The 57671-nt window shown below is 39.5% G+C and carries 58 protein-coding genes and 1 pseudogene (2 of these 59 only partly in view); 30 read left to right on the top strand and 29 right to left on the bottom strand.

The features are described from left to right. A protein-coding gene (gene hcaR / locus RMB13_RS19950) for a DNA-binding transcriptional regulator HcaR (protein ID WP_005037060.1) crosses the window boundary here: on the bottom strand, positions 1 to 433 show its 5' end (the start). Its footprint begins 473 nt before the window's first position; only the first 433 of its 906 coding nucleotides appear in the window; its start codon is at positions 431 to 433; its stop codon lies beyond the left edge, outside the window. Between the two features lie 655 nt (positions 434 to 1088). Between hcaR and RMB13_RS19945 the strand changes: the two genes are divergently transcribed. After that, entirely contained in the window at positions 1089 to 2141 is a 1053-nt protein-coding gene (locus tag RMB13_RS19945; protein ID WP_005037058.1) for an MBL fold metallo-hydrolase, read from the top strand. 74 nt (positions 2142 to 2215) lie between these two features. Here RMB13_RS19945 and katG read toward each other — a convergent pair whose 3' ends face one another. The 3 genes from katG to RMB13_RS19930 form a co-directional block, all read right to left on the bottom strand. Next, complete coding sequence (gene katG / locus RMB13_RS19940; protein WP_311086150.1) at positions 2216 to 4372, bottom strand: catalase/peroxidase HPI; 2157 nt, start codon at positions 4370 to 4372, stop codon at positions 2216 to 2218. A gap of 529 nt (positions 4373 to 4901) precedes the next feature. Beyond that, positions 4902 to 7196: a phosphoenolpyruvate--protein phosphotransferase gene (gene ptsP / locus RMB13_RS19935; RefSeq protein WP_004640970.1), complete on the bottom strand. Its 2295-nt coding sequence runs from the start codon at positions 7194 to 7196 to the stop codon at positions 4902 to 4904. A gap of 85 nt (positions 7197 to 7281) precedes the next feature. Then, positions 7282 to 7767, bottom strand: coding sequence for an RNA pyrophosphohydrolase (locus tag RMB13_RS19930; RefSeq protein ID WP_003654696.1), 486 nt, complete (start codon positions 7765 to 7767; stop codon positions 7282 to 7284). Positions 7768 to 7949: 182 nt separating this feature from the next. On the opposite strand from RMB13_RS19930, the gene RMB13_RS19925 reads away from it, so the two are divergent. The 4 genes from RMB13_RS19925 (at position 7950) to RMB13_RS19910 (ending at position 11415) form a co-directional block, all read left to right on the top strand. Further along, the gene (locus RMB13_RS19925) at positions 7950 to 8600 is read left to right on the top strand and encodes an HAD family phosphatase (protein WP_004640973.1); all 651 of its coding nucleotides are present in this window, start codon (positions 7950 to 7952) and stop codon (positions 8598 to 8600) included. Positions 8601 to 8797: 197 nt separating this feature from the next. Then, entirely contained in the window at positions 8798 to 10237 is a 1440-nt protein-coding gene (locus tag RMB13_RS19920) for a DUF2252 domain-containing protein (RefSeq protein WP_311086149.1), read from the top strand. Between the two features lie 54 nt (positions 10238 to 10291). Then, a complete protein-coding gene (locus RMB13_RS19915; RefSeq protein ID WP_005037051.1) occupies positions 10292 to 11035 on the top strand; it encodes a sporulation protein in 744 nt (247 codons plus the stop codon). A gap of 128 nt (positions 11036 to 11163) precedes the next feature. Continuing rightward, positions 11164 to 11415, top strand: a complete 252-nt coding sequence (locus tag RMB13_RS19910) for a hypothetical protein (protein WP_005037049.1) — start codon at positions 11164 to 11166, stop codon at positions 11413 to 11415. Positions 11416 to 11423: 8 nt separating this feature from the next. On the opposite strand, the gene RMB13_RS19905 is transcribed toward RMB13_RS19910, so the two are convergent. After that, positions 11424 to 12284, bottom strand: a complete 861-nt coding sequence (locus RMB13_RS19905; RefSeq protein ID WP_004640979.1) for a LysR family transcriptional regulator — start codon at positions 12282 to 12284, stop codon at positions 11424 to 11426. 115 nt (positions 12285 to 12399) lie between these two features. Further along, positions 12400 to 12654: a DUF2061 domain-containing protein gene (locus tag RMB13_RS19900; protein ID WP_003654707.1), complete on the bottom strand. Its 255-nt coding sequence runs from the start codon at positions 12652 to 12654 to the stop codon at positions 12400 to 12402. A 237-nt stretch (positions 12655 to 12891) separates the two neighbouring features. On the opposite strand from RMB13_RS19900, the gene leuC reads away from it, so the two are divergent. The 4 genes from leuC to leuB all read left to right on the top strand — a co-directional run bounded on the left by leuC (position 12892) and on the right by leuB (position 16792). Then, positions 12892 to 14310: a 3-isopropylmalate dehydratase large subunit gene (gene leuC, locus RMB13_RS19895; RefSeq protein WP_005037045.1), complete on the top strand. Its 1419-nt coding sequence runs from the start codon at positions 12892 to 12894 to the stop codon at positions 14308 to 14310. Positions 14311 to 14328: 18 nt separating this feature from the next. Continuing rightward, the gene (leuD, locus tag RMB13_RS19890) at positions 14329 to 14976 is read left to right on the top strand and encodes a 3-isopropylmalate dehydratase small subunit (RefSeq protein WP_311086148.1); all 648 of its coding nucleotides are present in this window, start codon (positions 14329 to 14331) and stop codon (positions 14974 to 14976) included. Positions 14977 to 15088: 112 nt separating this feature from the next. Beyond that, positions 15089 to 15679, top strand: a complete 591-nt coding sequence (locus RMB13_RS19885) for a hypothetical protein (RefSeq protein ID WP_003654712.1) — start codon at positions 15089 to 15091, stop codon at positions 15677 to 15679. A 33-nt stretch (positions 15680 to 15712) separates the two neighbouring features. Continuing rightward, the gene (gene leuB, locus RMB13_RS19880; RefSeq protein ID WP_004640985.1) at positions 15713 to 16792 is read left to right on the top strand and encodes a 3-isopropylmalate dehydrogenase; all 1080 of its coding nucleotides are present in this window, start codon (positions 15713 to 15715) and stop codon (positions 16790 to 16792) included. Positions 16793 to 16844: 52 nt separating this feature from the next. On the opposite strand, the gene RMB13_RS19875 is transcribed toward leuB, so the two are convergent. Then, positions 16845 to 17255 carry a hypothetical protein gene (locus RMB13_RS19875; protein WP_311086147.1) on the bottom strand — a complete coding sequence of 137 codons (411 nt, stop codon included), beginning with the start codon at positions 17253 to 17255 and terminating at the stop codon, positions 16845 to 16847. Positions 17256 to 17429: 174 nt separating this feature from the next. On the opposite strand from RMB13_RS19875, the gene RMB13_RS19870 reads away from it, so the two are divergent. Continuing rightward, positions 17430 to 17801, top strand: a complete 372-nt coding sequence (locus tag RMB13_RS19870; protein WP_311086146.1) for a lysozyme inhibitor LprI family protein — start codon at positions 17430 to 17432, stop codon at positions 17799 to 17801. 51 nt (positions 17802 to 17852) lie between these two features. On the opposite strand, the gene infA is transcribed toward RMB13_RS19870, so the two are convergent. Continuing rightward, positions 17853 to 18074: a translation initiation factor IF-1 gene (gene infA / locus RMB13_RS19865; protein WP_001284370.1), complete on the bottom strand. Its 222-nt coding sequence runs from the start codon at positions 18072 to 18074 to the stop codon at positions 17853 to 17855. Positions 18075 to 18337: 263 nt separating this feature from the next. Here infA and RMB13_RS19860 point away from each other — a divergent pair, with 263 nt between their 5' ends. Beyond that, positions 18338 to 19348 carry an AraC family transcriptional regulator gene (locus tag RMB13_RS19860; protein ID WP_005037036.1) on the top strand — a complete coding sequence of 337 codons (1011 nt, stop codon included), beginning with the start codon at positions 18338 to 18340 and terminating at the stop codon, positions 19346 to 19348. Between the two features lie 26 nt (positions 19349 to 19374). Here RMB13_RS19860 and truA read toward each other — a convergent pair whose 3' ends face one another. The 5 genes from truA to asd all read right to left on the bottom strand — a co-directional run bounded on the left by truA (position 19375) and on the right by asd (position 25170). Then, a complete protein-coding gene (gene truA, locus RMB13_RS19855) occupies positions 19375 to 20172 on the bottom strand; it encodes a tRNA pseudouridine(38-40) synthase TruA (protein WP_056483204.1) in 798 nt (265 codons plus the stop codon). A 14-nt stretch (positions 20173 to 20186) separates the two neighbouring features. Further along, the gene (locus tag RMB13_RS19850) at positions 20187 to 21158 is read right to left on the bottom strand and encodes an asparaginase (protein WP_311086145.1); all 972 of its coding nucleotides are present in this window, start codon (positions 21156 to 21158) and stop codon (positions 20187 to 20189) included. Positions 21159 to 21213: 55 nt separating this feature from the next. Then, on the bottom strand, positions 21214 to 22491 hold the full coding sequence (locus tag RMB13_RS19845; RefSeq protein WP_311086144.1) for a hypothetical protein: 1278 nt from the start codon (positions 22489 to 22491) through the stop codon (positions 21214 to 21216). A 68-nt stretch (positions 22492 to 22559) separates the two neighbouring features. Next, positions 22560 to 23903 (bottom strand): hypothetical protein, encoded by a 1344-nt coding sequence (locus tag RMB13_RS19840; protein ID WP_311086143.1) that lies wholly within the window; start codon positions 23901 to 23903, stop codon positions 22560 to 22562. 148 nt (positions 23904 to 24051) lie between these two features. Then, positions 24052 to 25170 carry an aspartate-semialdehyde dehydrogenase gene (gene asd, locus RMB13_RS19835; protein ID WP_004641000.1) on the bottom strand — a complete coding sequence of 373 codons (1119 nt, stop codon included), beginning with the start codon at positions 25168 to 25170 and terminating at the stop codon, positions 24052 to 24054. Positions 25171 to 25357: 187 nt separating this feature from the next. Here asd and RMB13_RS19830 point away from each other — a divergent pair, with 187 nt between their 5' ends. Together RMB13_RS19830 and gltP are read left to right on the top strand one after the other, a co-directional pair. Beyond that, on the top strand, positions 25358 to 26467 hold the full coding sequence (locus RMB13_RS19830) for an endonuclease/exonuclease/phosphatase family protein (protein ID WP_311086142.1): 1110 nt from the start codon (positions 25358 to 25360) through the stop codon (positions 26465 to 26467). Positions 26468 to 27166: 699 nt separating this feature from the next. Next, the gene (gene gltP / locus RMB13_RS19825; RefSeq protein WP_205469937.1) at positions 27167 to 28453 is read left to right on the top strand and encodes a glutamate/aspartate:proton symporter GltP; all 1287 of its coding nucleotides are present in this window, start codon (positions 27167 to 27169) and stop codon (positions 28451 to 28453) included. Between the two features lie 54 nt (positions 28454 to 28507). Here the strand turns inward: gltP and RMB13_RS19820 are convergent, their stop codons facing one another. The 4 genes from RMB13_RS19820 to RMB13_RS19805 form a co-directional block, all read right to left on the bottom strand. Beyond that, entirely contained in the window at positions 28508 to 29608 is a 1101-nt protein-coding gene (locus tag RMB13_RS19820; protein WP_311086141.1) for a glycosyltransferase family 4 protein, read from the bottom strand. Positions 29609 to 29873: 265 nt separating this feature from the next. Next, the gene (locus tag RMB13_RS19815) at positions 29874 to 30809 is read right to left on the bottom strand and encodes a lauroyl acyltransferase (RefSeq protein WP_045434903.1); all 936 of its coding nucleotides are present in this window, start codon (positions 30807 to 30809) and stop codon (positions 29874 to 29876) included. Between the two features lie 116 nt (positions 30810 to 30925). Further along, positions 30926 to 31558, bottom strand: coding sequence for a LysE family translocator (locus tag RMB13_RS19810; RefSeq protein WP_017388434.1), 633 nt, complete (start codon positions 31556 to 31558; stop codon positions 30926 to 30928). 236 nt (positions 31559 to 31794) lie between these two features. Continuing rightward, positions 31795 to 33705, bottom strand: coding sequence for an ATP-binding cassette domain-containing protein (locus RMB13_RS19805; protein ID WP_080026253.1), 1911 nt, complete (start codon positions 33703 to 33705; stop codon positions 31795 to 31797). A gap of 32 nt (positions 33706 to 33737) precedes the next feature. Here RMB13_RS19805 and RMB13_RS19800 point away from each other — a divergent pair, with 32 nt between their 5' ends. Beyond that, on the top strand, positions 33738 to 33983 hold the full coding sequence (locus RMB13_RS19800; protein ID WP_311086140.1) for a SlyX family protein: 246 nt from the start codon (positions 33738 to 33740) through the stop codon (positions 33981 to 33983). Between the two features lie 55 nt (positions 33984 to 34038). Here the strand turns inward: RMB13_RS19800 and RMB13_RS19795 are convergent, their stop codons facing one another. Next, positions 34039 to 35049 (bottom strand): zinc-binding alcohol dehydrogenase family protein, encoded by a 1011-nt coding sequence (locus tag RMB13_RS19795; RefSeq protein ID WP_311086139.1) that lies wholly within the window; start codon positions 35047 to 35049, stop codon positions 34039 to 34041. Positions 35050 to 35148: 99 nt separating this feature from the next. Here RMB13_RS19795 and RMB13_RS19790 point away from each other — a divergent pair, with 99 nt between their 5' ends. The 10 genes from RMB13_RS19790 (at position 35149) to RMB13_RS19745 (ending at position 44105) form a co-directional block, all read left to right on the top strand. Then, a complete protein-coding gene (locus tag RMB13_RS19790; RefSeq protein ID WP_281836632.1) occupies positions 35149 to 35526 on the top strand; it encodes a helix-turn-helix domain-containing protein in 378 nt (125 codons plus the stop codon). 148 nt (positions 35527 to 35674) lie between these two features. Next, on the top strand, positions 35675 to 36124 hold the full coding sequence (locus RMB13_RS19785) for an ammonium transporter (RefSeq protein WP_311086138.1): 450 nt from the start codon (positions 35675 to 35677) through the stop codon (positions 36122 to 36124). A gap of 35 nt (positions 36125 to 36159) precedes the next feature. Beyond that, positions 36160 to 38796, top strand: a complete 2637-nt coding sequence (gene topA / locus RMB13_RS19780; protein WP_080026257.1) for a type I DNA topoisomerase — start codon at positions 36160 to 36162, stop codon at positions 38794 to 38796. 88 nt (positions 38797 to 38884) lie between these two features. Beyond that, positions 38885 to 39643, top strand: a complete 759-nt coding sequence (locus RMB13_RS19775; RefSeq protein WP_311086137.1) for a hypothetical protein — start codon at positions 38885 to 38887, stop codon at positions 39641 to 39643. Positions 39644 to 39778: 135 nt separating this feature from the next. Further along, a complete protein-coding gene (locus RMB13_RS19770) occupies positions 39779 to 40351 on the top strand; it encodes an HdeD family acid-resistance protein (protein WP_016801770.1) in 573 nt (190 codons plus the stop codon). 114 nt (positions 40352 to 40465) lie between these two features. Next, the gene (locus RMB13_RS19765) at positions 40466 to 42445 is read left to right on the top strand and encodes an ATP-dependent helicase (RefSeq protein WP_311086136.1); all 1980 of its coding nucleotides are present in this window, start codon (positions 40466 to 40468) and stop codon (positions 42443 to 42445) included. 72 nt (positions 42446 to 42517) lie between these two features. After that, complete coding sequence (locus RMB13_RS19760) at positions 42518 to 42757, top strand: RNA-binding protein (protein ID WP_003654760.1); 240 nt, start codon at positions 42518 to 42520, stop codon at positions 42755 to 42757. A gap of 9 nt (positions 42758 to 42766) precedes the next feature. Next, the gene (locus RMB13_RS19755) at positions 42767 to 43129 is read left to right on the top strand and encodes an ASCH domain-containing protein (RefSeq protein ID WP_311086135.1); all 363 of its coding nucleotides are present in this window, start codon (positions 42767 to 42769) and stop codon (positions 43127 to 43129) included. 81 nt (positions 43130 to 43210) lie between these two features. Continuing rightward, a complete protein-coding gene (locus RMB13_RS19750) occupies positions 43211 to 43714 on the top strand; it encodes a DUF6586 family protein (protein ID WP_003654765.1) in 504 nt (167 codons plus the stop codon). 112 nt (positions 43715 to 43826) lie between these two features. Next, positions 43827 to 44105 (top strand): hypothetical protein, encoded by a 279-nt coding sequence (locus tag RMB13_RS19745; protein WP_003654767.1) that lies wholly within the window; start codon positions 43827 to 43829, stop codon positions 44103 to 44105. A gap of 36 nt (positions 44106 to 44141) precedes the next feature. On the opposite strand, the gene RMB13_RS19740 is transcribed toward RMB13_RS19745, so the two are convergent. The 4 genes from RMB13_RS19740 to RMB13_RS19725 form a co-directional block, all read right to left on the bottom strand. Then, entirely contained in the window at positions 44142 to 45851 is a 1710-nt protein-coding gene (locus RMB13_RS19740; RefSeq protein ID WP_311086134.1) for a cation:proton antiporter, read from the bottom strand. 150 nt (positions 45852 to 46001) lie between these two features. Continuing rightward, complete coding sequence (rpmG, locus tag RMB13_RS19735; protein WP_003654787.1) at positions 46002 to 46157, bottom strand: 50S ribosomal protein L33; 156 nt, start codon at positions 46155 to 46157, stop codon at positions 46002 to 46004. A gap of 12 nt (positions 46158 to 46169) precedes the next feature. Further along, positions 46170 to 46406 (bottom strand): 50S ribosomal protein L28, encoded by a 237-nt coding sequence (rpmB, locus tag RMB13_RS19730; protein WP_000048256.1) that lies wholly within the window; start codon positions 46404 to 46406, stop codon positions 46170 to 46172. A gap of 167 nt (positions 46407 to 46573) precedes the next feature. Then, the gene (locus RMB13_RS19725) at positions 46574 to 48022 is read right to left on the bottom strand and encodes a coniferyl aldehyde dehydrogenase (RefSeq protein WP_311086133.1); all 1449 of its coding nucleotides are present in this window, start codon (positions 48020 to 48022) and stop codon (positions 46574 to 46576) included. Between the two features lie 112 nt (positions 48023 to 48134). Between RMB13_RS19725 and RMB13_RS19720 the strand changes: the two genes are divergently transcribed. From RMB13_RS19720 to RMB13_RS19700, 5 genes are all read left to right on the top strand, one after another. Further along, the gene (locus RMB13_RS19720; protein ID WP_003654791.1) at positions 48135 to 48827 is read left to right on the top strand and encodes a TetR/AcrR family transcriptional regulator; all 693 of its coding nucleotides are present in this window, start codon (positions 48135 to 48137) and stop codon (positions 48825 to 48827) included. A 75-nt stretch (positions 48828 to 48902) separates the two neighbouring features. Beyond that, positions 48903 to 49766: a formyltetrahydrofolate deformylase gene (gene purU, locus RMB13_RS19715; protein WP_004641036.1), complete on the top strand. Its 864-nt coding sequence runs from the start codon at positions 48903 to 48905 to the stop codon at positions 49764 to 49766. Between the two features lie 381 nt (positions 49767 to 50147). After that, on the top strand, positions 50148 to 50903 hold the full coding sequence (locus RMB13_RS19710) for a TonB family protein (RefSeq protein ID WP_311086132.1): 756 nt from the start codon (positions 50148 to 50150) through the stop codon (positions 50901 to 50903). A gap of 43 nt (positions 50904 to 50946) precedes the next feature. Further along, positions 50947 to 51567, top strand: coding sequence for a MotA/TolQ/ExbB proton channel family protein (locus RMB13_RS19705; RefSeq protein ID WP_004641039.1), 621 nt, complete (start codon positions 50947 to 50949; stop codon positions 51565 to 51567). Continuing rightward, a complete protein-coding gene (locus RMB13_RS19700; RefSeq protein WP_003654800.1) occupies positions 51567 to 51971 on the top strand; it encodes a biopolymer transporter ExbD in 405 nt (134 codons plus the stop codon). The genes RMB13_RS19705 and RMB13_RS19700 overlap by 1 nt, the downstream gene beginning before the upstream one ends. Before the next feature lie 57 nt (positions 51972 to 52028). Here the strand turns inward: RMB13_RS19700 and msrA are convergent, their stop codons facing one another. The 7 genes and pseudogenes from msrA to lgt all read right to left on the bottom strand — a co-directional run bounded on the left by msrA (position 52029) and on the right by lgt (position 56915). Next, positions 52029 to 52553 carry a peptide-methionine (S)-S-oxide reductase MsrA gene (msrA, locus tag RMB13_RS19695; protein ID WP_005036987.1) on the bottom strand — a complete coding sequence of 175 codons (525 nt, stop codon included), beginning with the start codon at positions 52551 to 52553 and terminating at the stop codon, positions 52029 to 52031. A gap of 95 nt (positions 52554 to 52648) precedes the next feature. Then, complete coding sequence (locus RMB13_RS19690; protein ID WP_311086131.1) at positions 52649 to 53704, bottom strand: DUF4105 domain-containing protein; 1056 nt, start codon at positions 53702 to 53704, stop codon at positions 52649 to 52651. 14 nt (positions 53705 to 53718) lie between these two features. Then, positions 53719 to 54228, bottom strand: a complete 510-nt coding sequence (locus RMB13_RS19685) for a dihydrofolate reductase (protein ID WP_003654807.1) — start codon at positions 54226 to 54228, stop codon at positions 53719 to 53721. A gap of 44 nt (positions 54229 to 54272) precedes the next feature. Next, positions 54273 to 55115: a thymidylate synthase gene (gene thyA / locus RMB13_RS19680; RefSeq protein ID WP_311086130.1), complete on the bottom strand. Its 843-nt coding sequence runs from the start codon at positions 55113 to 55115 to the stop codon at positions 54273 to 54275. Positions 55116 to 55276: 161 nt separating this feature from the next. Then, positions 55277 to 55646, bottom strand: a pseudogene (locus RMB13_RS19675) (hypothetical protein); the annotation flags it as partial. An 11-nt stretch (positions 55647 to 55657) separates the two neighbouring features. Beyond that, positions 55658 to 56017, bottom strand: a complete 360-nt coding sequence (locus tag RMB13_RS19670) for a hypothetical protein (protein WP_004641047.1) — start codon at positions 56015 to 56017, stop codon at positions 55658 to 55660. 79 nt (positions 56018 to 56096) lie between these two features. Then, entirely contained in the window at positions 56097 to 56915 is an 819-nt protein-coding gene (gene lgt / locus RMB13_RS19665) for a prolipoprotein diacylglyceryl transferase (RefSeq protein ID WP_005036980.1), read from the bottom strand. A 93-nt stretch (positions 56916 to 57008) separates the two neighbouring features. Between lgt and RMB13_RS19660 the strand changes: the two genes are divergently transcribed. Continuing rightward, positions 57009 to 57671, top strand: partial view of an NRDE family protein gene (locus RMB13_RS19660; protein WP_311086187.1) — the 5' portion only. Its footprint extends 117 nt past the window's final position; the window shows 663 of its 780 coding nt (coding positions 1-663); its start codon is at positions 57009 to 57011; its stop codon lies beyond the right edge, outside the window.

Below are 57671 nucleotides of genomic sequence, written 5' to 3'. Positions count from 1 at the left end.
AGGTAATGTCCAACTCACCTTTTTTTAAGGCTTTAAGTTGTTCAGTATTGTTTAGGTTAGATAATTCAATGATGAGATCGGGGTGTTGTAATCGCAGATTAGGGAGAACGTAAGGGAAAATTTTCATTTCTGCAATGGGGACAAAACCGATACGCAACAGTTGCTGTTTAGCCTTAGAAACCTGTCTTGCCATGGCAACTGCTTTTTCAGCCTGAGCAAGGGTTAGGCGAGCATGTTCTAAAAATACTACGCCTTCTTCGGTTAATTCAACTTTACGTTTAGTACGATTTAAAAGTCGTACACCAACATCTTCTTCTAAATCTTTAATCTGTTGGCTAAGGGAGGGTTGTGCGGTAAAAAGTTTAAGAGCGGCTTTACTAAAATTTAATTCTTCAGCAACGGTAATGAAATATCGGAGGTGGCGTAGTTCCATAAGACTAATCCAAAAAATGTCTTACTATGATTTATGTGAAGTATAAAGCATAAAGGGATATAGCGTGAAGATACTTTAGGTATTTATAAAATAAATGGAATTTAAATTTTCATTAAGGATTTAATATGGGGAGCTGGGTTTTAATAATTCATAAAATATATTAATTGTTAGATGTTAAATGCATTATCTTTACTTAATCAAAGAAATATTTAAATGTTTTAAATATTAATATGATTGATTCTCATATTATGCAAAAGTGGGGAGTAATAAAATAAATTTATAAATGTACTTTTCTCAGAACTATTAATTTGGAATTGTTACTAAATATTTTTTCTCTATATGTTGAAGACTTTTTAGGCTGAAAAAATTAGGACTAGGGTAGTGGAGCACCGTAGTTCTATGACTACTTTCGGTAGCTTACTTATTGTTATGTTATACAAGTGCTCTTAATAAGAATGGTAATTATCGATGCATAAACTCAACACATCTATGCATTTTTTATGGCAAGCTAATTCAACTTATGTTGGCTGTGACCACAATAAAAGGGATATTTATATGATAAATAAGTGTAAGTGCCATAGCTTAATTTGTTTTAATTGTTAAGATAGAAACCTGAACACATCCATTCTGCCGATGCTAAAGCATAGAAAAGCCCATGAAAGACAAGCCGACATTAACATATCAATTGCCGACTCAGTCCTGTTGGACGCATACATGGATAAAACCTCCTTTTTATCATCCAGAGTCAGGGCGTGAATCAGATACACGTTTTTATAACCAGCAACCTAAATTACCGGCTAGAGGCTCAAAAGAGCTATTACGTTGGTTAGCCACTCGTGAGTCTTATACATGGAATGTTGATATTCAAAGTGAATATGAAACCCGTATAAATACAGCTGTGGCTTTACCTCAAAATCGACCCCATGCAGATTTGGATGATTGGCAAGTTTGGTTTGTTGGGCATGCTACAGTTTTAATTCAGATCGGACCTTATAACTTTATTACTGACCCAGTATGGTGTGATTACGCAAGCCCTTTACATGGGCGTGGACCACGCCGTGTATGCCCTGCGGGTTTTGCGTTAGAGCAATTACCGACTATTCATGGTGTTTTACTCAGCCATAATCACTATGACCATATGGATTTGGCTACACTCGATTGGTTGCATAAAAAATTTGCAATGCCGATTTATACGGGTTTGGGAAATGGTTTTTATCTACCAAAAGAATTTCATGTGATTGAGATGGATTGGTGGCAAGAAATTCCCTATCACGAATTAAGAATAATCTATACACCTGCACAGCATGGATCGGGCCGTGGTCTACGTGACCAAAATAAAGCACTCTGGGGAGGCTTTTCGGTTGTTGCTAAAACAGGTCATTGTTTCTTTGCAGGGGACACTGGTTATGCAGGGCATTTCAAACAAATACATGCACGTTATGGGGCGCCACGTGTTGCTTTGCTTCCCATAGGTGCTTATGAGCCACGTGCCTTGATGAGCTATGTGCACATGAATCCACAAGATGCGTTACATGCACATTTTGATTTACAGGCCCATCGTTCTATTGCGATTCATTATCGGACTTTCCAGTTGACTGATGAAGGTCGTGAAGATCCAGAACATGCTCTTGGACAAGCAATTAAAGCTTCGTCAAAGCTTGCGAATCCTTTTTATTGCATTCGTGAAGGGCATAAATTAACTGTGTAACTCCTAGATAATTTTATATTTAAATTTAAAAAGCCAGTTCAAATTGAACTGGCTTTTTATTATTTTGACCTAAATTAAGCTAAGTCAAAACGGTCAAGATTCATGACTTTAGTCCATGCAGCTACAAAGTCTTGAACAAATTTTTCTTTACCATCTGCCTGAGCATAAACTTCTGCTAAGGCACGCAAGATTGAGTTTGAACCAAAGACTAAGTCATTACGTGTTGCAGTAAATTTTACTGCACCTGTTTTACGGTCTTTGCCTTCAAATACTTCGTTTGATGAGTCAACAGGTGCCCACACCGTAGACATGTCGAGTAGGTTCGTGAAGAAGTCTGTGCTGAGTATACCAACTTGCTGAGTGAATACGCCGTGTTGTGAACCATCCCAGTTGGTACCTAGTACGCGTAACCCACCAACCAATGCAGTTAACTCTGGTGCAGTCAAAGTTAGTTGCTGTGCTTTATCAATTAATAATGCTTCAGTTGCTGCATTAACTCCCTCTTTTTTCCAATTTCTAAAACCATCAGCAAGGCCGAGGAGTAATTGGAAAGATTCGACATCAGTTTGACTTTGTAAAGCATCAACACGACCAGAGGCAAATGGAATGCTAATATTGAAACCTGCCGCTTGAGCAGCTTGCTCTACACCAACGTTACCTGCGAGAACAATTAAATCAGCCAATGACAATTGAGTTGATGCTTTGATCTCTTCAATTTTAGTTAAAGTCTCAACCGCTTTTTGGTTTACTTCCCAATCACGTTGTGGCGATAAAGCAATGCGGGCGCCGTTTGCACCACCGCGTTTGTCTCCACCACGGAAAGTTGAGGCTGAAGCCCAACCAAGAGAAACCAACTCTCCAGCAGATAGTCCCAGCGCAACAATTTTTGCTTTAGCATCAGCAATGCTAGCAGGAGATGGTATAGCGCTGGCAGTCGGTAATGGATCTTGCCAAATTAAGTCCTCTGCAGGAATTTCTGGACCTAAATAACGTGCTTTGGGACCCATATCGCGGTGAGTTAATTTAAACCATGCACGGGCAAAAGCATTGGCGAAAGCTTGTGGGTCGTTATGAAAGCGACGGGAGATCTTTTCAAACTCAGGATCAAAACGTAAGGTCAAATCTGTAGTGAGCATTGTTGGCTTACGTTTAATTGATGGATCGAATGGATCTGGGATGATCGCTTCAGCATCTGCTGCTACCCATTGAATTGCACCAGCAGGTGAACGTTCTTGTACCCACTCGTATTTGAATAGGTTTTCAAAGAAGTAATTGCTCCATTGTGTTGGAGTTTGCGACCAAATAACTTCTAAGCCAGAAGTGATCGCGTCTTTACCAACACCTGTGCCAAAGCTATTTGACCAGCCAAAGCCCATTTGTTCAATTGGTGCTCCTTCAGGATCAGCCTGAACATGGTCAGCAGAGCCAGCACCGTGAGTTTTACCTAAGGTATGACCGCCAGCAATCAATGCGACAATTTCTTCATCATCCATTGCCATGTTGCCGAAAGTCGCACGAATAAATGGTGCAGCCGATTTTGGATCGCCACTGGCTTGTGGACCTTCAGGGTTCACATAAATTAGACCCATTTCGGTTGCAGCTAGATTGCTGCCTTCCAATGCTTCAGAGTTTCGATGAGCTAACCATTCTTTTTCATCGCCCCAGTTTACATCGTTGTCTGGTTCCCAAACATCTTCACGACCAGCACCAAAACCAAAGGTGCGGAAGCCAGAAGACTCAAGCGCAATGTTACCCGCAAGAATAAATAAATCTGCCCACGATATTTTTTGACCATATTTTTGTTTAACTGGCCATAGCAAGCGGCGTGCTTTATCTAAGCTCGCATTGTCAGGCCAACTATTTAATGGTGCAAAACGTTGTTGGCCGCGACCAGCGCCACCACGGCCATCGCCCATACGATATGTGCCAGCAGCATGCCATGCTAAACGAATAAATAAGCCTGTATAATTTCCCCAATCGGCTGGCCACCAATCTTGGGAATCGGTTAACACATTTTTGATATCAGCTTTGAGTGCGTAGTAGTCAATTTTTTTAAATTCTTCGCGGTAATCAAAATCCTTACCAAGTGGATTAGAACGTTCTGAATGTTGGTTGAGCAAGTCAACGCGTAATTGTTTTGGCCACCAATGTAAACTAGGCGTACCACCACCGACTGTTACTTCCGGTTTTGAGTTATGACCTGAAAAAGGACATTTTGATTCGTCTGACATGGCTATATTCTCTCTGGGTAATAATTATTGAGCTCTTGATAAAGTAATAGGGCTCATTTTCCTGGACTTCTGGGTTAAAAACTCATGTTTATCAAATAAAGAAATGAGTGAACAAATGGTGAGAGAAACCGTTTAAAAATTCTTTTCACTGAGATGTTAGCCCATTATTTTTTATTTAATAATGCATCAGATTCCTTTAATTGTTATTCCTCCAATTTACTGTATGAAGGTGAAAAAACAAGAGGAAAAATAAGCTGAAGGCTGTAAATAATGATGCATAGAATTACCTCTTCAATTGTTGGAACAACGTAAGATCTTTTAATAACGCTCTTTAAATATACTAGAAGTAGAACTCTTATTTTTCAAATGGATTAAACTGTCAGTATTGATTTGAAAAACCGATTGTGTTTTTGTTTAATTTAAAAAGTAGGGCAGAACTGAGAGTGAAAAGAAATTTTTATAGTCAGTGATCGTAGAAGCTATCTAAAATAAATAAAGGAGAGCATTGCTCTCCTTTATTGTTTATATATTAAACATTTACGATTCGATTTGATTTGACCATATCTGCTAAACCGTGAGTTTTAAAGTAGTACTCAAGCCAGCTTTTCACAATGAGTGGATTATTCATTTTCATGACATCATCAAGTAGTTTTTGTGCATCTGTCATAGGTACATGACAAATTGCTTTTCGTACTCGCAAAATGTTACTCGAACTCATTGAAAGGGTATTAAAGCCCATCGCCATGAGCAGAATTGCAGATAATGGATCACCTGCCATTTCACCACAAATACTAATAGGTTTTTTGTATTCATGACATTCTTTAACTAAGCGAGTTAAAGCACGTAGAACGGATGGGTGGAAGTGCGAGTAAACGTTTGCTACATGTGGATTATTGCGGTCAACTGCAAGTAAATACTGAGTTAAGTCATTTGAACCGACTGAGAAGAAATCGACAAGTTCAGCAAACTCATCAATTTGTAGTAGTACGCTTGGTACCTCAACCATAATTCCAATTTTTGGCTTGGTAATTTTAACTTGCTCTTCTTCTTGCACCGCCATCCAGTCACGCTCAAGTAAATAAAGTACTTCTTCGACTTCACTTACGGTAGTCACCATTGGCAATAAAATATGCAAATTATTTAAACCAATACTTGCTTTGAGCATTGCGCGAATTTGTGACGAAAAAATCTCGGGATGATCGAGCGTGAAACGAATACCACGCCATCCTAATGCCGAGTTTTCTTCTTCAATACTGAAGTAAGGTAAGTCTTTATCGGCACCAATATCCAGAGTTCGCATTACCACAGGTTTGTTGGCGAAGTGACTCAATTGTTGACGATAGATTGCACGTTGTTCTTCTTCACCCGGGAAACGCTCCCGTAACATGAATGGAATTTCACTTCGGTATAGACCCACACCTTGAGCACCGCGTTGTACACCGCGAACCACATCAATCATAAGGCCTGTGTTTACATAAAGTGGAACAGATACACCATCTGGAGTAATCGCTTCTCTTGTCTCGTATTGTTTGAGATCTTTTGCGATCTGCTCATCTTCTTTTTGAATTTCTTTATATCGTTGGCGTAAACGACGTGGAGGATTTACAAAAATACGACCTTGATAGGCGTCCACAATCATTTCTGCATCATCGAGTGTATTAACTGGCAGCTCAGTGACGCCAACCACAGTTGGAATTCCTAGTGCTCGAGCTACAATCACCATGTGTGAGTTGGCAGCACCTTCGGAGGTTACGATCGCCGCAATATTATCAACTGGTAGTTCGACTAGTGCCGCAGTACTAATTTCTTCACCAATTAAAATACTGTCTGGACTGAGCTCACGGTGGCTAGAATCTTCTTCTTGCAACGAGGCTAAAATACGTCGGCCTAAATCTTTAAGATCAGAAACTCGCTCACGAAGATAGTCATCTTCCATTTGTGCAAATAGGGCAGTGTGCTTTTCAATGACACGGCGCACAGCACCTTGTGCCCAATGCCCGTCACGAATGAGTTCTTTAATTTCTGCCGGCAATGCATTTTCATCTAGCATTCTTAAGAAAACACTAAATAAAGCGCGTTCTTCTGCCATTAATGAATCATGCATTTTTTCATCTAAAGAACGAATCTCTGAACGAACTGATGAAATGGCTTGATCTAGAAGTCGAAGTTCATGACTAATATCTTCTGCTTCACGGTCAGGTACTGAACCCAAATCGGCAGGCGGATATAAAATAATAGCGCGACCTAAAGCAACACCGCCTGCACCTGAAGCACCTTGAAAGGTTTTATAGGCAGGGCCATTACTTGGTTTACGAAATACGTCAATATTTCCAACTGCGTGAGCGTGGGCAATAACACCAGAAAGCTGGGCACACAGAGTAACTAAAAATGACTCGGCTGCTTCGCTAAAATCTTGAGGAAGTTTGTTTTGTACAACCAAAACACCCATAACCTTACGGCGATACATGACAGGTACGCCGAGGAATGAGTTGTAAATTTCTTCACCTGTTTCAGGTAAATACATGAAACGCTCATGTTTTGGTGCATTGTCAAGGTTAACTATTTCTTCACGTTGCCCGACCAGACCGACCAAGCCTTCACCGAGTTGCAGTGAAACATGGCCCACAGATTCTGGATTTAAGCCTTTAGAGGCCATCAATACATAGCGCTGATTGCGTTCATCGAGTAAATAAATAGAGCAAACATCCACTTTCATGGCCTCAGCAACCTGATTGACCATGGTGTCTAATGATTCATGCAAACTGACGGACGCATTAACTTCTTGGACAATGCGCCGTAGAGTGTCGAGTTGCATGTTTGACATGGATGTATACTCCAGTATTTTTTTAGACTATGAATGTATTTATAACAGCACTTTCAATAAAAATCATTTGCTAGATAAATGATTTTTAGGGTAATTGTTGCATCGGCAACTGTGTACACAACTCCACCATGGCTTTGCGATAAACATCACGCTTGAAGTTCACCACTTGTCCAAGAGGATACCAATAGCTAACCCACTGCCATTCATCGAATTCGGGTGGGTCAGAGAGGTCTAACTGAATATTTCTTGCATGCGCAGTCAATTTCAGTAAAAACCATTTTTGTTTCTGTCCGATACATACGGGGTCAGAGTCTGACCGAATGTACCTATGTGGCAAACGATAACGCAGCCATCCTTTGGTTTGCGCAATAATCTGGACATGTTCGGGCAATAAGCCGATTTCTTCTCTCAGTTCTCGAAAAAGTGCCTGTTCAGGGGTTTCTCCAAACTGAATGCCTCCTTGTGGAAATTGCCAAGCATTGTGACCAATGCGCTTTGCCCATAAAACCTGTCCATCATCGTTTGCCAAAATGATCCCGACATTCGGTCGGAAACCTTCTGAATCGATCATTTGGCTACCTAAATATTGTCTATATCGTTGACTTTAATCGCGGGGACAAACACTTTTTTATGTCCAGCTCGAAAAGATCAAAGTAAAATGTTTAAATTGCTACGATCTTAACGAATTTCTATCGACTAGCGGAGATAGATTTACATTTTTTTTCTTAAATTTCAGTTTAAACGAGAATTTTCATGAAACTGGCGTTGTTTGATTTAGACCATACCTTGTTAAATACCGATTCAGACCACTCGTGGGGTGAATTTTTAGTCAATGAAGGTTTGGTTGATGCGGTTCATCATCGTCAGATGAATGATAAATTTTATGAAGATTACAAAGCAGGGCAACTTGACCCCTATGCTTATAATGAATTTGTCTTTGGATTTTTAACAAAGCACGACAATAACTACTTAACTGAGCTTCACCAATTGTTCATGCAAAAAGTTATTCGTCCACAAATGCGTCCAAAAGGCTTTGATGCAATCAAAAAGCATCAAGATTTAGGTCATACAATTGTGGGTATTACAGCAACAAGTGATTTTATTACTGCGCCTATTTTCCGTGAATTTGGTATTACCGAAATTTTGGCAACCAATGCTGAAGTTGCAGATGGGAAATATACGGGTAAAGTTGCGGGCTTGGCGTGTTATCAAAAAGGTAAACTTGCGCGTCTCGACGACTGGTTGGCTGGACGCAGCGTATCTGAATCTTGGGCATATTCAGACTCAATCAACGATCGCTTTTTGCTTGAATATGCAACTCATGCGATTGCTGTAAATCCTGATGATCGCCTTGAAAAGTTGGCTCAAGAAAATAGCTGGGAAATTCAAGACTGGTCGATTTAAGATTGTGGAGTTGGAAGAGTAGCTTGCAAAGCTTTGAGGTCTTCCAACTCCTAATTAATTATATTTAAAAATCATTTTTTGAATGTTTTTATAAATCTTGTTCCAAAAGTAGATATGAATATGTCTAATAAAAAATAAATTTTATTTTGGTAACGGTTTAAGAATATAAAAAATTCTAATTTAAAAATGAGGGAATAATGCCAAAAACAGCACAAATTAAATTACCAAAACAACTTTGGAATGATGAAAGTATTGATTTAACACGTCATAGCTATCAGGGGAAATTACTTAATAAAAGCGAAGGCTTCAAATTAGGTAAGGCTCAACGTAAAAAAGTTCCGAGAGAACAGCTGTCAGAGCTTTCTGAGCGACCAAAAGGTATAACTGCTTTAACAATCTATGATTGGAGTAATCAAGGGCGTTTAGAGCAGCTCAAACCAATTCGTGCAAAACGAATGAGCGTTTCACCGTTTACATTTTATCGTGGTATGCCTTCTTTGATGCTGTTTGATCAGGCTTGGGAGCAGGTAAATTCAGGTTTATTTCAACAGATTTGTGGCGATTGTCATTTAAGTAATTTTGGTGGGTTTGCTAGCCCGGAACGCAACTTGTTGTTTGGAATTAATGATTTTGATGAGACTTTGGTTGCTCCATTTGAATGGGATTTAAAGCGTTTAGCAACCAGTTTTGTGATTGCGGCTCGTGATATTGATCTTGCAGATAAAGTGGGTTTAAAAGCAATTAAAACGATGTTGAATAGTTATCGTCAGCACTTATTAGAAAATACGAAACTTTCGCCTCTACAAGTTTGGTATGAAAAAGTTGATGCCAGTACCTTATTAGAAAACACTGAATGCCGAAAACTGAGAAAGAAACGCGCGAAGCATCTTGATTCAGCACAAAAGAGAAATGCATATTCTGTTTTACCGAAGCTCACACAGCAAGATCAAGATACTGGATCTCGCCATTTTGTGGATGATGCGCCTTTATTATGGCATCCAAAGGCAGATGAACCGTTCAGTAAAGATGTTGATGTATTCTTTCAGCAATATCGTGATTCTTTGAAATATGATCGCCAAGTACTTTTTGATCGTTATCAACGGACTGATGTGGCTTTGAAAGTGGTTGGAGTCGGAAGTGTTGGTACGCGATCCGCGATTGCATTATTTCAGGATGCAGATCGGGAACCGTTAATTTTGCAAATGAAAGAAGCGAATCCATCGATTCTTAGTCCGTTATTTGTAGAAAAAGTAAAACATGAAGGCGAGCGCGTGGTACATGGCCAGCAACTCATGCAAGCTGCTAGTGATATCTTCCTTGGATTCTCTTCAACCCCCAATCAACATTTTCATGTACGTCAGTTACGTGATATGAAGATTTCGGTTGATCTTAGTGATATGGATGATGAGTATTTCAATGAGTATGCTGAAAGTTGTGGTTTGGCTTTAGCTCATGCTCATGCTAAGTCTGGAAATGCTGATGTACTTATGGGATATCTTGGAGAGGGCAGTACGATCGTAGAAGTATTGCAAGCGTATGCAGAGGAGTATGCAGAGCGCAATTTAAATGACTATCAGCAATTTATGAATGCAGTTGTAGAGGGTAAGATTCCGCTTGCTGGAGATGATGCACTTTAAGAATAAGTATGCTGCTACAGATGACATGAAATAATTCGAAAGGTTAGAGAAAAAATGTTTAATAAAATTATGTCTGGTTTGGGTCTTCAAGGCGTAACGGTAGAAACTGTTTTACACAATCCAAACTTGCAAGCAGGTGAGACACTGCATGGAGAAATTAGCTTCAAAGGGGGATCATCTGATAAAGAGATTAATGGTCTTTATTTGAAGTTGATGACAATGGCAGAAGTTGAATCTGGTGACCATGAGTTTAATCAACCTTTGGTCTTACAAGAGTGGTTAGTAAATTCTCGTTTTCTATTGCCAGCACATCAAGCTCATTCTTTCCCTTTCAGTATTCAATTACCATTTGAGACACCGATTACCGAAGTCGCTTGTCGAAGAAATGGTACACGTGTTTGGATTCAAACTCATATGGATGTTGATTGGGGATTAGATGCAACTGATCGTGATTATTTAAAAGTGCTGCCAACTCCCGCTATGCAAATGTTTTTACAGGCCATGCAGCGATGTAGCTTTATTTTATCAACAGTTGATGTAGAAAAAGGTCAACTTACTGCACGAAACTTTAGATCAACCATTGGTTGTTACCAAGAGCTTGAATTTGTCTCTTCACATATGTTTAGTGGGTTTAATGAGGTTGAGGTTTCTTTCGTTGCTGAACCTAATCAAACGCACGTTATGCTTGAAGTTGACCGTCATTTTCGATCAGATCAACTATTAACGATGACCATTCCACATCATATGCTTGATGAAAACCAAATGGTGCAACAAATTCGAAGCCTATTGCAGCTTTGATAAATTAAATTATGTGCATCAAATGAGAGTTTTTTATCAACTTGAAAAGAGCCTTATATTTAAATCGCTTTTGCTGCATTGAGAGTAAGGGCGATTTAAATCGGTCGTGATGATGTGTGGAGGATATGATGGATAATCAGAATGAGACCGAAGAAAAGAAGACCCGTAAAGGTAATCTTCTTGAAGAATTTGGTGGGCAACTGATTGACGGTTTCATCACACTCATTGGTGAGCTCTTCATTTATATTATTTTTTTATTATTTTCAGGTACTTTACTCGGTATTATCTTTGCCGCTATTTTCTTTGGTTGGGGCGTATTATTTTTACTATTACCTTTTGCTGTTCTGGTTTATATCCTTTTTAAAAAATATAGTCGCTAATAATTCAACTACTCTTGCATCATTTTAATCAGTTCCTGCATAGCTCTGGATTGAGTGCGCGCAGGATGCCATACCATGCCTAATTGGCGATTCATTTTTACATCTAAATCAAGTTGTTGCATATCCTGATTCAATAGAGTTTTTGGTAAAACTGACCAACCTAAACCAATAGACACCAGCATACGAATAGACTCAAGCGGGTTATTGCTCATGGTGATTTTTGGTTTAAGCCCTTGTTTTTCAAACTCGGCTAAAGTGATTTGAGCAGTGTAAGTTTGTGCAGCGGGTAACAAGCTCGGATATTCGATTAAATCTTGTAAGGTCAGATTCTTTTTTTGTGCCAGTGGATGAAAAGGGGCAGCAACAAAAACTAAAGGATCATTCCAGATGGTAATGTAGTTAAGGCGCTCATCACCTGAAGGGGGAAGTGTTAAAAATGCTAACTCTAAATCACCGGCAAGCACTTTTTCATGCGCTTGCTCTGAGTCAACAAAATGCACATCTAAAGTGACTTGCGGAAATTGCTGAACAAAGTGTTTAAGGGGCGCGGGTAAATGATGCAAACCAATGTGGTGACTGGTTCCAATTTTTAAACGACCTTGTACCTGATTTTGCTCATGGCTTAGGGTGTGATGGATGTCTCCAAGCTCATTTAGCCAGTTTTTAACTTTTGGTAATAATGAATGTGCAGCATGAGTTGCTTGAACGCCTCGGCCTGCGGACTCAAATAGTTTGACACCAAAATATTCTTCTAAGCTGTGAATCCGTTTGGTTACAGCAGGTTGAGTAATAAATAATTGATCTGCTGCCACAGAGATAGACCCTGTTTCCATAACTTTTACAAAAGCTTCAAAGGCTGCAAGATTCATAATACAACTCAACTTGGAATAGAAAAATCGAGGGGCTAAAGTTGCCAAGCCAAAATCGTATCATGCTTGCAGCAAAACGAGTTAGAAAGTTATGAATTACCGCACTAATCTTAGCCTAAGCCGTTGTCTCTTTCTCAGCTAAGGCTGAAATGCGGCGGTCTTTAGCTGCCCATACTTTTTCATGAAAGAAAAAAGCAAATGCTTGTACGGTTGGCTCAAGCATACTTAAGGTTAAAGCCATCCAGATATTACCTGTTACAAAGTATGCAACTATCATCGCTACGCTAATATGCATAATGTAATAGCTGAAGGTTTTCTTTAAGGTACGTTGATTATTTACAACGAATTTTTGAATATTAGCCATGATCATTCTCTTTAGCCACTTTAGATATTTTTAGTATAGAGATGAGAGTATAAGATTAAAAATTGATTATGCAAATGATAATCATTAACAAAAACGATTTATTAAATTTGATGTGTATAGAAGGGATTATGATTAATTCCAAAAAGTTTTCTAATTTATAAAAATGATAAATTAGATTTATGTGAAACTCTGGCTATAATCGAAGAAAGATTAGAATTACCCAGTCCAATGGAGCAAGACGACATGGCAGGCAAAACTTTATATGACAAATTGTGGGATGACCACGTTGTTTCACAGCGTGATGATGGCTCATGTTTACTTTATATTGACCGTCATTTATTGCATGAAGTGACTAGTCCACAAGCATTTGAAGGTTTGCAACTTGCGGGTCGTCAACCATGGCGTTTAAGTGCGAACGTTGCTACACCAGACCATAACGTTCCAACATCTAAAAAGGAACGTGAGCAAGGCATCGCGGGTATTGAAGATGATACGTCTCGTATTCAGGTTCAAACCTTAGATGACAATTGTAAAGCCTTTAATATTGTTGAATTTAATATTAACGATATCCGTCAGGGTATTGTGCATGTCGTTGGACCTGAGCAGGGGTTAACTTTACCTGGCATGACTGTGGTGTGTGGTGATTCACATACAGCAACACACGGTGCTTTTGGTTGTTTGGCACATGGTATTGGAACTTCTGAAGTTGAACATGTGTTAGCAACACAATGTTTGATTCAGAAAAAATCTAAAAATATGTTAATCCGTGTAGATGGCGTATTAGGCAAAGGTGTGACACCAAAAGATGTGGTGTTGGCAATTATTGCTAAAATTGGTACCGCAGGTGGTACAGGTTACGCGATTGAATTTGGTGGTCAGGTGTTCCGTGATATGTCGATTGAAGGACGTATGACGGTATGTAACATGGCGATTGAAGCGGGTGCTCGTGTCGGCATGGTTGCTGTCGATGACAAAACCGTTGAATACGTGAAAGGCCGTAGCTATGCACCAAAAGGCGAGCAATGGGAACAAGCAGTTGCTTACTGGGACACTTTGCATTCAGATGAAGATGCTACCTTTGATGCTGTAGTTGAATTAAATGGTGCAGAGATCGAACCGCAAGTGTCTTGGGGAACTTCACCTGAGATGGTTATTCCGGTAACTGAAGCAGTTCCAACCTTAGAACAAGCAAAAGATGACGTTCAACGTAATGACTGGACACGTGCTTATCAATATATGGGCTTAAATGCAGGTCAAGCATTAGCTGATATTCAACTTGACCGGGTCTTTATTGGTTCTTGTACTAACTCTCGTATTGAAGATATCCGTGCTGCGGCTGAGGTGGTTAAAGGCCGTAAAGTAGCCTCTAGCATTAAGCAAGCCATGATTGTTCCGGGGTCAGGTTTAGTTAAACAACAGGCAGAGAAAGAAGGCTTAGATAAAATCTTCTTGGAAGCTGGTTTTGAATGGCGTGAACCAGGTTGTTCAATGTGTTTAGCAATGAATGCAGATAAATTACAACCAGGTGAACACTGTGCATCGACGTCTAACCGTAACTTTGAAGGTCGTCAAGGCAATGGTGGTCGCACTCACTTGGTGAGCCCAGCAATGGCGGCAGCGGCTGCAATCGCAGGTCACTTTGTTGATGTTCGTTCATTTTAATTCGGTCTGGAGCAAACCATGAAAGCTTATACAGTTGAACAAGGTATCGTTGCACCATTAGATCGTGCCAATGTTGATACAGATTTAATTATTCCAAAACAGTTTTTGAAATCAATCAAACGTACTGGTTTTGGGGATAACTTATTTGATGAACTTCGTTATTTAGATGAAGGCTATCCAGGACAAGATAATTCAGTTCGTCCCAAAAATCCGGATTTCGTTTTGAATCAACCACGTTATCAAGGAGCAAATGTTTTAATTGCTCGTACTAACTTCGGTTGTGGTTCAAGTCGTGAGCATGCACCTTGGGCATTGAATGAATACGGTTTCCGTACTGTTATTGCGCCAAGCTTTGCTGATATTTTCTTTAATAACTGTTTCAAAAATGGCATGTTACCTGTCATTTTGTCAGAGGAAATTGTTGATCAGTTATTTAAAGAATGCGCTGCAAATGAAGGATATCAATTAACAATTGATTTAGCGGCTCAAGAAGTGCGTACCCCAACAGGTGAAGCTTTTAAATTTGAAGTTGACCCATTTCGCAAGCATTGCTTGTTAAATGGCTTGGATGATATTGGTTTAACGCTTCAAAACGCGGATGTAATTCGCGCTTATGAAGAAAAAACTAAACAAGTTCGTCCTTGGGTATTCCAAGAGTTAAATTAACCTTTTGGTACATTTTAAACATAGCCATGGCGTAGTGTTCAAACTCTTGCTAACATGCTAAAGCATAAAAACACCTTAAAATTATGCACTAGATGAGGATTGGGCTTGAACAATGAAGAGGAACGTTACTCATAGCTTTTTGTTGAGCCTGTGCGCAATAACACTCAGTGCTTGTCAGAGCACGTACAATGTAGTGGATACTGTCCGTATTAAGCAGGCTGAACAAGAAAATTTGGGGCAGAATGCAGCAATATATTGTTCGGGTGCGAAGAGTTGTGAATTTGAACGACTAAATGATATTACTGTAGTGGATGCGCAAACACGACGAATTAGTAATCAGGCAATTCATCAAGGAATTGTACGGTTGCACGGTTCAGTGCTCGGGCAAACCAACAGTTTATATTTATCTGTGCCTGCTAAACAATATGAAGTGGTGATCCGTTTCTATCCGATTTCTCCAGATCGGGCTGAAACAATCCATGTGATTCACCAGTTTAATGCCAACCATCGCTATACATTTAAAATGTACCGAGACAAAACTAACCGTTCGGGTAGTTTGCTGAATGTTTCTGTACCAGATCCATTATGTGTCGACTTAGAGCAAGATGAGCGTGTTATTCGCCGTTTTTGTCGACCATTTGATGTAACAACAGGGCTAGGCGAGTTCCTTGAACAGAAAAAACTAACACCGCGGTCGTCATAACACTGCTTGTTTTTTGGAAAATGGAAAAAGTTCATGTCTAAACAGATTTTAATTTTAGCTGGTGATGGTATTGGTCCCGAAATTGTTGGGGCAGCAGAAAAAGTATTAAATACAGTAAATGAAAAATTTAATTTATCGTTGACTTGGGAACATGGCCTATTGGGTGGTGCGGCAATTGATGCACATGGCGAACCGTATCCAGCTGTAACGAGTGAACAGGCAAAAAAAGCTGATGCAATTTTACTGGGTGCAGTAGGCGGACCAAAATGGGATGCGATCGAGCGTTCTATCCGTCCTGAACGTGGTCTTTTAAAAATTCGTAGTGAACTCAACTTGTTTGCTAACTTACGCCCAGCGATTTTATATCCGCAATTGGCAGATGCTTCTAGCTTAAAACCTGAAATTGTTGCTGGTTTAGATATTCTGATTGTTCGTGAGCTTACTGGCGGTATCTATTTCGGTCAGCCACGTGGTATTCGTGAACTCGAAAACGGTGAAAAACAAGGCTATAACACAGACGTTTATTCTGAAAGTGAAATTAAGCGCATTGCAAAAGTTGCTTTTGAACTTGCAGGTTTACGTGGTGGTAAAGTCTGTTCAGTCGATAAAGCGAACGTTTTAGAAGTAACAGAACTTTGGAAGCAAACAGTTACTGATTTGCAGCAAGCGAGTTATTCAAACATTCAGCTTTCACATATGTATGTAGATAATGCTGCAATGCAGCTTGTACGTGCGCCAAAACAGTTTGACGTGATCGTAACAGGTAACTTGTTTGGCGATATTTTATCTGATGAAGCGGCAATGCTTACAGGCTCAATCGGCATGTTGCCATCAGCTTCTTTAGATGAAAATGGCAAAGGTATGTATGAACCTTGTCATGGTTCTGCACCTGACATTGCGGGTCAAAATGTTGCCAATCCATTAGCAACTATTCTTTCTGTTGCAATGATGCTTCGTTATACATTCCGTGAAGAAGCTGCTGCAAAAGCAATTGAAGATGCTGTAGGTCAAGTACTTGATCAAGGCTTACGTACAGCAGATATTATGTCTGAAGGTATGACAAAAGTGGGTACAGCCGAGATGGGTGAGGCAGTTGTAGCTGCTCTTGCTTAAAAGCTTCTTATAAAAAACGCAGCTCAACGCTGCGTTTTTTTATGCCTATGTTTTAGCAGGCTTTACCTTCATATTGAATAGACTCGGCAATATCATTATTAAGCTGGAAAATAACTTTGCAGTTGAAATTCACATCGTAAGAATTGCCACCCAGATTACCTGACTGTATAGCAACAGAATTACCTCTCATATCGACATTAGTCACCATCGGGATTGGGATGTTTAATGGACGTAAAATCGTATAAATGAGTTGATTAGGTGTTTTCTGTGGAGCATTAGCGACTTGAAAACCAAGACTACGTAGATTGATGTCTTGTCGAATGGTTGCAGAAGATTTGCCTAGAAAGCTCTTTAAATACTCTTGTAAATCTATAGATTGGTGTGGATGGCTAGTACAACCGTTCAAATTCATCATGATCAAACAAAAAAGTAGGCCAATTTTATATGGGGTGTCTATATTCATTTTTATCTCAATAAAAAATTCTATTTATTATTAAAGAACAATAGGTTGGATTTGAATACTTGTAAAGTAAAAAAGGAAGATTATGATAAATAGAAGGTGAACTTACCTTTAAATTTATCATTACATTCGAATCGCTTTAATAATAATTTCATAGAAAACTTAAGGAAGAAAAGTATGAGAAAAATTGCTTTTGCATTTTTATGCAGTTTAGGAATGACTGTCGTCTACGCTGATAACTGTGATAGTGCCCGCAATACTTATGATGATATTTACTGTACAAATAAAATTTATGCGAGTGCAGATGTAGATATGAATAAGAATTATCAAGCATTGCGAGTAAAGTTAAATACTGCGCAAAAAAATATTCTTAAGAAATCTCAGCTTGCATGGATACGTCAACGTGATGCTGAGTGTACAGATTCAAATAGAAATAGTGTAGACGTGCAATGTCGTTTACAGACAACGCAAGAAAGAAACCATTGGCTGCAAGAAAGATTGCGTGAATGCCAAACGGTGGGATGTAAAACCAGTCGCTTAAGTGAATAAACAACGCAATAAAAAAGCCACATCATGAAGTGGCTTTTTTGCATTCACTAATTAGCGAGCACGGTACGTGATACGACCTTTAGTGAGGTCATATGGAGTCATTTCGACTTTTACACTGTCGCCAGTAAGAATACGAATATAGTGTTTACGCATTTTACCAGAAATGTGTGCAATAACTTCGTGACCGTTTTCAAGACGTACACGGAACATCGTATTAGGAAGCGTTTCGGTGACAACGCCTTCGAACTCAATGAGTTCCTCTTTATTGGCCATAGCCTACCTGATGATCAAATTGGGAAGGCGCAAATTATAGTCAATTTATTTAAAAAAAACAAGATAGACATACTTCTACTCAAGCATCTGGTTAAAGTATGACTAATAAAAAAAGATGTAATTTTTTTCACAAAAGAAGTTTAATTCTGTTGTCAGTTCGGTCAATCAACGCTAATCTAAAATCATAGTTATTAGGGACTGTTAATTGCGTAAAAGTCAACGGCCCTAAATATCAATGAAGTATCTACATGGAAGGGCACTGCGTGGGTCAGCTAACAGATGCATCAGTTGTATTACGCTTTGGCTATCAAGCGATTCGTCGTGCGGGATTGCCAACAGAAGAAATATTAACCAAAGCGGGAGTTGCTTTAAATCAGGTTGATACAAATGCACGTACACCGTTAAGTGCACAGTATGCCTTTTGGACTGCCGCTCAGGAAGTCAGTAAAGATCCAGATATCGGTCTGCATTTAGGCGAGCATTTGCCTTTATATCGTGGTCAGGTCATTGAACATCTATTTATTAGTAGTGATACTTTTGGTGAAGGCCTAAAGCGGGCTTTGGCTTATCAGCGCCTCATTAGTGACGCATTTGATGCAAAACTAGTGATTGAAGAAGGGCGTTGTTATTTAACCAATGGCGAGCAGATCGGTGCTGATAATCTTGTTAATCGGCATTTCTCTGAATGTGCAATTTCGGGAATACTTAGATTTTTTAAATTTATTACCGAAGGGCAATTTCATCCGATCTTTATCGATTTTAACTTCAGCGAAGGAGCCGCCGAGGATGAATATTTCCGCGTATATGGCTGTCCGGTTAGTTTAGGTCAAAAAGAAACACGTTTATATTTTGATCCCGCTATTCTGGATTTTCAGCTTTGGCAAGCAGAGCCCGAGTTATTGCAATTGCATGAGCAGCTTGCGATTGAAAAATTACAAGAATTAGCGCGTTATGATCTAGTGGGTGAAGTTCGTAGAGCAATTGGTTCAACGCTGGAAAGTGGAGAAACAACCTTGGAAACGGTTGCTGCTCAGTTAAATATTACCCCACGTCGCTTACGTACTCAGCTAAGTGAGGCGAATACCAGTTTTCAGCAAATACTTTCTGACTATCGTTGCCGTTTAGCTAAAAAACTTTTGGCAAATACCAATGAGAGTGTTGAGCGTATTGTGTATTTAACTGGCTTCTCTGAGCCAAGTACGTTCTATCGCGCATTTAAGCGTTGGACGAATGAGACACCGGTTGAGTACCGTAAGCGTAAACAGCATCGCTAGATAAGTATAAGTCGAGCAGGCTAAGCTTACTCAGGTAAGTTTAGCCAATGTGGCCCAAGTGGCGGCTGAGGCAGATCAAACTGCTCAGGATAGTTACACTGAATAAAATAAAGACCATCTGGCGGGGCAGTGACTCCTGCTGCCTTACGATCTTGTGCAGCAAACATTGCATCGATATGATCAATTTCATACATACCTTGACCAATTTCGAGTAAACACCCAACAATATTACGCACCATATGGTGTAAAAAACCATCTGCCTGAATATCTAAAACCAAATAACGTCCATGTTCAAATAAACGGCAATGTTTTACATGTCGAACAGGCTGATTTGATTGGCAGGCCGCTGCACGGAAGCTTTCAAAGTTATGAGTGCCTTCAAATTTACTTGCTGCTTCAATCATCTTTTTCACATCTAACTGTTGGTAAATGTGAGTAACCTGTTTATGCAATAGTGCAGGGCGATGAGGCGTGTTATATATAATATAGCGGTAACGTCGAGCAGTCGCTTTAAAGCGGGCATGAAAACTTTCATCCATCAGTTTAATCCACTGAATGGAAATATCTTTAGGTAGTTGGCTGTTTGCCCCTCTTAACCACCCTGTTTCTGGGCGAATGGCATGCGTATCGAAGTGTGCCACCATATTTGTCGCATGTACTCCTGCATCGGTACGACCAGCACCATGAAGTGCTATAGGTTCATTTGCGACTTTGCTAAGCACACGTTCAATGGTTTCTTGTACGCTGGCAACGCCTGGCTGTTGTGTTTGCCAACCTCGATATTGAACTCCGCTAAATTCAATACCGACTGCATAACGTTGCATGGCTTTACCTCTATTTAATGCAAATTTTCGTTCCAATGGCTGAACCATTGTTCTGGGGTTGAGTATTTTAAATAGATTTGAAGTGCTTTTGCATAGAGATCTGCATGACTATGTGCATCACTAATGACAATTTTTGCAGTTTTCGTCCACTCACTAATTGCATAGCGTTGATCAATACCACCAAAGGTAACCTGAGTCGTAAGAATCGGAACACAGCCACGTGTATAGAGTTCATCTAATGTTGCGAGTAGTTCCTGATTAACAGCTATGTTTCCAGTACCAAAACCTTGCAATACTAAAAATTGAGGTGGGGCTGGCAGTAAATTTCGTAATTGTTGAACGAGCTGAGTGGTCGCAATAGGTTGCATCATCCAATTCAAGATTTGAAAAGATGCTGCACGCTCGATTTGCATATCTTGCAAAATTAACCCGTTTTGCTGAGGTGTAAATTCAGACTCAGCTTTAAGACCGGAAAAAGCGTCAAGTTCAGTCGTATGTGTCTTTAACACAGTTTGAGCATGAAATACTTGATGATGAAACGCAAGGTATGCACCCACAGGTAAGCTAATCACCTGTTCTAATGCAAGATATAAATTATCAATTGCATCAGTAAACTCACGGGTATCATTCCCTTGAATATTCAGGAGAGGATATTGACTGCCAGTAATAACCACATGGCAGCTCTGACCTAGAAAACGAGCTAGAGTCGCTGCAGCATAACTGAGAGTATCTGTACCATGAATAACGACGAAGTGCTGATAGCCTTCAAGTTGTAGTTGTTGTATGCGTTGAATAAGACGTAGCCAGTCGGGCGCTGTACAAGCACTGCTATCTACAATATTTGGGGCAGCAAAACAGTCGACCGTTAAGTGAGGTGGTATAACTTTTTCAAGTTGAGGTAAGAATTGGTCATATGGCATAGGCGCTAAAGGTTCACCTACACAGCCAAAAGTACCACCCATATAAAATAAGGCTATTTTTTTCATCTTTTTCAGGCACAAAAGCAGTCATCTTTGACTGCTTATGGTAAAACGATCAGCCTTAAGAAGCTATGCGATTTAGTAGATTTTTCGCGCGTTGTTGTTGCTCTGTGTTGAATTTTTGCTCATTACTTGCCAACAAGGCGTGCGCTGCTGGGTAAGCACCTAAACTGATATATTGCTCTGCAAGTTTTAAGTCGAGTTCATTTTCATCTAACTGTTTTAATTCTGGAAAAGCTTGGAAAAGTGGGTCGTTGTTTTCAAGGCTAAGTTCTGATTCATTTAAATTCGGTTGATTATCTTCAGACTCTATAGGATTTAAAGAAAACTCAAGGGTTTCAACTGATAATGGCTGAGTTTGAATATTTTCTTCTAAGATGATTTCTTGAGAGTTATTGCTTTGTGAATCAGACACTTTGTCTATTGAAAAACTACTAAAACCAAAATCAATGTCTGGTGTAGAGGTTGTATCAACTTTGAGTGTTTCAACAGTCAACTCAGAGCTAGGCTCAAGAGACTTTTCTGCTTTATTTGGGATAGACTCTAAATCAAATGAAAACTCTAAAGTATTTAAGTCATTTGTTTCACTGGCTGTTTCAGTGCTAATTTTATCTTCAGGTTTAGCAGAATCGACTTCTGTTGTTTTTTGCTCAAATGAGAAATTAAATTCCAGAGGCTCAACTTCAACAGCAGGTTCTTGCTTTACAGGTGTATAGTCTTTCTGCAAGTCATCAAAAGAAGCTTCAGAAGAACTTGTTGTTAACTGGTCAAACTGAGCTGTTGTGTCCGGTGTATTTTTTGGCTCTTCGTATGTTTGAGCTTGAGGGAAATCGATGGCATCGGGTTGTTTCGATAACTGGTGTTCTGTTTTTCGTAATGCTTCATATTCTATTTGTTTAGCTTCTGCTTGGGGCACTATTTCATTCAATGCCAAACTACGAATATGACTAATCAGTTGTGTTATGGCAAATTCATCTTTCTGTGCAATATGAACTTCAAGCAATAATAAATAAAGCTCATGTTGAGTATTATCTTTTTTTAGCGCCTGATTTACTTGAGCTTCAGCGGCTGAATATTGCTTTTCTTGAATGAGCTGTTTGATTTTTTGACGTACAGCTTCTGGAACAGGGCTGCTTTGTGGAATAGGTGGAAGAGTTTCTTCTACCACATTTACTTTACTTTTTTCACGCGAGTTTTTACTCGATTTAGAGTTTGCTTTTTTATTGGTTTTTTTATTTACCGTTTTTGGGGAGGTGGCCTCTTGTTTCTGGCTATTCTCGCGTTTTTTTAAAATAACAGCGACCACGAGCAATATGATGAACGGAATCACATATAACATTACTTTCCCCTTAAAAAATAAATATTTGCAATATAAAGCGAGCTAACTCTGGTTTTAACTTAATGTTTTTACTTGTGAGTGTTTTGCTGTGCTTGTAACTGCTGTTGTAACTCTGCCAAACGCGCATTCAAAAGTTGAATACGTTGGTCTTTTAACCGTAAAGTTTGATTTAATTTGGTTACATTCCTTTGTAATGTAACGTTTTTTTCTCTTTTTGTCATAACTTTTACTGCTAACTCAGTATTGTTTTGACTTTGTTGTGTGCTCTTTTTAGCACTTCCATGTGTAGAATTTTGGCTGTTTTCAGCCACGATACTCATTTCTGCTTGTTGCAAACGGTATTTAGCTTTGCCAGAAGGCGATTTTGCAGTATGCGTTATTTCTGTTTTTGATTTATTTTGCTGAGTTTTAGAGACAGGAGTATGGGCGAGTTTTAGAGCAATTCCCTGACGTAAACGGTTTACATCACCTTGGATAAAAGCATGCTGGTTTTGTTTTTGGATATCATGCATGACTTTCGCAACTGGCTGTTTGGTTTTCGCTGCAATACGATTAGCAATGCTCCATAGAGACTCATTGTGTTGTACTACATATTTACCTGAAGTTATTGGTCCTCTAGACGGACTTAGAGTTTGTTTTTTTGCAGCATTTTGACTGAGATTTTTGGATGGAACAGATTTCTTTTGTACTGCTAACTTTTTAACTGGTGTTTTTGGCGAATTATTTGTATCTGACTTATTAATAGCAGATGTAATTTGATTTTTTGTTACTGCCTGATCAGGAATAGTGCTTGTTACAACTTGTTGAGCCGAAGAGTTTTCACTAAGTGGGGCAGATGAATTCGTATTTATCGCTGGGACAGTCCCAGACTTGATATTCAGGTTTTGTTCACTATTAGAGTTGGTGGTAGCTAGGGCAGGAGCAGATGAAGTATATCGGGTACTTTCCGGCAGATTTAAAGCAATATCTTTTTCATTCACAATAAGCTGAGGCGATAAAGTACTTTCGTTATTTTCAGTCTTTTTTATAGCAGAAGGCTTAATTACAGTTTTGATATGCTGTAAACGAGTTGCAGAACCTTCACTGATTTTTACAACAATATTGAGCTCGGGATCAATAACAGGACGGGATGAGGTAATGACAATAACCCCAGAGCCTTGACCATTTTGGCGTGTATAAAAATTAAGATTTCCCGGAGGTTGATGAGTCACACCCAAAGCACTTAAATCTTCGGGGGTTGCTAAACTGACTTGTAAAGTGGAATTGGGATCAGCTTGCTGGAAGTTCATTTCTGCATATAACAAATCGCCGGGTGCGGACTGAATTTGTATAGGGTCTAATGTAATCGCATAAATAGATGGCGAAGACATAATGGTGAAAATGGCAATTTTTAATTTGTTATAAACAGTCATCTCAATCCATGACCTAATAAGTCGTAAAGTCGTTCAAAATTATACAATAATGAAATGTAAATAAATTGTAAATTTTTCACAAACCAGTTACGAAAAAGCCGATCTAATGTGATCGGCTTTTTGTTTTGACTGAATAATTCAGACCAAATTATGAGCTTTTGTATTCTACTAAGATACGTAACATACGACGTAAAGGTTCAGCAGCACCCCAAAGTAACTGATCACCTACTGTGAATGCGCCTAAATATTCTTTACCCATGTTAAGTTTACGCAAACGGCCGACAGGTACAGTTAAGGTGCCTGTTACAGCAACAGGTGTAAGGTCAGTCATAGACGCTTCACGAGTGTTTGGTACAACTTTCGCCCATTGGTTTGAAGTACGAATCATATCTTCGATTTCATCAAGCGGGACATCTTTTTTCAACTTGATCGTCAGTGCTTGAGAGTGACAACGCATCGCGCCAATACGGACACAGTGACCATCGATTGGAATAATTTGTGAATTACCCAAGATCTTGTTGGTTTCAACCTGACCTTTCCATTCTTCTTTTGACTGACCGCTTTCAAGTTGCTTATCAATGTAAGGAATCAACGATCCAGCTAATGGCACGCCAAAGTTAGCAGATGGAAAACCTTCGCCACGTTGTAACTCGGCAACTTGACGATCAATATCCAAAATTGCTGATTTAGGGTCATCTAACAACGTTTTGGTATTGTTATATAAGTAGCCCATACCAGTAATTAGCTCACGCATGTTTTGTGCGCCAGCGCCTGATGCTGCTTGATAAGTCATAGCAGTCATCCACTCCACCAAATTATTTTGGAAAAGTGAACCCAAGCCCATCAACATAAGCGATACAGTACAGTTGCCGCCTACGAAAGTTTTGGTGCCGTTAGCCAAACCATCTTTGATAACGTTAAGGTTTACTGGGTCAAGAACGATGATTGCATCATCTGACATACGTAAAGTAGAGGCTGCATCAATCCAGTAGCCATTCCAACCAGTTGCTTTTAACTGTGGGAAAACTTCAGACGTATAGTCACCACCTTGACAGGTAATAATGACATCCATTTGCTTCAGACTATTAATGTCTGTAGCTTCCATAAGTGCTGGGGCAGTCTTACCACCAAATGAAGGAGCTTCACCACCTGCATTACTGGTAGAGAAATAAAATGGCTCAATATGAGCAAAATCATTCTCTTCAACCATACGTTGCATAAGGACGGAACCGACCATCCCGCGCCAACCGACCAGACCTACTTTCATGTCATTTTGCCTCGGTGCGTTAAAATTATTAGGGGGAGTTGAGTGTATCAAAAGTGTCCACAACTGCAAGCGTTACAGAAACAAAACACCATGTTTATTGAGTAGAATATCTTGTTTATGTTACATACAAAATTGATAAAGATGACAAAAAATTTAAAAACCAAATCATCTTAAAAGAGAAAATTCAATGATTTATATCGAAGTTCTAGCTGGTCTGGTGATTTGGTTAAGTTTCTGGTCACTTATTCCTCGTGATGAGTGGTGGTTTCGTGGCGCCGACTTTCCTCGTTTGCAGATTCTATTTGTTGGCCTATTAGCCTTTGTGGGTATGTTGTTTTGGCCTACCGAGTGGAATGTATGGCGTGAGATCGTGCTTGCCGTGCTCATCGCTGCGATTGCCTATCAGCTTAAAATGGTTTTGCCTTATACCCTATTTTGGAAAAAACAGGTTAAGCAGGTGAGGCGGTCTCAATTAGACCCTCAAAAGCAGATTTCATTGATTGTATCTAACGTTCTAACCCCTAATGATAAATATCATTTACTTCTTGAGCAGATTCGGAAATTACAACCTGATTTACTGCTTACCTTAGAAAGTGACAAGACATGGGAAAATGCTTTAAAAGAAATTGAAGAAGATTATCCTCATCGTGTTCCTGTGCCTTTAGATAACTTATATGGAATGCATTTATATAGCCGTTTACCTCTATCAAATACAGAAGTTAAATTTATTTTGAGTGATGAAATTCCTTCAATTCACACCACTGTAACTTTACGATCTGGTATGCCAGTTCAACTCTATTGTTTGCATCCTAAGCCACCGAGTCCAACCGAGGCGAAAGATTCGACTTTACGTGATGCAGAACTATTGATTGTTGGAGATCAGATTAAAGACTTAGATGAAAGCTGTATTGTGATGGGGGATTTAAACGATGTAGCATGGTCACGTACTACACGTTTATTTCAACGTATTAGCGGATTACTTGATCCACGGGTTGGTCGACATTTCATTAATACCTTCCATGCAGATTATCCATTGCTGCGTTGGTCTTTAGACCATATTTTTCATAGTACTGATTTTGGTCTAGTTAAAATGAAACGGTTGCCACATATTGGATCGGATCATTTTCCAGTATATGTCGTTTTGCAGACCGGTCGGGTGTTTGAACAAATTCAAGAAGAATTAGAACAAACCCAAAATGATGAAGAAGAGGCCCAAAGCGCTATACAAGAAGGAATTGCCAAGGCTGAAAAAGAAGAAAAAATTGTGACTGATGAAATTGCGCAGCCTTATAAATAAAAAGCATATAAAAATCGATGTAAGCAATATCGTACAAAGATTTGAGTCTAGGGCCAATAGGCAGAGGGGTATAAAAACCTTATTCTACATTCATCGGCACACGGAAACGGGAATGGACGATCCCACGTAAGGATACACTAAGCTGATATGGAATAAGCATCACGGATCAGATGTTGGAACGGAAACGATAAAAATAACGATTAACCTGAAAGCACAACCTCATTTACCCGAGTTTTGCAGGACGCAGAACTCGGGTTAATATTTTATATATACCCTATTTAGTTCATTGCGAATATAAGAAATATTGTTAAGTTAATCTTAATTTAAAAATCTATTTAACTGTAGGTAAGAGTTCATAAGTTCTTTATATATCTGAGCAATTTTAAATGAAAAATAGATAAAAATTTTTTTTTGATAAGTTTTTGTTTTTATAGATTATTGATGAATAAATATAGGCTTTGATCTATTTAGATATAAATTGGGGTTGTTTAATTGGCAAATCTCAATAGAATGTGCCGATCGTTGACATGTTGGATCGTCAACAGGCATTGTTGTTTATTTCGCCGGATCGGCGAGTTGTGATTTGTTTGTGCATTTAAATTTCTGTTTGGAAATTACTGTACATATTGAGGTTTCACTCTTAGTTAGTGGTCTTCTCCCTCTCATATTTGATACTTTGCGGTGCATAAGGATTGTCTTATGAAGAATTTTAAATTTAGCCTTGCTTGGCAAATTTTAATTGCTTTAGTCCTAGGGATAGTTGTAGGGGCTGTTTTACATAACCAGCCTGAAATCAAAGATAGTATTGTGAATAATGTTCTTACACCAATGGGTAAGATCTTTATTAGCCTGATTAAAATGATTGTTATTCCAATCGTTTTCTCTACCTTAATTTTAGGTATTGCAGGTGTTGGCAGTACGAAAAGTTTAGGGCGTCTTGGTTTTAAAACCATTCTCTATTTTGAAATTATTACCACGATTGCCATTTTAGTTGGTTTGGTTGCGGCAAATATCTTCCATCCTGGTTCAGGCATTGATATGTCTCAACTGGTTCAAACCGATATTTCTCAATATAAGAGTACAGCTCAAGAAGTTAGTTCTCAATCGCATGGTTTGGTACAGACAGTTTTGTCAATGATTCCAACCAATATTATTAACTCGATGGCACATGGCGAAATGTTGCCAGTGATTTTCTTCGCCGTGTTATTTGGTATAGGTTTATCTTCATTGCCAGAGAAGACCAAAGATCCATTGTTAAGCGTATTTCATGCTGTGTCAGAAACAATGTTCCGTGTGACACACATCATTATGAAATATGCACCATTTGGTGTGTTTGGTTTGATCGCTGTAACTGTTGCGAACTTCGGTTTCGCATCATTAATTCCATTAGCTAAATTAGTGGTATTAGTTTACGTAGCTATCTTATTCTTTGCTTTTGTGGTTTTAGGAATCACTGCAAAAATGTTCGGTATCAATATCCTTATTCTAATGAAAATATTGAAAGATGAACTGATCTTAGCTTACTCAACAGCGAGCTCGGAAACTGTTCTACCGCGTATTATGCAAAAAATGGAAGACTACGGTGCACCAAAAGCAATTTCTAGTTTTGTAATTCCAACGGGTTATTCATTTAACCTTGACGGTTCAACACTTTACCAAAGTATTGCTGCTATCTTTATTGCGCAGCTTTATGGTATTGACATGTCAATTGGTCAACAAGTTCTTTTAGTTGTAACCTTAATGATTACTTCTAAAGGTATTGCTGGTGTTCCTGGTGTATCATTCGTGGTGTTATTAGCTACGTTACATACAGTTGGTATTCCACTTGAAGGCTTAGCATTTATTGCTGGTGTTGACCGTATCATGGATATGGCGCGTACCGCATTGAACGTTGTAGGTAATGCACTTGCAGTACTTGTGATTAGTAAATGGGAAAAACAATATGACAGCGAGAAAGCAGCAGCTTATGAGGCAACTTATAAATAATCTGCCTTGTTATTGTAGTAAAAACCCGCGTTGATCGCGGGTTTTTTTATGAGGTTATTTCAGTATAGATTCATATAGTGCCAGTGTCTGATCACACATGTCTTTCAAGCTAAACATGGTAACAGGGGCAACGACTTGAGGCTGTTCAATATGCTGTTCCACAGTTTCCACTAAAACCTTTTCATTTCCTACTTCAACAAGACCTTGTGGATACACATTAGATAAAATCTCGGCAACACCTCCACGGTTCCAGCCAATGACTGGCGTACCTACTGAGAGCGCTTCTAAGGCTGTTCTGCCAAATGTTTCTGCCTGATTGGATAGAGAGAGCACAATATCGCTAAAAGCGAGCCATTCACGTATATCTGAGCGATGTCCTACGAAGGTAATTTTATCTGCGAGACCTTTACTTTGAATGGTGCTTTGCAGCTCACTTAAATAGGCCTGTTTTTTTGTATCAGCACCGCCGACCACAACCGCATGTAGTTGAGGATATTGTTCACCTAGTTTTTGCATAAGTTCAATTAAGCTTTCATGGCCTTTTAAACGTGTAATACGGCCAGGCAAGCAAAGTAAAAACTTATTTTCGAGCTCAGGAAAATCATTAAAAACTTGATTAAACCATTGTGCTGGAGGGTGATAGTTATGCGGAAAAGCAGCTGGGTCAATCCCTCGATAAATCCGCACAATATCTTGTGGTGGGCAATTTTTATAATGGTCAGTGATGTATTTGACCACGCTATCAGAAACAGCAATGACTTTCTCAGCTTGAGTCATAATTGCGCTATAACGATTGACTGAGTAGAAGCCATGTACCGTGCTAATGAGGTGAGGGCGTTTATTTTTAGGTATTTTTCTTAAAGCAAAATGAGTTAACCATGCAGGTACACGAGAGCGTACATGAACAATGTCGGGTTGATGCTGTTCAATAAGCTGGCGTAAAGGCCGGATCTGCCACAAGCTTGAAAGTGACTTTTTATGAATAGGCAGTGTCAAATGAGTAGAACCTTCAGCTTCGAGCTGTGAAACTAAGCGCCCGCCATTGGACACAACAATAGACTGATGGCCTTGTGTAACAAGCGCACGTGCGATTTCAAGTGTGCCGCGTTCTACGCCACCGCTGTTGAGTTCTGGGAGAAGTTGCATCACTTTCATTGTTTTTTGCCTTATACATTCATAAAAGATGGACCATCCGCAGATACATCATTTCAAACTAAATCATTATCCGGAATTTACTATCGTGATAGCGACATGGATGTCGCTGTTTCGCTGTGTTACAAGGAGGTAACATCAGCGGAACAAAGGATTTTTGCTTACTTTTTATCCCTAAAAAGTAAGGTCTGCCTATTCGAAACTATTTGAATTTCACTTTAAATTGAGGCAGTGCCTACTATCAATTTAAAATTATTACAGCTTTATGTTAATAGATTTCTTCATATCCTTCAGGACGTGTTTTAAAGCGACGGTGAAACCACATATATTGAGTCGGTGCGATTCGAAGCTGATTTTCAATAATTTTATTGACGCGTGTTGCATCATCAACTTCATCATCACTTGGCATATTGTCGACTGCGGGTTCAATCAGAACATGATATTTGGGATTCTTAATATCCCCATGACGGTAGAAATATAAAGGCACCGCGACTGCTTTTGATATTTTCAATAAGCGGCGGTGTGCAGTGACTGTGGCAGCAGGTACACCAAAGAAAGGTGCCATAACACCTTGTTTAAGTCCAAAGTCTTGATCTGGGCTATACCAAATTGCATCGCCATCTTTAAGGTGACGAATTAAACCACGCATATCGTCATGATCGATTTGTGCTTTATAAATCGTGCCACGGCAACGATAAATGAGCATATCGAGCAATGGATTATTTTGAGGGCGATAGACAACATCAGGTTCAAAATATTGAGCACAAAGATAGCCGCCTGCATCAAGAAGCGTACTATGAGTCCCCAGTAATAAAACACCTTTGCCTTGAGCTTGGGCATTGGTAATGTGTTCTAAACCCTCAATAGTAACTCGGTTTTTAAACCAGCGCGGGTTGTACCATGCATTTAAGGTTTCAAACACGCCAAGCATCATATCGACAAAAACTTGTTGAGCTTGCTGTTGAACTTTATCGGCAGACCATTCCGGAAAGCAGACTTCTAAATTACGAATAGTTGTTTTACGGCGTGATTTTAGATATTTCCAAGCCAGATGAGCTACGCTATGTGCCAGACGCCATTGTATGGCCCATGGTAAAATAGCCAAAAGCATTAAAAAAACAATAGCAATCCAAACGCCCCAATATTTAGGCAATAAAAAGGACCATTGAAATTCACCGGGCGTATAAGACTGCTTTTGGCTCATAACGATATAAAGATTTCAAAAAATTAAAACTGGCAAAAGTGTATCACGAACTGAATTTATCGTCGTAATACACTGTTCAATTGAGTGTTAAGAGGTTTTGAAATAAGAAGGCTGGATTATCGGCGATTTTCTAAAAGAATTTTAACAGCGAGTCCGGCTAATACAGTTCCCATGAGCCAGCGTTGTATATTTGCCCAAAGAGGCTTTTCTTGTAGAAAAAGCGCAATGCTACCCGCAGAAAGTACAATAAGAGCATTTACTGAAACGCTTACAAAAATTTGAATCGTACCAAGTTGGATTGATTGCCATAAAATACTGCCTTGTTGTGGGTGAATAAACTGTGGCAGTAAAGATAAATACATAATGGCAATTTTAGGATTAAGCAAATTTGTAGCAAAACCCATTAAAAAAAGTTTAGCTGGGGAATCTACTGATAAATCTTTTACATTAAAAATAGGGGAGGCATTTGGGCGTAATGCTTTCCATGCAAGCCAGAGTAAATAAATTGCACCCGCAATACGAATAGTATCATAGGCGTAGGGAACAGCTACAATTAACGCCGTAATACCAAAAGATGCGCAAAGCATATAAAAGATAAAGCCTACAGCTACTCCACCTAAAGAGATAAATCCTGCTGTTTTCCCTTGGCAAATCGAACGAGAAATAAGGTAAATCATATTGGGGCCAGGAGTGAGTACCATCGCCAAACAAATTAGTCCAAATGCCAAAATTTGAGAAAGCTCTAGCATGTGAAAACACTCCAATATTATTATGTTGTTAGATATAACATAATTATTTTTAGAAGTCTTACATTCAAGCACAAGGCTATTTTTAAAATACTGAAAATAGCGAAGATATAATCCACTATAGGAATGTGATGTATAAGCTTTGATTTTAAAAAAGCTTATATTCTTAATATAAAAAAAGAGCCCCCTTAATTTAAGGAGGCTCTTTTTTTACGTTCTTCTTAGCAAAGTAAAGCTGATTAGTTTCCTTTGCTCATTTGTTCAAGCACGTCCCAACGTTCCAATTTTTCAAGTAATAACTCGTCAATTTCTGTGAGACGTTGGCTTGCTTTTGTTGCTGCGTCAGCATCTTTAACAAACCATGAACCATCTGCAAGTTTCTCAGAAAGTTCTGCTTGCTCCTTTTCTAAGTTTTCAATTTCAGCAGGTAATTGTTCAAGTTCACGCTGATCTTTATAACTAAGTTTGACTTTTTTAGCACTGTTCTGAGCTGCGGCTTTTTCAGCTTCAGCTTTTGCCTGAGCTTTTTTTACATCAGATTTCTGATCTACAACTTTATCATCTGGACGCTGTTGCAAATAGTCTTGATATCCACCGATGTACTCTGCAATGTTACCTTTACCATCAAATACCCACGTCGATGTTACTACGTTATCCATAAACGCACGGTCATGGCTAATGAGAAGCAAAGTGCCTTTGTATTCGGCTAACATTTCTTCAAGTAGCTCAAGGGTTACCATATCCAAGTCATTGGTTGGCTCATCCATTACAATCAGATTCGACGGTTTGAGCAGCAATTTAGCCAGTAAGATACGATTTCGTTCACCACCAGAAAGTGCTTTTACTGGAGTACGTGCACGTTCAGGTGAAAATAAGAAGTCTTGTAGATAGCTGTAGATATGACGACGGTTGCCATTCACATCAACGAAGTCAGAGCCTTCTGAAACGTTGGCCATTACCGTTTTTTCAAGGTCTAAGGCATTACGCAACTGGTCAAAATAAGCAACTTCTAACTGTGTGCCTGTTTTAACTGAGCCGCCATGTTCGATTGTACCTAAAATAGCTTTAATCAATGTCGTTTTACCAACACCGTTATCGCCGACTAAACCAATACGGTCACCGCGCATGACAAGGGCAGAAAAATCTTTGATGAGTAGATTGTCACCATAAGATACGCTTAAATGTTCGATATCGAATACTAATTTACCAGAACGATTTGCATCTTGAGTTGCCATACTCACTTTGCCTTGTTGTGAGCGGCGTGCTTTAGATTCTTCTCGTAAAGCTTTTAGGGCACGAACACGGCCTTCATTACGCGTACGACGTGCCTTAATACCTTGGCGAATCCAAGCCTCTTCTTCAGCTAGTTTTTTATCAAATAAAGCATTCTGTTTTTCTTCTGCTTCCATTTGCTGAGCTTTAAGCTCTAAATAACGTGAATAGTTACCTTCATAACCTCGTAGAATGCCACGATCAAGCTCTACAATTCGAGTTGCAATGCTATCTACAAAAGAACGGTCATGCGAGATAAACAGAAGCGTTAAATTATTTTGATCTAGTAAAAATTTTTCTAACCATTCAATACTTTCAACGTCTAAATGGTTCGTTGGTTCGTCTAGAAGTAATACGTCCGGTTGCGTCAATAGAGCGCGAGCTAATAAAACACGGCGTTTACGTCCACCAGATAGGTCTGCTAAGTCGGCATTTGGATCGAGACCCATTTTGCTTAGAAGAGCATTTACTTTATTTTCGAGTGCCCAACCGTCTAGTTGGTCTAGCTTATGCTGAAGGTTACCCATACGATCACAGGCTTCCATATCTCCTAGCATACAAGCATCAGTCGCTTCATGATAAGCTCTGAGTACTTCTGCTGCTTCTCCTGCACCATCTGCCACAATGTCGGCTACTTTGCCAGAGTCCATTGGAACGTCTTGGGCTAACATTGAAACAGTTAGACCATTTTGAATGGAAACTTCACCAGAATCTGGTAATAGGCTTCCCTCGATCAGTTTAAGTAAAGTAGACTTACCTTCACCATTACGCCCAATTAAACAGACTCGTTCGCCACGTTCTAGATTAAAGTTCGCGCCATCGAGCAAGGCAGGTCCGCCAAAAGCAAGTTGGACATCCCTTAGGGTAATATAGGCCATAATGTTTTCCAGAATCTCAAATGAGGATTTAAATGACTAAACCACCATATCATGATGATCAAGCGTCATTGTCCGCACCCATTGAAGATTTGCAAGTGCGAATTACATTTTTGGATGATTTAGTTGAAGAATTAAATCAACAACTCGTTATTCAGACCCAAGAAATAGCTGATTTAAAAAAACAAATGCAATTTCTTTATCAACGTATGGAATCATCGGATTTATCAGAAGGTATTGCCGCTTTTGACCCATTAACCAATAAACCTCCTCACTATTAATAAAATAGCAAGTTCAATACTTGCCATTTTATTAGGGGATATTTATGAATTTTGCTTAAAAACCATGTAATACGATTTTCCCTTTTGTTGTACCACTTTCAATTTGTTGGTGAGCCAGTTTTAGGTTTTGAGCATTAATTGGGCTTAAAACTTGCGAAAGAGTCGTCTTGATTTTACCTGCGTCAACAAGCTCTGCAACCTCATTGAGTAATTCACTTTGTTTAACCATGTCTTGGGCTTGATACATGGAACGAGTGAACATAAACTCCCAGTGCACTGATACCGACTTAGATTTAAAAGGTTTAATATCTAACTGTGCCGGATCATCAATTAAGCCAAAATGGCCTTGTGGTGCAATCAACTCTACGATGTCTGATAAATGTTGATCAGTTTGGGTAGTCGAGAATACATATAAAGGTGCATTTAGGTTCAATTGCTTGATTTGTGTCGCTAAAGGTTGACGATGATCTAACACATAGTCGGCACCGAGTTGTTTAACCCACTCTTTAGTTTCTGCTCGTGAGGCTGTTGTAATAATCGTGAGATTGGTTAATTGCTTGAGTAGTTGAATTGTGATTGAACCAACACCCCCAGCCCCACCAATCACCAATATTGATGTATTTTCTGGAGCAAGTTTTGGGACCTGTAACCGATCAAATAACATTTCCCACGCCGTGATTGCGGTTAAAGGAAGGGCCGCTGCTTCTGTAGGTTCTAAGGTCTTTGGTTTATGGCCCACAATGCGTTCATCAACCAACTGTAATTCACTATTACTGCCTTGGCGATTGAGTGCACCCGCATACCAAACCACATCTCCGACTTTAAATTGTGAGACTTTGTCTCCAATCGCTTCAACGATACCTACCGCATCCCAGCCAAGAGTCTTCCACTGATTATTATCTGCATTCACATTGTTGCGAATTTTTGTGTCTACAGGGTTCACAGAGACTGCTTGGACACGGACAAGTAGATCATGATCTTCTGCAACAGGTGTATCTAATTCGACGTCAACGAGTGCCTCTGGTGATGTAATGAGACCTGCTTTTTGATATGCCACAGCTTTCATAATAATAATTCCTCTTGTTGGGAGTTTGATCATAACGTAAGCTTAAAATAAGTGACTACTGACAAATAACACTCATAGTGTCAAAAAGGATACTGTAAAATGGCAAAAGCACGGCATTCAAGTTTTGATTGCTCTCCAGGTTGTTCAGTTGAGGCAGCCATTAGTTTGATTGACGGAAAGTGGAAATGCGTCATTCTTTGGCATTTATTTAATGAAGGCACCTTAAGGTTTAATGAAATTCGAAAGCGTGTTCCAAGCATTACTCAAAGAATGCTGACAAATCAGTTACGTGAGTTAGAACAAGACGGGATTATTCATCGAGAAGTTTATCCTCAAGTTCCGCCTAAGGTTGAGTACTCTCTAACTGATTTAGGACAAAGTCTAGAGCAAATCTTGTTTGCTTTAAAACTGTGGGGAGATGCCCATCTTGATCAGTTTGGTAAATTGGCATTGGTTGCGAGCGATCAGAACCCTTAAACATATTTAAATAATCTCACGGCAATTTGCACCTTGAAATACCGGTATTTTGGGTCTTGTGATCTTATCAGGGATTATTTTTATGATGTAACTTGCGTTTTCTGGTCAGCTTATGCAACTCTAATAAAAGAGATTAATAGGTTTTGCTATGGACAATATGGGAATTTGGGTTACCGTTATCATTGTTCTTTTCGTAATAGGCTCCATTTTTGGTTTAAGAGTGAGCCCTCGTGAAAAGGCACTTGGTATTATGCGAGATAAAGCCCGTAAAATAGGGTTACATCCGCGTGTAATTGTTGCACCTGAATGGACACATGTCCCAATGGCTACTGAAAAACGTGCCAGCATGGTTGCTTATTATAGTGTATTGATTCCTGATGCCCGTTTATCTTTAATCCGTGCTCGTGTTATAGACGGCAAGTTAAAAGTAATTCAGGGTGATGAGAAATTTAATGATTCTCCCATTGCATTAAAAGGGATTTATGCTATTGATATGCAGGCAAACTGTGTAGGGCTTTATTGGGATGAGGAATCAGACCTAAGAGCGACACAATTAGATGAGATGAAGGCTTATCTGTTGGCCTTGGCTAAAGCCTGATTTTTAAATTTATTGGTATAGGAATAACATTTTATATGGCGAATACCTCGCGCTCTGCATCTCAAAGCACAGCATCTACTGCACCTGCTGCACATAAACGTGCCTTAGTGATTGTGGAGTCGCCTGCCAAAGCGAAAACCATCAATAAATATTTGGGTTCGCAATTCATTGTAAAGTCTTCTGTAGGTCACGTACGTGACTTGCCAACAGGCGGCAGTAAATCAACAGAGAAAAAGCCGGCTGCCCGGACTAAACTCACCGAAGCCGAAAAAGAACAAAAAGCTAGTCAGGCTTTAGTTAATCGTATGGGGGTTGATCCTGAACATGGTTGGGAAGCTCATTACGAAGTTCTGCCTGGCAAAGAAAATGTTGTTGCTGAACTCAAAAAACTCGCCAAAGATGCCGATGCAATCTATCTCGCAACGGACTTGGATAGAGAAGGGGAAGCCATTGCTTGGCACCTAAGAGAAGTTATCGGTGGTGATGACAGTCGTTATCACCGCGTGGTGTTTAACGAAATTACTAAAAATGCCATTCAAGAAGCATTTAAACAGCCAACACGTCTAGATCTAAATCGTGTAAATGCTCAGCAAGCACGTCGTTTCTTAGACCGTGTAGTGGGCTTTATGGTTTCACCATTACTTTGGGAAAAAATTGCCCGTGGTTTATCTGCCGGACGTGTGCAGTCAGTAGCAGTGAAACTGGTTGTAGAGCGTGAGCGTGAAATTCGTGCTTTTATTCCAGAAGAATATTGGCAAGTTTTTGCAGATACTCAGTCCAAAAAAGATGATATTCGTCTTGAAGCATTTAGACAGGCTGGTAAAACCCTTAAACTGAAAAATAAAGCTGAAACTGATGCTTTATTAGATGTTCTAAAAGGTGCTGAATATAAAGTTGCACAGCGTGAAGATAAACCAACTAAGGTCAATCCAAGCGCACCTTACATTACTTCAACTTTGCAACAGGCTGCGAGTACACGTTTAGGTTTTTCTGTGAAGAAAACCATGATGTTGGCGCAGCGTTTATATGAAGCAGGTTTTATTACCTATATGCGTACTGACTCAACTTTCTTGAGTGATGATGCAGTAAGCATGGTACGTGCCCATATTGAAAGCCAATATGGTGAAAAATATTTACCAGCAAAGCCAAACCGCTACGGTAACAAAGCGGGTGCTCAAGAAGCCCATGAGGCGATTCGTCCGTCAAATGTTGCGCTTACAGGTGATCAACTTGCAGGTGTAGAGCGTGATGCTCAACGTCTATATGATTTGATCTGGCGTCAGTTTGTTGCGTGTCAAATGACGCCAGCAGAATATCTATCTTCTACTTTGATTGTTGAAGCAGCGAATGTTGAGTTAAAGGCGAAAGGCCGTACGCTTGTATTTGAAGGCTTCACTAAAGTACGTGGCGCGAATAAGTCAGATGACGATATTATTTTACCTGCTATTAAAGTAGGCGAAATTTTAAAATTAGAAAAGTTAGATCCAAGTCAGCACTTTACTAAACCACCTGCACGTTTTACTGAAGCATCTTTAGTTAAAGAGCTTGAAAAACGTAGTATTGGCCGTCCATCGACCTATGCAGCTATTATTTCTACCATTCAAGAACGTGGTTACGTTAAGTTAGAAAACCGTCGTCTTTTCGCCGAGAAAATGGGCGAGATTGTGACAGATCGTCTGGATGAAAGTTTTAATAACCTGATGAATTATGCCTTTACGGCAGACCTCGAAGGTCAGCTTGATAAGGTCGCAACAGGTGAGCGTAACTGGAAAGAGTTACTAGACACTTTCTACGGTGACTTTAAGAAACGTTTAACTAATGCTCAGGGCGAGCAGGGAATGCGCCGTAACCAACCGGTTGAAGTACCAGCAGTACATTGCCCTGAATGCTCACGTCCAATGCAGATTCGTACGGGTACAACTGGTGTATTCTTAGGATGTTCTGGCTATAACTTGCCACCTAAAGAGCGTTGTAAAGGTACGCTGAACTTAACACCTGTTGAGTCGTTAGCTGCTCTATCTGATGATGATGGTGCTGAAACAGCAGACTTGATGTCAAAGCATCGCTGTGAGAAATGTGGCACTGCCATGGACAGCTATGTGATTGATGGTGGTCGTAAACTGCACGTATGTGGTAACAACCCGGACTGTGATGGTTTTGAGCTTGAAGAAGGTGAGTTCAAGATCAAGGGTTATGATGGCCCAACGATCCCATGTGATAAATGTGATGGTGAAATGCAGCTTAAGACGGGTCGTTTTGGTCCATATTTCGCTTGTACCAGTTGTGACAATACACGTAAAGTCTTGAAGAGCGGCCAACCTGCACCTCCACGTGTAGAGCCAATCAAGATGGAACACCTACGTTCAGCGAAACATGATGACTTCTTTGTGTTACGTGATGGCGCAGCAGGTTTATTCTTGGCAGCGAGTAAATTCCCGAAAATTCGTGAAACACGCGCACCAAAAGTAGCAGAGTTACGTAGTGTTGCAGCTCAACTTGATCCAAAATATCAATTTATTTTGCAAGCACCAGATGTAGATCCAGAAGGTAATCCAGCAGTTGTGAAATTCAGTCGTAAGAATCAATCACAATATGTCGGCTCGGAAACACCAGAGGGTAAACAAACTAAATGGAGCCTAATTTATCAAGATGGTAAATGGGTTGAGGGCTAATCAAGTCCAACATAAAAAATGCTAGCTCAGCTAGCATTTTTTATGTCTAAAACAATAAAAGAAAATTTTAATTTTATGGGGAATAAGAATGTGGAAAAACATTCGGATCTTATGCTTATTAATTATTTTATTGATTGTTGCTGTTCAGGCATGGCGAGATCAGAATCAAGATTGGAATCACACAGTTGTAGTCGTTTTACATCCAGTGAATGCTGATGGTTTACAGGCAACGCAGAGCTATATTCATCAGTTAAAAAACGAAGATTTTTGGGCAATTAAAAACTATCTAGATGAATGGTCACAGCATTATCGCGGGCAAACAGGAAATTTTGAAATTCGCTTAGGACAACAGTTGCAGCAACGACCACCAGAGGTTCCTCAAAATGCCAATATCTTGTATGTTATTTGGTGGAGCTTAAAGTTTCGTTTTTATGCATGGCGACAAACACAACCCGATGATAGTGGAGCCTCACTCAAATTTTACTTAAATTATTATGATCCAAATTATCAGAAAGTCTTGATCCATTCGACTGCTTTAGAAAAAGGTCGTATTGGTAGTGTTAATTTATTTGCGACCAAAACACAAGCTTCACAAAATCAGGTCGTGATTGTTCATGAGTTATTACATGGCTTTGGAGCACAGGACAAATATGATTTAAAAACAGGACAGCCGGTTTATCCTCTAGGCTATGCTCAACCAGAAAAAATTCCTCTTTATCCGCAAAATCAAGCTGAAATTATGGGAGGTCGCACTGCCTTATCTGAGCAGAGTAGTAAAATGCCCAATAATTTACAAGAAACGATCATAGGTTTACCTACTGCCCGAGAAATTGGCTGGGTGAAATAAAACTGTGGATAAATACTGCTTTATCCACATCAATTGTTAAGAAACGATGCAGATTTTATACAGACAAAAAGTGTGAAGTACATCACTATTGTTGGGTAGATGAAATTCTAATACCTGATAATAAGAGTAGCCATGATGAAAACTGTAGGTAATGATTTGGTACGTAATCAGTTACATGCTGACCGTAAATGGTATTTGATATTAGGCTTTGTGCTTATTGGTTTTGGTCTGATTTTATTTAGTTCATTGCCATTTGCGACTTTTTCTGTCGTTTTTTTATTTGGAATACTCATGATGGTCGGAGGTGTGTTACATCTCGTCGCGGCTATGAGTGTTTTTAAAGGCGCAAGCCGATGGTTATGGGCACTGTTTGGTGTGCTGTATCTCATGGCTGGTTATTACGCTTTTTCTACTCCAGTCACTACAGCTGTGGTTTTGACAAGCCTATTATCTATAGCGCTTATCATTGCTGGTGCTATACGTACTATAAATGCAATTTTACTTAAGCCTATTACAGGCTGGGGCTGGACCTTGTTTTCAGGACTACTCACCTTATTTACTGGTATTTTAATTTTGGTTTCTAAAGATTCACCTTTTTGGGTGCTGGGAATGTTCCTTGCTGTTGATATCTTATTTCAGGGAATTAACTTCCTTGGTTTAGCTTCAGCTATTAAACATCTTCCATCTAGTTCAAAAACAGTATCTTAAAAATAATATCGACTCAAAGAGCACTTTAAGTGCTCTTTTTGTTTTTTGGACGGGCAGACCCATCCGTTGCTGGGCTCTGTTAAACTATGCCTTGGTGAGTTAGCGATATGTGTTATGAGTCTTGCAAAATTAATTAATGAACTAAATACTCAGCAAAAAAAAGCAGCAACAACGTCTGCACAAAACTGTTTAGTTTTGGCAGGTGCTGGTTGTGGCAAGACTAAAACGATTGTTGCGCGTGCAGCCTATTTAATTGATCAAGGCTTACCAGCGAACCAAATTCAGATTTTAACTTTTACTCGACGTGCTGCGAGTGAGATTGTTGCAAGAGTAGAACAACATGTGGGAGCACAAGCAAAGGGTCTGAGAGCTTCAACTTTTCATACTTTTTGTATGTATTTACTGCGCCGTAATCCACAAGCTTTTGGGTTAAATCAATTTAGTATTATTGATCGTGATGATCAGTTGCTCATGTTTCGCTTATTAAGAGGCAAAGATAAAGATAACGTCTTACCTAAAGCCGCAGAGCTGTGTGATTTATATTCGTATGCAAGAAATACTCAAACAAAGCTTTCTGAAGCATTAATCAAACAGCTTCCAGAAGCCTATGAGCATAAGACTCAAATTGCAGATTTGATGAAAACGTATGAGCAGCGAAAAAGAGAGCGTAATTTTTTAGATTATGACGATATTCTCTCAATTGTGGCTGTTCATTTACAAAATTCTGAAGCACTCACCAACTGGGTTGCAGGTTTTTGTCAGGCACTGCTGGTTGATGAAATGCAAGACACTAATCCTTTACAATGGGCTTTATTGCAGCCGTTGATTGGCAAAGTGAAGTTGTTTTGTGTTGGAGATGATGCCCAGTCGATTTATGGTTTTCGCGGTGCAGACTTTGAAAATATCCATTCTTTTAAAGAGCGGATACCTGACGCAGTCATTCATACACTGGATTTAAATTACCGCTCGACTCAAGAAATTTTAGATTTATCAAATTGGTTATTGGAACACAGTCCAATTGATTATCAAAAACAGCTGCAAGCCCATCGTGGTCAAGGCCAAAAGCCTCAGCTACACCTATTTGGTAATGAGTATGAAGAAGCAAACTGGATTGCACAGGATTTAATAACGCGACATCAGCAAGGTGCAAGCTGGCACGACCATATGATTTTAGTGCGTTCTGGCTATAGTGCACGATATCTGGAAGGGGCTTTTATTGCTGCTGAACTACCTTACCGTTTTATTGGTGGTGTAAAACTTCTTGAGTCGGCCCATGTAAAAGACGTGCTTAGCCTGCTACGTATTGTGAGTAATCCTCACGATGATTTGGCGTGGATGCGTTTCTTAACTTTGTGGGATGGTATTGGTGATGTTGGAGCAAGTAAGCTCGCTCAAGAGCTGATGGGAATTACTGATGTCGAGGACCGTTGCCAGCGACTGGAACGTCATGGCAAAGTTCCTTTACAAGCGATTCTAATTTTAAAACAGTTAGATGTATTGCAGCAGCATGTTGAAGCAAGTATTGGCTTAGCACTCGATGCTTTAGGTGAACAACTCGAGCAAAATTATAAAACTAAAGATTGGTCACGCCGGTTAAAAGACTTTGATTTGGTCAAGCAGCTTGCTCGTAAACACGCATCTTTAGGTGAGTTTCTTGAAGAATATGTGCTTGAACCTATTTCAGTTTCTGAAATTGAAAAAGCAGCTGATCAGGATTTAGTGACTTTGATTACGATTCATTCAGCTAAAGGTGCTGAACAGAAAGTCTGCTATGTACCTCATGTATCGCCAAATCAATACCCTTATGCAAGGGCACAGGGTGATTTTGATGATGTCGAAGAAGAGCGCCGCGTCTTGTATGTTGCATTAACACGTGCAGAAAATGAATTAATTTTGACTAAGCAAAACCTCAATACATGGTCAGAAGACAATTATGACGAACAAGGTCGTAAAATCGAAAGTTATTTCCTAAATGATCTTCCTTCACATTTAGTTCAGGCAAAGATTCATAGGCAAGTACCTCAGCCATTTGCTAAAAAGCAATGGAACCGTTCACCTGCAGTAAATTTAGGTTTTGGTATCGATCTGGATTAAACTACTGTATAAGACACTGTGATTACTTAAATATATTGGCTGCTCCCTTTAATTGCCAATTAAGGTTAGAAAATGAAGATATTAGTTCGTAATTTAGATCGTGCTGTGAGTGAAACTGAAATTTTAGAGTTATTCAAAGCATTTGGTAAAGTTGAAACGTGTGTTCTTGTTACTGATAAAGACACAGGTAAATCGAAAGGTTTTGGTTTTGTTGAAATGCCTAACCCACGTGAAGCAATTAAGGCCATTAAAGGCTTAAACCTGCTTAAAGTTAAAGGCAATGGAATTCGCGTTAAAGCAGCTGAAGAGTAAGTCTTTGTTGTGAAAAGACAGTTTTTAGCTCTTTCGATTGTCGCGCCAAATGGTACTCGTATCGCTGAAGGTATAAAAACACTTGAATTGCGTTCATGGGTACCTACAAAACTGCCAATCAAAGATCTATTAATTGTCGAGAACCAAAAGTTTTTGGTTAAAGATACTGATGAAGAAGAGGGAGTTGCTGTCGCTTTGGTTGATGTCGACTCTATTCATGCTTGGCGAAATGATGAAATTGAGCCAGCATGTGCAACTGCTTGGAGTGAGGGATATTTTGCTTGGGTTTTAAGTAATGTTCGTCCTATAAAGCAGCCTTTAAAAACTTTAGCTAAACGTAAAATTTATCAAGTTGAGCTGGATTTACCATAAATAACGTTGATTTTATTAATGGAGTCGTTAAGCTAAAGATTAGCTGTTGCAATAGCGATTTTAAAACAGGAAAGTTTAGTTATGTCACGTGTTGCTCGTTATCATGCCGATCGTACCAATCAGAAGCTCTATTTTGCGCGCTTAGCGTGTCAACAGGCTGAACAGACCGATCATGTGCAGCAGATACAAGCTCACCGTGAAGCAGCTGTATTTCACCTACATGGTGCAATGTTAGCTTTCTTGCAAGAATTGGTACGTTATTATCGTTTAAATGATTTACAACCTACCTTAAAATCTATTGAGGAACATATGGCGGCAAAAGGTCAGGTTTCTCCTGAAGTCTCTGTTTTGCAGCAATTGGCAAAAGATGGTTTCGTTGCTGAGTTAAAGCGAGCTTATCGTATGTGCCAATATGCGCCGGAACCAAAAGAGCCGACCCCTGAAGAAGAGACATCCTCTAACCTGATTATCAAAGTAACTCAAGGTCCTCAATCTTGGTTGCCTGATGTCAAAATTTTGCGCGAATGGCATCGAGAATTAACCCATTTAATTGATGGTTTTCGTAATGAAATGGTCGAGTTCTAAAATTAAACTGCCCTAGTGCTTGAAATTTGGTGTGGATGTGCCTATATAAATAAGACAAGAGATGCAAAGTGCAAGGGTGCTTTGCCACCATGTTGAAACATGGAGGAAGTATATGTCTATACAGCAATTGAAAGAGTTATTTGGAAATCAAGAAGCAGTGTTGGAATTAGTCCAACTTGAAGGTGGTGAACTTGCCTTGCGTAATGCCGGTTCTGAGAATGAACCCTTGGTCAAAATTCAATTTAGCGATGAAGTAAAAGCAATCTTAGGTGAACAAACACCTGTGGTTGCCCAACATATGATTCAGGCTGCATTGTTTGGACTGCTTGAGAAGCAGGTAAATGAGTGGCAGGCTGAGGTAGTAGACGAACAGCCTAAATTCTTGAGCTAATAAAAAGCGTACTCTTGAGTACGCTTTTTATATCAGTTAATGAATAGTTGACTGATGGGCAAGCTCGATCTGATTTACTATATGATGGCTCATATTCTTTGCCATTTCCTCTTTAGCATAGAACACTTCACCAATATTCTCATCTCGAATGATAGCCGCTTCTTCTTTACTTTCTGCGCAAATTAACACCTGAATTTGAGGGTTTAATTGCTTAGCAATCGCCACAATACGGTGAATATCTAGAATATCCATAGGTGAAATCACCAAGAGCCGTGCATGCATGATATGTGCTTGAATTAAAACACTTGGCTCAGTTGCAACACCACTGACAGCTGCAATATTCGAATGACGTAGCTTTTCTACGATTTCACGATTTTCTTCTGCAATAACGACCTTAATATTCTCGTTAATTAAATTTTCAGTGATACGTCGTCCCACACCGCCATATCCTACAATGACGACTTGATCGCGTAAGTAAGCTTGATCGACTTCATCAGGTAACATTGCTAATGGGTCACCACTACGCTCAAGAAGACGAGCTAAGTGAGAGCGCTCACGAATCCAGCGTTGTACTGGTTCAATTGCAGAGAATATAAAAGAGTTCAGCGTAATTGAAAATAAAGCACCGGCCAGAATTAGGTTTTGTGCTTCTAAAGTTAATAAACCTAAGGAGACACCGAGAGTCGCTAAAATAAATGAGAACTCACCAATTTGGGCCAAACTCGCGCCAACTGTAAGGGCTGTATTAAGTGGATAGCGAAAGAATAAAACCAAAGCCATTGCAGCAAGTGTTTTACCTACCATAATAATGGCGATAACGGCCAAAATATGTAGCGGACGTTCAACAAGAATATGTGGGTCAAAAAGCATTCCCACAGAGACAAAAAACAGAATTGAGAAAATTTCACGTAGTGGAAGCGTTTCTTCTTCTGCGCGGTGGCTAAAGTCTGACTCTTTAACAACCATCCCCGCAAAGAAAGCCCCTAATGCCATTGAAACCCCAAAAATGGCATAAGACCCATAGGCGATTGAAACAGCAGCCGCAACAACGGTCAGGGTAAATAACTCTCTTGAACCTAAACGAGCAACAAACTGCATGATGATAGGAACAACGCGTTTACCTACAATCAGCATAAAGGCAATAAAGCCAACTACTTTTAATAAAGTGAGCCCAAGGGTTAGCCAGATATTACTATCTGCACCTTCTGGTGCTTTCCCACCGAGTAAAACTGCTGTAGCCGGAAGGAGTACTAAAACAAGTACCATGACTAAATCTTCGACTAACAGCCAACCTACAGCAATTTTGCCGTTAACTGAATCTAAAAGACCTCGGTCTCCTAAAGCTTTTAATAATACAACAGTACTCGCACATGACAGACTTAAGCCAAAAACGAGTGCAGAACCAAAGCTCCAGCCCCATAGCATGGATACGCCAACTCCCAATAGAGTGGCGACCGCAATTTGTAAAATCGCGCCTGGTACAGCAATACGGCGAACGAGCAATAGGTCATTTAATGAAAAGTGCATACCTACACCAAACATCAGGAACATGACCCCGAGTTCTGCAAGCTGGTTAGCAAGATGCATATCAGCTTCTATGCCGGGTGTATTTGGACTAATAATAATTCCGGCAATTAAATAGCCGATAAGAGGGGGAAGTCGTAATCGGGCTGCAAGATAACCAAAGAAGAGGGCAACACCGAAACCAACAGCAAGTAAAACAATTAAATCTACGTCATGCGGCACTAAAAACTCCTTTTACGTGAGTTAGGCTAAAGACAAGCATAAAAAATGCCAAGGCGAAATATGTGGAAAGTTTAACAAAAAAAAGCCAGGTATAAAAAAAATGCAAAAAAAAACGACCTCATTGTGAAGTCGTTTTTTTCGAGGCTAAAATTATTTGATTTTAGCTTCTTTGAAAATCACGTGTTGACGGATTTTTGGATCAAATTTTTTGATTTCCATTTTTTCCGGCATAGTACGTTTGTTTTTAGTCGTGGTATAGAAATAACCTGTACCAGCTGTAGAAACGAGACGAATCTTATCACGCATTGTTCAGACTCCTTAGATCTTTTGACCTTGAGCACGAAGGTCTGCAACAACCTTTTCGATACCCAATTTGTCAATAATACGCATACCTTTAGTGGTTAAACGAAGACGTACAAAACGTTTTTCGCTTTCTAACCAGAAACGGTGGTGGTGCAGGTTCGGCTCGAACCGGCGCTTGGTTTTGTTGTTGGCGTGTGAGACGTTGTTACCAACGACTGGACGCTTGCCGGTAACTTGGCAAACCTTAGACATGGTGTAACTCCATTGATTCAGCCAACAGCAAATCTGTGGCCAGTCATACTAAATGTAAACGGATGAATTCATTCAAGGGGCGTTTTATACCAAAAATACGATTAAAAGACAAGCGGAATTGGTAAAAACGAGGCATGATTTAGTATAACAGATCATGCCTTGATCAGTTAGCGCAACAAGGTTTTCGAAATGAAACGATGAATGGGCTTATTGAACGGTGGAAGAATGTATTTAAGACTATAAAGTTTTGGATTTGACATCACCGAACGTTCATGAGAAAGACTGAAAAAGCCCTCTGGTCCGTGATATTTACCCATACCTGATGCGCCAATTCCTCCAAAGGGTAAATCATCCTGAGCCACATGGGTAATGACCATGTTGATTCCGAAATGTCCTGAGTGGGTGTGCTGCGCAACATAATCAGCACGCGCCTGATCATAGTCGAAATAATACATGGCTAAAGGACGTGGACGACTATTAATAAATTCGATGACTTCTTCTATTTGATCATATTCTAAAATTGGTAGAACGGGACCAAAAATTTCATTTTGCATAATATCCATTGCAGTTGTTACGCCTGTAACTAAAGTCGGTGCAATTTTACGGACATCATCTAAAATTTCATTTTGTGGGTTAATTTCCACAATACGAGCACCTTGATCGCGGGCATTTTCAAGGTAACCCTGAATACGGTTGTATTGCTTGTCATTAATAATAGAAGTGTAATCTTGATTATTGCGGAAATGTGGGTACATACCAGCCACAATCAATTTAAAGTTTTCGATGAACTCAGCAGTTTTTCCGCGCGGTAAGAAAATATGGTCAGGTGCAACACAAGTTTGTCCTGCATTCCATAATTTACCTACAGCAATACGTTGAGCCACATCTTTCATATCCATAGATACATGCACAAGTGCAGGAGATTTTCCGCCTAACTCAAGAATCACTGGAACTAGGTTTTGAGCTGCGGCTGCCATCACTGTTTTACCAACAGAAGTTGAGCCTGTGAAAATCATTTTGTCAAAAGGCAAATGACTAAAAGCATCTGAAATAACGCCACCACCATTTACTACAGCAACTAATTCTTGTGGGAATGCTTCTGCTAATACACTTTCAAGGACTCGCCCAAAATTTGGAGAGGCACTAGAAATCTTGATCATGGCATGGTTGCCCGCTGCCAACGCACAGATTAATGGTCCAACTGAAAGCAGCAATGGGTAGTTCCATGGTGTAATAATACCAATTACACCCATAGGTTGATATTGTACCCAACCTTTTGCTGGTTGATGTAATACACTGATATGGCGTTTTGAAGGTTTCATCCACGCTGTCAGATGTTTGCTGTAATATTTGATTTGTTCCAAACTGGTGAGTAACTCACCAATTTTTGTTTCCATAACTGCACGATTGCCATAATCAAGGTTAATTGCGTCGGCAATCTGATCTTGATATTTTACCAAGACTCTTTTAAGACGAGCTAAACGATCAATACGCTCTTTAGCAGTGGGTACCGGATGACGTAAATAAGCAAGCTTTTGATGTTCAAGCAAGTCATGTAAATGCTTAACATCATAAGGAAGCTGAGTCTCTGGATTTGTTTTTGTTTGACTGTTCATCGGTACTTACCAAATACATTGATATGTTTATTTTTTAGAGTAAATACTCTAAATAGTCAAGTCAGTTTATGTGTTCAAGTCTTAACCATTTGAATTATTAAAGGTTATTAAAATGTCTCAACCTAAAGCTCTGAAGACAAAAGACCGGATTTTACAAATCAGTTTGCAGCTTTTTAACGAGCGAGGTGAACGGTCGGTTACAACCAATCATATTGCTGCGGAGTTAGGTATCAGTCCCGGGAACTTGTATTATCATTTCCGGAACAAGCATGAAATTATTAAGGAATTGATGTATCAATATCAGGCCGAGACTTTGGAAGTACTTTCTTTACCTGACGATAGACCATTAACGACTAATGATAAAATCAACTATTTTCAAGTGCTCAGTGGCCAGTTATGGAGTTACCGTTTTATTCATCGCGATGTTTATCATTTAGTTGAAAGTAACGAAGACTTTAAAAAGATTTATCCACGTTTTGCAGGGCAAGTCATGCAACAGGGGCAAAGAATTTATCAAGCCTTTGTGGATGCTGGTCTTATGAAAATGACAGCGTCAGAAATTGAAGCACTCATTATTAACCTCTGGATTGTATTAACAAACTGGACAAACTTTTTATATATGTCTGGTCATATCAGTGACAATAACCATCTAGAAGAAAAATGGGTTTGGCAAGCATTACGCCAAATGGTTTTCCTTGAAGGGCCTTATCTTATGGGTGAAAGCCGAGCAACTTATGAGCAGTTGCTTGAATCTCTTGGCCCTTCAGATCTATTTGCTAGCTTATCGTCCTTAAAAGACGAATAGTTGTGCTTGTTTATTTAGGGCGCTAGAATACTCGGCCTATTAAAAAATTTATCTCAATTAAGTGATATTAACCAAATGAATATGACCACTGCCAATACAGCCCGTTTACTGATTACTTGTGAAGACAAGCCAGGGATCGTACAAGCGGTATCGAGCTTTTTGTATCACCAAGGTGCAAACATTACCGCGCTTGATCAGTATGCGACGGAAGCTCAGGGCGGACGTTATTTCATGCGTGTTGAATTTGAACTTGATCATTTACAGTCGCGTAAAGATGCCTTAATTCAAACTTTTGCTGCGAACGTTGCGGAGCGTTATAGCATGCAATGGCGTCTTGCTTTCGTAGGCGATGTTAAAAAAGTTGGTATTTTAGTTTCTAAAGTTGACCATGCATTGCTTGAGTTGTTATGGCGTCATGCACGCGGTTCGTTACCTTGTGAAATTACTCATGTCATTTCAAATCATGAAGATTTACGTGAATCTGTCGAAAACTTCGGTATTCCATTTTCTGTAATTAAAGTCACTAAAGACAATAAAGCTGAAGCTTATGCGCAAATTGATGAAATGATGCAAGGCAACGATTTATTAGTTCTTGCACGTTACATGCAGATTTTAAGCGAAGATTTTGTTGCGAAATGGGAAATGAAAATCATCAATATTCACCATTCTTTCTTGCCAGCTTTTGTGGGGGCTAACCCATATAAGCAAGCTTATGAAAAAGGTGTGAAGTTGATTGGTGCGACAGCTCACTATGTTACTGCTGATCTTGATCAAGGTCCAATTATTGAGCAAGACGTTGAGCGTGTGAGTCATGACTATAATGTTGAGCAATTACGTGAGCTTGGTGAAGATGTAGAGCGTAATGTATTGGCTCGCGCAGTGAAGTGGCATTTAGAAGACCGTATTATTGTTGATGGTAATAAGACTGTTGTTTTTTAAATAACCGCTATCTTAAAAAAGCACGCTTTATGCGTGTTTTTTTATATTTAAAATATTAATGAAATAATATAACATATCAATAATTGAGTTGGTTTGTGATAGCATTGGTTTTGTTCAATATGAAGTTATTCAAGCAATATAAGTTTGATTAAGTGAATGATGAGCAAGTGATCAACACTGATGTAACTATGAGAAAACTAAAGCAAAGACACTTAATAGATACAAATGGGTGACATAGCACAGATGATTTTCTCAAAAAATAGTTGCAAATGAAAACACTTCTCATTTATTATTGTGGCACTTTATTGTTCTATCCGATGTTTGAAATCGTTTCTATAAATAGAAAGCTGAAATCATCATCCATTAGGTAATTAGATTCTTATGAGTCAATCTTCCGCAGCCTTAAACTCTCCCAATCCGATGAAAAAGAAAGTCATCACAGCACTAATTGCAGTTGCAATTGGTCATATCGGGGTTTTATGGGCAGTCAGCCATATTAAGCCTGCTGAGTTAAAGCCAATCGAGAAGAAACCTTTACAGGTACGTTTCGTAAAAATTCAAGAGCAACCAAAACCATTACCTCCTAAGCCAAAGGAACCGCCAAAAAAAACGGAACCTAAAAAAGAGGTAAAAGAAGTTAAAGTTGTTGAAAAACCTGTGACTCCACCGAAAAAAGTGGAAAAGATTCAACAGGTGAAAAAGGCTGAGACACCAAAAGAAACAGTAAAGACAGAACCTAAAGTTGAAACCAAAGTGGTGACAACGACGACTACTGTTACTGAAAAAGTCGTTGAAAAACCAAAACCAGTAGTACAGGAAGCGCCTAAAGCTCAACCTGCTCCAGATCCATCACCAAAACGAGTTTCGATTGGTGGTTCGGGTGTGCAATGGAGTCGTTCACCACGATTAACAGTTTCTTCAAAAGATTTACAAGGCGAAGCACGCTCTATCATGGTACTGATTGAAGCCGATGAAAAAGGCAAGATTATTAATGTGCGAGTGACCAGAAGTAGTGGTATTTCAAGTCTAGATGACAAAGTTGTCCGTGCTGTTCGCGGTGCGAAATTTAAACCTTATATGGAAAACGGGGTTGCTTACCCAATTAAAGCAGAGCAACCTTTTGATTTAACCCCTTAAATGAATTTGAGTCCCAACGGCTAACCTTAATCAGGAGTTCAATATGAACTTTTCAATCTATTGGCAACATGCAGATGCAGTGAGTAAAACCCTGTATTTCATCTTATTGGCAATGTCGATTGCTACCTGGACAGTTTTCATCTTACGTTTGATGGGGACTCGCCAATTAAAGCAACAAGCTTATGCTCAACTTTCTCAGGCTATCACTTCGCTAAAAGCAAAGTTACAACCATTAAGTTTTGAGCAACGTAAAGCGGTTGCAGAGCAGGCGCTACTTCGTCAAATTTCTGCTGAAAAAGTCAATGCTGAGAAAGGTATTTCTGTTTTAGGAACAATTGCTTCAATTGCACCATTCGTTGGTTTGTTTGGTACGGTATGGGGTATTTTCCATGCACTTGTTGCAGTAGGTAAAAGTGGACAAGCAGGTTTGGCTCAAGTGGCTACACCAGTAGGTGAAGCACTTATTATGACAGGCCTTGGTCTTGCAGTTGCGATTCCTGCGGTATTGGCTTATAACATCTGTGTACGCGCTAACCGTGGCCTTGCTCATGATTTACAAGATCAAGCACACAGCTTATTAATTGACACGATGTTGCAGCAAGATTCTACTGTAAAGTCTGATGTTAAAACTGCACAGCAAAGTTATGTTGGAGGTCAAGCTTAATGGCTTTTCAATTGGGTGAAGACCACGATAGTGGCATAAATGAGATGAACCTCATTCCGCTAATCGACATTATGTTGGTGTTAATGATCATCTTTTTGGTCACAGCAACAGTTGCCAACCCATCGATTCCATTAACGCTTCCTAAAACAACTGCTGAAATTATTGATCCACCACCAAAAGCAATTACGATTAGTATTAATGCAAATGGTGAAGTGGCTTGGGATACTCAAGTAATTAGCCTAGATGAGCTTCAAAAACGTTTTCAAGAAGCGGGTCAAGGCGATGTTAAACCAACAGTTCAACTTCGTGCTGATAAAGAGTCGAAGTACGATACTGTTGCACAGGTAATGTCTCGCGCAAGTGAAGCCGGACTGAGCGATATTGCCTTTGTCAGTGAAAACTAAAATTTAGTTTACTCAATAAAAAAGCAACCTCATTGGTTGCTTTTTTATTGCTCTAATTTATTGATCTTTCATAAGGTGCTGGAATTTACTATATAGCTTGAGCAACTTAGGTGGAATCGCAAAGTTGCAATAACCTTGTGAAGGATTCTTTGCATAGTAATTCTGATGATATTCTTCGGCTGGATAGAACGTCGGAACAGGAGACAACTCAGTCACAATATCAAGATCATCATCTTTTAGCGTTTGAATCGTATGTTCCGCTGCCTGCTTTTGCTCTTCATTATAATAGTAAATAACAGAGCGATATTGCGTGCCGATATCATTACCTTGGCGATTTAAAGTCGTTGGATCGTGAGTCGCGAAGAATACATCGAGTAACTGGGAGTATGTTACTTGCTCTTCATCAAAATCTACTAAGATCACCTCAGCATGCTGAGTATCTCCTTGGCAGACTTGCTCGTAGGTAGGATTAGTCGTGTGCCCACCTGCGTAACCACTAGTTACTTTTTCTACACCGCGTATTTGTAAAAATACAGCTTCGACGCACCAAAAACAGCCGCCGCCAAATAATGCCTGTTGCATTGTTTTTTCCTCTATTTCCTGCCTATTACAATAGGGTTTATGTATTTAAAATACAAAGTAAAGCATGTATAAAAAAGTAAAGAAAAGTGCATTACTTATTTCGGTTTTGGTAAACCTTGTCGAACGATTTGAGAGAAATGTTCGCTACTCTGATCTGAAAGCTGTTCAAAATTTTCAGTACGTGGGTTGATGTGTGCAATTTGATACCACTGTTTTAAACTGATAGTTTGATTAAGTGCTTTAAGATCATATAAATAATTAGGTAAGTAACCTGAAGCGATTAGACGGTAATCTTTAGGAAGTTGATAGGGATTAATCGCTTGAACCATATCAAAAATTAAGGTGGTGCAGTTACTAGTGAGGGTGTTGTACCACTTTGGTTCTGCACGAAGTTCATCGGATTTCTTTAGATATTCTAAAAATAAAGCCTTTTGCTCGCGACGTGGCATGTTGATAGGAAAATTATAAACTTGCTCTTTGCGGATGTTACTACGCGTATAGACAATATCTTTTTCATCAGAAGCAATTAAGCTAAGTTCATATTTTCTAAAAAAACCACCAATTGCCGAAAATTCTTCGGTTTTTTCTTTACGAATCTCGATTGAGAACACTAAAGGTTGCTGATTGGTAAATTCAAAGCTGACCAATGTATGGGCAATTTGTGGTCCCATCCAGTAAGAGGCAATAATGTTTATGCCATTCAACTGGTTAAGATCAAAGGTTCGAGTTTCCCACCGAACATCATAGGTTCCATCGGGATGCCAGTTGAAGTTACGAACATTATGCAGGGTAATCACATCGCCATGCTTTTCGTAGCTCAGCATATTGGCAACTTCAGGGTTCCAGTCGCGGTCTTGACGTGCAGTAATTGAAAAATACCAAACGAGAGAACAAGCAAACGCGAGAAGATAGATTAGGATGTCTATACGGCGGCTAATAATATGGCCTTCAACATATAAGCCAGCCATACTGAGCGCAAAAGCAATCCAGATACCAATAAGTATGCGGCTGCCTAACCAGCCAAAAGGTTGTTGAACCCAGAGCGCTACACATACCCAAATGCTAGAGAGCACAATAAACAGCGTGAATAGACTATGTAATAGCCCCAAAAGTAGGGCAGTAATAAATTCACGTGTTCCGATATTGTGCATAGGCATCCATAGAATTATTTTTTATAAGTAGCAAACTCGAATGAAGTTCCTGATTTTTCATCAACTTGCTGTTCACTCGCAGTTTTATGAAATTCACTCGGTATTGTTGGATAATGTGCATCACCTTGCACATCTAAGTCAACATGAGTGAGTTCAAGACGGTCTGCAATCGACAAAGTCTGCTTGAATATCTCACCACCACCAATAATGAACAGTGCCTGCTTTTCAGTATTTTTCACATCTTCTAAAGCTGCATTTAAAGCATCTTCAATTGAATAGGCAACTTTAACACCGTCAAATTGCCAGTTAATGTCACGGGTAATCACCCAGTTCACACGGTTGGGTAGAGCACGCCCCATAGACTCAAGGGTTTTACGGCCCATCACGACTACACCGCCTTGGGTGATTTCTTTAAAGTGTTTTAAGTCGGCAGAAATATGCCATGGCAACGCATTGCCTTTACCAATACAGTGGTTTTTGTCCATTGCCACAACGTGAACAACTTCTACATTTTGCCATGCCATAATCTTATTCTCTAAACCGTAATCTAATGAAATTTGAGTCGTCGTTATACTGCAACTGGTGCTTTAATTGCAGGATGTGACTCATAACCTACAATTTCAACATCTTCAAATTTGAAATCAAATAAGTCTTTTACTTCTGGATTCAGTTTCAATTGGCAGAGTGGTAAAGGTTCACGTGTCAATTGAAGTTGTGCTTGTTCAAAATGATTGACATAAAGATGCGTATCACCGCCTGTCCAAACAAAGTCACCTACTCCTAAACCGCACACTTGAGCAATCATATGGGTGAGTAGAGCATAACTGGCAATGTTAAAAGGCACGCCTAAAAACACGTCTGCACTACGTTGATAAAGCTGGCATGACAATTTGTTATTTTGTACGAAAAATTGAAAAAGTGTATGGCAAGGTGGTAAAGCCACTTGTCCAGCTTCGTTTGGATTCCAGCCGGAAATAATTAAACGGCGTGAATTCGGATTGGTTTTGATTTCATTAATTAACCATTTAATTTGGTCAAAACCATCTTGGTTATAAGTACCATCGGCATTTTTGGTTGCGCCGAAATTACGCCATTGATGACCATACACCGGTCCAAGTTCATGTTCTGGGCGGCCAAAACGGGCAGTTTGTTCTGCTGTTGCCCATTCATCCCAAATTGATACTTTATTATCTTTTAGATATTGGACATTGGTGTCGCCTTTTAAAAACCAAAGTAACTCAATCACAATAGAACGGAAGTGAACTTTTTTTGTGGTGAGTAAAGGAAAACCTTTAGAGAGATCAAAACGCATTTGATGACCAAATACAGAACGGGTTCCTGTGCCTGTACGGTCGCCTTTGTCACCGCCATTATCAAGGATATGTTGTAGAAGGTCTAAATATGCACGCATAACACTCTCGAGTTCGGATTAATTCCATAAAATAAAAGGGGGAGATAGCTCAATGATAAATAATTACGCAATAGAGCTGCTTCATCATGAACCACTGAAGATGATACCTGTTGTAGCTCAAGATGAAAATCTAAAAATGGTTCTATGGCATTTCAATGGACGTAATTAGTCAAATCGCTTGGCGCGATTTTGATAAATCGAAACAAGAAAGAAGCCAACCAGTACAAAGCCTAAAGCTTGTATCGCAAGAATCCATTTATGCTGAGCAGGAAGCAGATACATCAAAATAACAACGATAAAAATAGGATAGATGCTGCTTAAAAGTCTAAAGCTCGATTTATATGATTTGTTATTTGAAATTTTGCTATTTAAGTAATGTCCAACATGTAAACCAAAACCGAAAATAAGGCTGAGTACAGTATAGATAGGAGATAGGGGCTGAACTTGATTAGCTATGTAAACTGCCACACAAACGGCAACAATGAAGATGAGTTTGATATGGCGCGGAGCGTTGTACCAATAAGCCAACATGAAAACTAAACCTATTTCTTAAAAAGCGATTGCGGTGAAAAAATAAAAGCTGCAAGTGCCATAAAAGCAATTCCTTGAACGCCCCAGATCAGTAAGTTAGGCATCGCTTTAACAAAAATAAGGGCAAATAACAGCGCGATAGGTATCCAAGTCAACAGGCGGTAAAATAACCCAGTCGGATTTTTTTGAGCAAAGTGCAATTTAAAGTAACGACAGATTAAAAAAATTACCCCAGTTCCAGTAAACATCAGAATCGTATCTAAAGGCAGCGGTTGGTATTGATATAGCGCAATACAAATAAGCAGCGTAATAATTAAAATCACTAGTTTTTTAAATGTCGGGACTTGCGTGTTAAACCAGAATTCCAGCATGGTATATCTTCATCTTGGGAGAGTAAAAACTGTAGCATAAAAAAAGAAAAGAGGAGCCGAAACTCCTCTAATTTAGATATTAACTATTCTTTTGTGGACCCCAGTCGTAAATTTTCTTTTGGTAGGCGTACCACATCATCCAAAGGCCAATCAGCAACATTGGAATTGTTAGAATTTGTCCTTTTGTCATCCAGCCTAATAGAATAAAACCTTGGTCGGCATCTGGCTGACGGAAGAATTCCATCACAAAGCGGGCAACGCCATATCCCATTAAAAATAGGGCAGAAACAGCCATACGTGGACGTGGTTTTGAACTAAACCACCACAAGATAATAAATAGAATTAAACCTTCACAAAGCGCTTGATAGATTTGTGATGGATGGCGAACTAGGTGTAACGGATCTGTCGGGAAAATCATACCAAATGGATAATTTGGGTCAGTTACCGCACGACCATATAACTCTCCACCAATAAAGTTACCAATGCGTCCGAACATTAAGCCAGTCGGTACACAAGGAGCAATAAAGTCGAGGGTTTGAAACCATGTTTTTTGGTATTTTTTACACCAAAATAGCATAGCAATCATGACGCCTAAAAAGCCGCCATGGAAACTCATACCGCCTGTCCAGACTTGAAATAGCCAAATCGGGTTTTCGAGGAATTTATCAAACTCATAGAAAAGGACATAGCCGACACGACCGCCCAGAACGACACCTAGAGCACCGTAAAATACCAGATCGGAAACCATGTCCGATGTCCAGCCATCACGCTGTTTGGCACGGTAGGAAGCAAGTCCCCAAGCACATAAAAATGCTAATAAATACATGAGTCCATACCAATGGACTTGAAGAGGTCCTAAGTGTATTGCGACCGGATCGATATTAGGATAGGTCAGCATTGCTGCTCCTTGATCTTACGTTTTGACAGATTGTAGCGGAATGATGTGAAAAATGTTGTACATTCAATGTGTAAAGATAGGGAACAAGAATTAATGTGTATTGTGGCTTTAGCATGGCATGTTCTGGATGATCTGCCCTTGTGTCTTATGTCAAATCGAGACGAGTTTTATCATCGCCCCACAGCTTTGTTGCATCAGTGGGAACATACGCCAATTGTTGCAGGGCAGGACTTACAGTCCAGTGGTACTTGGATGGGGGTTACGCCTCAAGGCCGATGGGCTGTTTTAACCAACTTCCGTGATGGGCGAGACCAAAAAACTTATGAAACTTCTCGAGGGCATTTAGTTCAGGCTTTTTTAGAGTCTGATTTATTACCTATTCGTTTTGCACAACAATTAGAACAGCAGCAACAGAACTTTGCTGGCTTTAATTTGTTTATGGGCAATGCTGATCAGGCTGTTTATATGAGTAACCGTGGTGAAGCTCCTCAAGTTTTAGCCAATGGAGTCTATGTGGTTTCTAATGGCTTGATGTCTGATCATTGGGAAAAAACCAGACATTTACGAACACGGTTTACGCAAGAGTTTTTGCCTATGCTTCAACACCAGACAGAAGAATTAACCTTGCAAAATGCAGCGTGGGATATTCTGGAAGATGAGCGCAAGGTCACAACGGCATTATTGCCGAATACTGGCATTCAAGCAGAAATGGAAGAGTTATTATCATCCACCTTTATTCAAAGTCCTGTGTATGGC

Source organism: Acinetobacter sp. V102_4 (assembly GCF_031799005.1).
Lineage (GTDB): Bacteria > Pseudomonadota > Gammaproteobacteria > Pseudomonadales > Moraxellaceae > Acinetobacter > Acinetobacter calcoaceticus.
Note: the sequence above shows the minus strand (reverse complement) of the source record. Positions and strands in the feature narration are given on the sequence as shown.

Coding starts and splice junctions, on each gene's coding strand:
- RMB13_RS19870 (WP_311086146.1), top strand. CDS start 17,430: ATGAGAAAAATTGCTTTTGCATTTTTATGCAGTTTAGGAATGACTGTC.
- RMB13_RS19850 (WP_311086145.1), bottom strand. CDS start 21,158: ATGAAAAAAATAGCCTTATTTTATATGGGTGGTACTTTTGGCTGTGTA.
- RMB13_RS19720 (WP_003654791.1), top strand. CDS start 48,135: ATGTCTCAACCTAAAGCTCTGAAGACAAAAGACCGGATTTTACAAATC.
- RMB13_RS19915 (WP_005037051.1), top strand. CDS start 10,292: ATGTTTAATAAAATTATGTCTGGTTTGGGTCTTCAAGGCGTAACGGTA.
- RMB13_RS19760 (WP_003654760.1), top strand. CDS start 42,518: ATGAAGATATTAGTTCGTAATTTAGATCGTGCTGTGAGTGAAACTGAA.
- RMB13_RS19700 (WP_003654800.1), top strand. CDS start 51,567: ATGGCTTTTCAATTGGGTGAAGACCACGATAGTGGCATAAATGAGATG.
- RMB13_RS19725 (WP_311086133.1), bottom strand. CDS start 48,022: ATGAACAGTCAAACAAAAACAAATCCAGAGACTCAGCTTCCTTATGAT.
- RMB13_RS19745 (WP_003654767.1), top strand. CDS start 43,827: ATGTCTATACAGCAATTGAAAGAGTTATTTGGAAATCAAGAAGCAGTG.
- RMB13_RS19810 (WP_017388434.1), bottom strand. CDS start 31,558: ATGCTAGAGCTTTCTCAAATTTTGGCATTTGGACTAATTTGTTTGGCG.
- thyA (WP_311086130.1), bottom strand. CDS start 55,115: ATGCGTGCATATTTAGACCTTCTACAACATATCCTTGATAATGGCGGT.
- RMB13_RS19905 (WP_004640979.1), bottom strand. CDS start 12,284: ATGAATCTTGCAGCCTTTGAAGCTTTTGTAAAAGTTATGGAAACAGGG.
- rpmB (WP_000048256.1), bottom strand. CDS start 46,406: ATGTCTAAGGTTTGCCAAGTTACCGGCAAGCGTCCAGTCGTTGGTAAC.
- katG (WP_311086150.1), bottom strand. CDS start 4,372: ATGTCAGACGAATCAAAATGTCCTTTTTCAGGTCATAACTCAAAACCG.
- RMB13_RS19775 (WP_311086137.1), top strand. CDS start 38,885: ATGTGGAAAAACATTCGGATCTTATGCTTATTAATTATTTTATTGATT.
- leuD (WP_311086148.1), top strand. CDS start 14,329: ATGAAAGCTTATACAGTTGAACAAGGTATCGTTGCACCATTAGATCGT.
- msrA (WP_005036987.1), bottom strand. CDS start 52,553: ATGCAACAGGCATTATTTGGCGGCGGCTGTTTTTGGTGCGTCGAAGCT.
- gltP (WP_205469937.1), top strand. CDS start 27,167: ATGAAGAATTTTAAATTTAGCCTTGCTTGGCAAATTTTAATTGCTTTA.
- lgt (WP_005036980.1), bottom strand. CDS start 56,915: ATGCTGACCTATCCTAATATCGATCCGGTCGCAATACACTTAGGACCT.
- RMB13_RS19875 (WP_311086147.1), bottom strand. CDS start 17,255: ATGAATATAGACACCCCATATAAAATTGGCCTACTTTTTTGTTTGATC.
- RMB13_RS19820 (WP_311086141.1), bottom strand. CDS start 29,608: ATGAAAGTGATGCAACTTCTCCCAGAACTCAACAGCGGTGGCGTAGAA.
- RMB13_RS19765 (WP_311086136.1), top strand. CDS start 40,466: ATGAGTCTTGCAAAATTAATTAATGAACTAAATACTCAGCAAAAAAAA.
- RMB13_RS19910 (WP_005037049.1), top strand. CDS start 11,164: ATGGATAATCAGAATGAGACCGAAGAAAAGAAGACCCGTAAAGGTAAT.
- RMB13_RS19685 (WP_003654807.1), bottom strand. CDS start 54,228: ATGGCATGGCAAAATGTAGAAGTTGTTCACGTTGTGGCAATGGACAAA.
- RMB13_RS19795 (WP_311086139.1), bottom strand. CDS start 35,049: ATGAAAGCTGTGGCATATCAAAAAGCAGGTCTCATTACATCACCAGAG.
- RMB13_RS19845 (WP_311086144.1), bottom strand. CDS start 22,491: ATGTTATATGTGATTCCGTTCATCATATTGCTCGTGGTCGCTGTTATT.
- rpmG (WP_003654787.1), bottom strand. CDS start 46,157: ATGCGTGATAAGATTCGTCTCGTTTCTACAGCTGGTACAGGTTATTTC.
- ptsP (WP_004640970.1), bottom strand. CDS start 7,196: ATGTCAAACATGCAACTCGACACTCTACGGCGCATTGTCCAAGAAGTT.
- RMB13_RS19815 (WP_045434903.1), bottom strand. CDS start 30,809: ATGAGCCAAAAGCAGTCTTATACGCCCGGTGAATTTCAATGGTCCTTT.
- RMB13_RS19705 (WP_004641039.1), top strand. CDS start 50,947: ATGAACTTTTCAATCTATTGGCAACATGCAGATGCAGTGAGTAAAACC.
- RMB13_RS19945 (WP_005037058.1), top strand. CDS start 1,089: ATGAAAGACAAGCCGACATTAACATATCAATTGCCGACTCAGTCCTGT.
- truA (WP_056483204.1), bottom strand. CDS start 20,172: ATGCAACGTTATGCAGTCGGTATTGAATTTAGCGGAGTTCAATATCGA.
- RMB13_RS19750 (WP_003654765.1), top strand. CDS start 43,211: ATGTCACGTGTTGCTCGTTATCATGCCGATCGTACCAATCAGAAGCTC.
- leuB (WP_004640985.1), top strand. CDS start 15,713: ATGTCTAAACAGATTTTAATTTTAGCTGGTGATGGTATTGGTCCCGAA.
- RMB13_RS19670 (WP_004641047.1), bottom strand. CDS start 56,017: ATGCTGGAATTCTGGTTTAACACGCAAGTCCCGACATTTAAAAAACTA.
- topA (WP_080026257.1), top strand. CDS start 36,160: ATGGCGAATACCTCGCGCTCTGCATCTCAAAGCACAGCATCTACTGCA.
- RMB13_RS19800 (WP_311086140.1), top strand. CDS start 33,738: ATGACTAAACCACCATATCATGATGATCAAGCGTCATTGTCCGCACCC.
- RMB13_RS19920 (WP_311086149.1), top strand. CDS start 8,798: ATGCCAAAAACAGCACAAATTAAATTACCAAAACAACTTTGGAATGAT.
- infA (WP_001284370.1), bottom strand. CDS start 18,074: ATGGCCAATAAAGAGGAACTCATTGAGTTCGAAGGCGTTGTCACCGAA.
- RMB13_RS19770 (WP_016801770.1), top strand. CDS start 39,779: ATGAAAACTGTAGGTAATGATTTGGTACGTAATCAGTTACATGCTGAC.
- leuC (WP_005037045.1), top strand. CDS start 12,892: ATGGCAGGCAAAACTTTATATGACAAATTGTGGGATGACCACGTTGTT.
- RMB13_RS19790 (WP_281836632.1), top strand. CDS start 35,149: ATGGCAAAAGCACGGCATTCAAGTTTTGATTGCTCTCCAGGTTGTTCA.
- RMB13_RS19885 (WP_003654712.1), top strand. CDS start 15,089: ATGAAGAGGAACGTTACTCATAGCTTTTTGTTGAGCCTGTGCGCAATA.
- RMB13_RS19840 (WP_311086143.1), bottom strand. CDS start 23,903: ATGACTGTTTATAACAAATTAAAAATTGCCATTTTCACCATTATGTCT.
- RMB13_RS19805 (WP_080026253.1), bottom strand. CDS start 33,705: ATGGCCTATATTACCCTAAGGGATGTCCAACTTGCTTTTGGCGGACCT.
- RMB13_RS19900 (WP_003654707.1), bottom strand. CDS start 12,654: ATGATCATGGCTAATATTCAAAAATTCGTTGTAAATAATCAACGTACC.
- RMB13_RS19710 (WP_311086132.1), top strand. CDS start 50,148: ATGAGTCAATCTTCCGCAGCCTTAAACTCTCCCAATCCGATGAAAAAG.
- RMB13_RS19830 (WP_311086142.1), top strand. CDS start 25,358: ATGATTTATATCGAAGTTCTAGCTGGTCTGGTGATTTGGTTAAGTTTC.
- RMB13_RS19690 (WP_311086131.1), bottom strand. CDS start 53,704: ATGCACAATATCGGAACACGTGAATTTATTACTGCCCTACTTTTGGGG.
- asd (WP_004641000.1), bottom strand. CDS start 25,170: ATGAAAGTAGGTCTGGTCGGTTGGCGCGGGATGGTCGGTTCCGTCCTT.
- RMB13_RS19925 (WP_004640973.1), top strand. CDS start 7,950: ATGAAACTGGCGTTGTTTGATTTAGACCATACCTTGTTAAATACCGAT.
- RMB13_RS19785 (WP_311086138.1), top strand. CDS start 35,675: ATGGACAATATGGGAATTTGGGTTACCGTTATCATTGTTCTTTTCGTA.
- RMB13_RS19930 (WP_003654696.1), bottom strand. CDS start 7,767: ATGATCGATTCAGAAGGTTTCCGACCGAATGTCGGGATCATTTTGGCA.
- purU (WP_004641036.1), top strand. CDS start 48,903: ATGAATATGACCACTGCCAATACAGCCCGTTTACTGATTACTTGTGAA.